Below are 57,671 nucleotides of genomic sequence, written 5' to 3' on the forward strand. Positions count from 1 at the left end.
GATATATGTATTATCACCTTTATTTACCACCTTAAAATCACGCATAAAGTTAATCAAGTCATAAGAGTTTATTTTTTTCTTGAAACACCTGATTTCTAATACTCTATATGAAAATCAATGAACAAAGACAGTATAACAATCATATCTCTGTAGTAGATAAAATCCTCTATTTAGGATAGTTCAGTATAGTATCATTCAACTTGAAATTTTCAGTTTCTAGTTATCAAAAAAAGTATCGAAAAGCTATTACGTCAAAGTATGGTTTTTAGTACATCTTCTTTTCCAAAAATTGGTACATTTGCAATCTTTTTTAAAATTTGCAATCAGTACAGAAATGAATGATATAAAAAAATACAAATTGTGCCACAAACAATAGATATATGATATAATGGTATAACTTGACTGTAGTGAAATTTGAATTCAATAACGACACTACAACAACGAAGCTTGAGGAATAGAGTGAAAGATACAGATAGAACTTGATGGAATCAGAACCGGCAAACAGTTGTGGTACCAGCAGTAACGGGAAGTTTGGAGTGAATAGAGCGCTATGAAATTATACAGTGACAGAATCGTACTCAAAGACAACGTCGTCGAAGGATATTTAGAGATAAACGAAGGCATCATACAATCCATTCATATAGGACAAAAACCGGAAACAGACTATATCGATTGTACCGGTAAAATCGTTATGCCCGGATTGATCAATATCCAAAATGATGATTTTATTCAAGAGGAATATAGTCCCTACTTCAGTCCGTTTCCGAAACAAAAAGCATTCAGCCAAATTGAACGGCTTAATGTATTTTCAGGTGTAACCACGATATATCACTGTATCAGTATGAACCGATTTTTAGAAGAACATAGCGAACAGGATGCACTGGAAGAACTTCAATTTTTGAAGGATGATGAACGGAAGAATCATCTTATCGACCATTGTGTCCATCTGAAATTTCAACTTGGCAGTATCCAACATATCGACTTTATATGGGAATTGCTCAACAAAAAGTTGGTTGATATGATTACCTATGTTTCAAACAACGAAGAAGATCGATATCGTCATGAATACTGTTTCCAATATATTAAAGACAAATTTCAATTTAGCGACTCATTCACGTGGAAAATCTTAAATCGTATCGAAAAACAGCGTGAACAGATTAAATTGGAAGAGTTAAGCCTTAGACTCAAGTACGTGTATGGCGCCAAAGTACCTGTAGCGACAACAGATTATCGAATTTCAAGAGATCTTCAAACAAATTATCAGATGAACATACCGATTATATTAGACTCTTTTGAGAAAGAAGCATTAGATTATATTCAACAAAACGAAAAACACGCTACAATCGATATTAACAACTTGTGGGATTTGGAACAGATGACCGATTATTCTGCCGGTATTACAAGAGGAAGTTACAGTGTCGTGACAGCAAACAAGAAAGTAGAAAACCTGCTGGAATCCATCTTCATTATGGCAGAAGAAATCGGATTGGCTGAGGCAGTTCGAATGGGTACGTTCAATCCTTCGCAAGCTCTGAATCTATACAATAAAGGAGAAATTGCAGAAGGAAAGCTGGCAGATATTATTGTTGTAGAAGAACAGGACCATGTTCCGGTCAATGTTATGACAATCAGCAATGGTCAAATAATTTTAAATATGCACTTGAAAAAATAATAGAAAAGGTGTATGATGTAAAGCACAAAAAATTCCACAATGTGAAATTATTGCAGAAAAATCATGTTGATGAAGAACACAGAGGCTTTAATGTACTGTTAACCGGTCTTTCAGAATCCAATAAACAGAGATAGAACTCGAATAGAATTAGCAGAAGTTTCAGAAAAAAAAGACAAAAGCCGTTTGTGTCCTGAAATAACACTTGTTTTTTTATCGAAAGTAGGATACTATGAAGGAGGAATTTTGAATCACAGAAAACAGATAGCTGAGAATAAATAAGGACAACCTCCCTCTACTGACAATCCAAGTGAACAAAATTGACTTACATGATTTTAAATGTTGCAATCAAGCACATAAGAGAGAAAAGGGGACAAGAATATGGTAGGAGAAGGCTTAAGTCATGTATATTATCGATTTAAATTGAATTTCTATCGAAAAGTATTTTATTCATTGCAAAAAAAAGAGGACACTCTAACTACAATAGAAACATTCTTTGTAGAGTTGATCTATGCATTAGATCGCCCTACGGTAAACGAAGTATCCCGTTTTACGGGAGTATCTCAACCGAATGTTGCCTATAAAGTAGGAAACCTTGTCAAAAAAGGATTTGTAAAAAAAATACCGTCAGAATTGGACAAGAGAAAAATTCATTTGGAAGTAACAGATAAGTTCAGACAATACTATGGGGTGAACTACGAATATTTGGAAGTAGTTTCTGACAGAATTGCAAAACGCTTTCCAAAAGAAGATGTTGAAAAATTAGAAGAAATGTTAAACACGATTTCCACCGAATTGATGGATGAGGTAAATGAACAATTGGTAAGAAAACCTCGTGTAGAACCATATCGTTAATAGAAAAAACAAAAACACTTTGAACAAACCGGTAACAGTTGTGAAATTCTTAACTTTACAACAGTATCCGGTCTGTTTGAAGTGTTTATTTTTTTGTAAAACAGCTCATTGTCTCCATCAAATGAACGAAAACAGTTCCTTTTGATAAGAAGATAACCTTATAGAATATATTTTTTTCCAAAATCTACACGGAAAGAAAAAAAGTAATCCCTTCTCCGGGCAAGAATGAGTTTGTATCTGTAACAACACAATATTTTTGATAGGAAGAAACCGAAGATAAGAAGTTATGTCTATTGACGACATAAAATGAGAGAGTGACAATTGAAACAGAATGATAGAAACATCATCTGACTGTTGCCGAAACAGACTAAAATCATAAATCAAACCGATGATAACAGAAAAATAAGATAAAAAAGTAGAGAGCTCGTCTGAATCAACCAAAGCAATCTCTCTACCATCTCATCAAGTATCTATTTATGTTTTGTTATACATATCAAAATTTAAAATTCTTTCAAATGGGTCCATGATATAGGAACCATATCAAAAGATAACATCATCCAAGTACTGAGGTATTCATTTAAACGGTGAAAATAGTATCTCCCAGTACGAAGAAATCTCTTGCAATAGAGATGATTTCATTTTTATTTGTAATGTCTACCAATTTGATATATTCTTGCAAAGGATGAATCTTTGATTGACATTGAATCATCAAAATTTCATTTGCCAACTCTACAAATTCTTCCGAATCATACAAGCCGGGATGTTTTTGGTAGTGAACAATCGTCTTGTGGCGAATCAATGAGACAATCTCAATACAATCTTCTTTTTGTATCACCTGAAACAAGCCATGATCATTGACAACAAGCCTGTTTGGGTATCGCTCCTTTGCTACCACACGCGTATTCAATGAGTTCTTGTTCAACTCCACAATCACCTCATGCCCCATCATCATTCTGGACATAAAATCATTCTTACTTTTCAGCACAAAATCATAGACTCTCTGTCTATAATAAAAAGATTTTTGGTTTTCGCCAATCAGACGGATGGAACCATCCATAAAAATACTGTCCAATGTTTGATAGGAGAGAGATTCCTTTCCTGACTTCACTTCATTCAAAAACAAATCGAAATCTATGAGAAGAATCGAATTTTGATGAACAAAATCCTCCGTCATTCCATTTGGAATATCAATGGCAAGTTCCAAATCATGAGATGTCAATAAATCAAACTGTTCTTCTTCGGAAAGATAGCATTCCTCTATCAGTAAAAAACGTCCCTTCTTACTTTCAAACACCGATTTTTCTCCAAACGTCATACAAAGAATAGAATCTTTCACCAAATAGTACGATTGCTCAGACACATCTACCAAATAGACTGATTCTGCTCCTCCACTTTGTGGTGAAGTATCAGATAGACGGAAAAGAAAAAATCCTTCAGAAAGCAATTCCATTCCAAGATAGTCAAATTCAGAAACACCATAGGAAAACGAAAGCACCAACAGTTGTTTGCGAGTATCCAAATCAATCTCATAGAACGACAAAATAATTTCATCATTCATTTGACTCACCAAAGAATAGTAGATTCGATTATGTTTCGACATCTTTTCAATATCCGACAAAGTAAACGGAATTTCCATATCAAACAGAAAAGGATCTTTCACTTGTGGGCCTACATCAATACGAACCATCTCATTTGACTCAAGAGAAAATTCAAAAATTCCCTCTGTCCACTCCTGTTCCAAAGAAGAGGCAACCTTCTCCAAATAAATAAAATCCCGATAAGTTTTGAACGGGCGATATGTAATTTTAGGAATTTCCTGTTGTTGGTTCAACTGGTTTAAATTCACAATTTTCATTTCGCTACTCCCATATCTGTCATACAAACTCTTTTATATCATATTCCATCCAAAAAGTGATGGAAAGGTTCTTCTTTCCAATGAATTTTTCAGAGATAATATAAGTGAAAGAAATCCAATCTATTGTAGAATGTAATTACAAGTAAATATACTTCAAATATAAATACCTTACTTGGAAAAACGATTTATCGTCTTCTAACAAATAAACTCCATTGTACCATCATCTATGTTTCATTTCATCCTAACTTCTTTCCTGAATGTTGAAATCTACAGTTCATAAAAAAGTGTCATTCTGAATAGAAATCTTCCTAAATAGAAGCCGTTATATATAGAGTAAATTTATTTCCAATAAATTCTTAAAAACGCTGTATATGTTTTGTATGTCCCCCACTCTATTGATTTTTCTATCGTTTGTGGAACGAAATAAGACGTGATATCAAATCTGTTCGTAAAAGGTTTGTACCGGGAATGGTACTGACATCTGTCTTCCTAAGAGGATGAATCCTTCACAATAAAAAGAAAAAATGAAAATTCATTAAGGATTTTATTATACCACACAAAATTTAAAATATCATTGAAACCGTCAAAACTTCTAAAGAACAAGGATTCTTGTCCGTTAACACAGAATAAAACTTGGGATAAATCGTCTGTTGAAAGTGTTAATCCATCAAAAAAAAGAAAATAATGGTGGAGAAAGTAAGATAGATGGAAAGTATGTTGAACGCAAGATAGGAAGTACGTCATAAAAAGTAAAACAAAGTAATATAAGCAATCATCAAAAATTAGATTTCCTAAATGTAATTCCTTATAAATAAGGAAAATTAAAAAAAACAAAAAACAATCTAAAACCGAATCTAATACTAACATATTCTAAAACAGGTTCTAAATATTGTACTAAAAATCATTCTATGAAATGTCGGAAATGAAGAGATAGTGCATACTTCCCTATCTTAGACCAAGAAACAAAACATCCATAACACATCATAATTGTAAAAAAAGTGTGGGAACAGAAAGAATCAGCACATAAAAAATAGAGTTTGAATCTTTTTTATCCTTTGCAAAAACGGGCTTTACCAAGATAACGACATTGCAGAGGAAATACTATGACCGAATAATATCATAACACAAACAAGATGAAAATAAATGAAAAGAAATGCCAAAACGTTTGTAAAATGCATATTTTATCAGAAAAAAACCTTGTTATATGCATCGTTAAATATCCTATATCCATGGTAAAAATCTAAAAAGCAGAGAGAAGTAGGATTAACTTATGTTCTTCAAAGGAATTCTTTTTTATCGGTGTAACAGAGGAAAAATAAAATTGAAATGATTTTGTAATAGACAATTCGAAAAAAATAGTGTAACATATAGCTATAAATTTCATAGGAGATAGATTATTGTCAGATATAATCAATATGATTGTCATTGTGCAAATGCCATCAAAATCATATATGATTATAAGATATATGATTCGTGCGAGGACACATCATATAAAAGATTCTATTTCACAATACTACTTTCAATGAAATTTAGCTTTTCACTTCTGTAAAAAGCAATGCTACAGACATAAGGACAAGATACTGTATTCTCCATCAAATACGGCAATCGAATCCCTAGTTGTTAGTAGCAGAGTTTCTACAGAGCGTTGATGGCAGATGGAGTGCATTACAGCTATATTACATTTTGGCTCAAGCTATTCCACTTTTTGATAAGAGATGGTATGATGTTCACAAGAAAAGAGTTCGGTGCATCGCATACAATTCATTCTTGTAACAATAATATCAAGTTCAGTATCAGAGATACGGATAGGATGAGAGTCAAGATGAATTCAGCATAGTGTACCAAAGGTCGGAGGGACCGATTCCCTTCAAATTTTATATTATATTTAGGAGGAACATACTATGAAGAAAAAACTTTCTTTAGCAGTAGCTGGGTTAATGGTATTAACATTGGCTCCAGTAAACACATTTGCATTAAAGACTGAATACAGCTCTATTGCAAATGTAGAAGAAAATGACGGAAAAGCGACATTCTCAGGAGAATTTGAATTCCAAGCTGTAGACGTAGCTGCATTAAGACCAGGTACAGTAACAGTTCAATTATTGGGAGAAGACGTAGAATACGACAAAAACGGTGGAGCAGTAGTTGATCCTGCAAGCTTTGTTGCAACAATCGGATCTACAAGTTACTCAGTTGCAGCTGGAAACCTTAACATCGACGGTTCTTATGCTACTCTTAACGTAACTACAGTACCGGCAGCTGGAGACAAACTTACCGTTACAGGAAAAGTAAAATTCGACGGAGCAAAAGACGGAGAATATGAAGTAGCTTATGACTTAAGCGGAATCGGTCTTAGCAAATACGTTAGAAAATATGCTAAATTAGTTACAACTGAAGGAACTTTCGTAAAAGCTACAGAAACTAAAAAAGCAGTTGGAAGAGGCCTTTACACAGGTGCTAGATTTGAAGTTATAAACAGCAAAGCTGCTCCACAACCTGTAGTTTTGACATTACCTTCTGACTTTGTATGGAATACAACTGATACAAAAGTATTCCCAACAGCAGCAGTTGCTTATGTAACAGATGCTTCTGGAAACAACGTTGAAAACAAAGTTAAATTTACAATTCCTGCAAACGGAAGAGTATTTGTAACACCTTCATTCGTAGTTCCAAAAGGAACATCAGTTGGTGACGTTGAAGTAGACGTTAAAAAAGGTGAAGACTATGAATCTGTAGTAGTTGCTGAATATGTAGACTACGCAGTAAAAATGGAATTGAAAAAAGCTCTTCAAGAAGTATTAGCTAATGGAGATTCTTACAAAGTTGAATTAGTTGTTAAAACATCTGACAAAGCTGACCTTCCAAAATATGTTGACTTTGAATTAGAAGGTGGAAAAGCTGTTGTTACTGGTGGAGTTACTGCAGGAACACCTGCTAAACCAGTTGATGAATTTACAGCTGTAAACGCTGGAAAAGAATTGAAATTAAAATTAGAACTTACTCCTGATTGGGATAAAGACGGAGAAGTAGTATTAAAAGCAAAAGGTAGAGGAATGGATGATCTTTCTCTAGTAGTATTAAAAGTACAACCGGTTGCTAAAATGTCAGTAGCACAAAAAGAAGTTCTTGGTGGAGACGCTAGAGTTCTTGTTAACGATATCGTAATCAAAGAAACTAAAGCTACTGCATTAAAACCAGGACAAAGATATGCTGTAACATTGACAGGATTAAAATTTGCTGATGACGTTAAATTTGACGCAAAAGGTAAACTTGAAGCTGAAGGAATCAAAGTAAAAGACTTAACAGTAGACAAAAAATACTCTACTCTATACTTCACAGTAGATACAAGATCTAAAAAAGACGCTCCTGCAACAATCACATTGAAAGATGTTGAAATAGTATCTAATCGTTCTTTACCATTCGGAAATCACCAATTAACATTCGCTAAAGTTGCTGATAACGCTTACACAGGTAACGAACGTGGAAAAGCTCTTTTAGTAGAAAAAAGAGATGTATATGAATTATTGACAATTAACAAAGCTGACTTCATCAAAGTAGTTGACAAAGTAAGCAAAGTTAAGAAAACAACTGTATTCACATTAGGATCTGCTGACTACACTGTAGAAGGCGTTGCTATGAAATTAGATACACCAGTATTCACACAAGATAACTACACAATGTTACCAGTTAGAGCAATCGCTGAAGCATTGGGAGTAGACGTAGTATGGAACCAAGATAACTTGACAGCTACATTTATCGATGGAGACATCGTAGTATCTGTTACTCAAAATGCAAAAGTTCTTTACAAAAACGGAAACCAATATCCAATGACAACAAAAGCTACAGTTAAAGCTGACAGAATGTTCATTCCAGTTTCTTCTGTAGGAGATGCATTTGGATTAACAAGAGATTATGACTACACATACAGTGCAGCTACAAGACAAGTAACAATCTATCCTAAAAAAGAAGCTGTTAAACCAGCTGAAGAAGTTAAACCAGAAGTAAAACCTGAAGTTAAACCACAAGCTTAATTTAAGTAATACTTTCAAATTGACTTTGAAATAAGGATAAACAAGAAGAGAGAAGAGCAATCTTCTCTCTTTTTACATACAAAAAATAAAAAGAACATTGTTGAACAGACCAAATGATATATACTATTGTTAGTAAGTACAATATCAAACTAATATAAGATAACTAACATAGAGAAAACAAACAAGATAACTAACACAAGGAAACTACACAAGATAACTAACATAGGAAAACAAACACAAGGAAACTGCACGAGATAACTAATGTAGGGAAACAAACACAAGGAAACTTCATGAGATAACTAACATAGGAAAACAAACACAAGGAAACTTCATGAGATAACTAACATAGGAAAATAAACACGAAATAACTAATATAGAGAAAACAAAATAAGATAACTAACGTAGAGAAACAAATACAAGATAACTAACGTAGGGAAACAAACACAAGATAACTAACGTAGGGAAACAAACACAAGGAAACTAACACAAAGAAACTACACAAGATAACTAACATAGTGAAATAAACACGAAATAACTAATATGAGGTTGCAAGCTAATAGATTCCTAACAAAGAAAGGCAAGGAGGCGGTAGATTGATTGATATAGAAATGATATTTCGATATAAAAAGGCGAATTTCGAGAAGTTGGTATCAAATGGTTTTATCTATACGAAAGGTGCGTATAGACGCTCTTTTTTGATACTAAAAGACCAATTTCGCTTAGAGCTTGAAATTGACAAGGACAGTCATATCGTCTATCAATTATTTGAAGTAGATACAAATGAAGAATATATGTTGATAAAGGTAAAAACTGCAACTGGAACGTTCTTAGCTGAGGTAACGATAGCTTGTGAAGATGTGTTGTCAAGAGTAGCAAATACTTGTTTTGATACTTCCGTTTTACAAGGAGAACAGACAAATAGGGTGATTTCTTATTTGAAGAAAGAATACCAAATAGAGCCTGAATTCCTGTGGAAGAACAGTCTAAATTGTGCATTTCGTCTGAATAAGACAAAAAAATGGATGGCAGTGATGTTAACTGTTGAACGAAAAAAATTAGGATTAGTCGGAGATGAAATGATAGAGATTATAAATTTGAAGGATACACCGGAGGACATTGAAAAAAGACTTGATAATGATATTTTTTTTGGTGGGTATCACATGAACAAAAAACATTGGTATACAATTTGTCTGAATGATTCGTTAGACGATGAGGTTCTGTTTGATTTAATCGATAAAAGTTATAGTTTAGTACAGAAAAAAATGAGTTAAGACAGTGATAAAGGCAGTGTGTAGAAAGTAATGTAAAAACAGAATACAGATAAAAACTGTACTGAAAGTCAGTATATAGACAAAAAAGTGATAAAGGCAGTGTGTAGACGAAAGTAATGTTAAAAGCATAATACAGATAAAAACTGTGCTGAAAGTCAGTATATGAGTAAAATCAGTTATGATAAAGGTATTATCTAGACGAAAGTAATATAAAAGCAGAATACAAATAAAAACTGTACTGAAAGTCATTATATGGACAAAATTAGTGATAAAGGCAGTATGTAGACGAAAGTAATGTAAAAGCAGAATACAAATAAAAACTGTGCTGAAAGTCATTATATAGACAAAATCAGTGATAAAGGCAGTATGTAGACGAAAGTAATGTACAAACAGAATACAAATAAAAACTGTGCTGAGAGTCATTATATGGACAAAATCAGTGATAAAGGCAGTGTGTAGACAAAAGTAATGTAAAAGCAGAATACAATTAAAAACTGTACTGAAAGTCATTATATGGACAAAATCAGTTATGATAAAGGTATTATCTAGACGAAAGTAATGTAAAAGCAGAATACAAATAAAAACTGTGCTGAAAGTCAGTATATGGACAAAATCAGTTATGATAAAGGTATTATCTAGACGAAAGTAATGCTAAAAGAAGAATACAAATAAAAACTGTACTGAAAGTCATTATATGGACAAAATCAGTGATAAAGGCAGTGTGTAGACAAAAGTAATGTAAAAGCAGAATACAGATAAAAACTGTGCTGAAAGTCATTATATGGACAAAATCAGTGATAAAGGTAGTGTGTAGACAAAAGTAATGTAAAAACAGAATACAGATAAAAACTGTACTGAAAGTCATTATATAGACAAAATCAGTGATAAAGGTAGTGTGTAGACAAAAGTAATGTAAAAGCAGAATACAATTAAAAACTGTGCTGCAACTCAGTATATAGACAAATTCTGTACGAAGAGTACTGTTTTGACAGAGATATTCTTAGGGATACGATTTTTATTTTGAATGGAAAAATATATTTTGTAAGAAAGAATAAGGAGGAGTATTTATGGCAGGATATGAAAATCAATTGGTGAGGGAAACATATGATTTAAAGGTAAGTGATGTGCATACTCTATATGTTGAAGAATGTGGAAAGTCTGATGGAGTGCCGGTTATCTTTTTACATGGTGGTCCCGGTTCATGTATTACAGAGAAGGCAAGAACTTTTTTTGATCCAAACTATTATCGCATTATTTTATTTGATCAAAGAGGTTGTGGAAAAAGTAGACCGTTTGCAGATTTACGAGATAATACTATTTTTCATTTGGTTGAAGATATTGAAAAAATTCGGACTTTTTTGGGGATAGAGTATTGGTTTGTATTTGGAGGAAGTTTCGGTTCAACTTTGGCATTGACTTATGCAATTCATTATCCGAATAGAGTAAAAGCTTTGATTTTAAGAGGAATTTTTTTGGCAAGAAGAGAAGATACAAAATGGTTGTATCAAGAAGGCGCTTCGTATTTATTTCCTGATGTATTTGAAGCGTTCAAAAATCATATTGAAGAAGATAAACGTGATGATTTGATGAGAGCATATTATGAGAAATTGACAAGTGAAGAAGAAGAAGTGCGTAGAGAGGCTGCAAAACATTGGAGTCATTGGGAAAGAAGTGTGATTACACTTCTTCCACCAACGGATTTACCTACAGAGTGTACCGAGGATGATGTTTCGCTTGCACGATTGGAGTGCCATTATTTCGTGAATGAAATGCACTGGGAAGAGGATAACTATATCTTAAACCATATCAATAAAATCAAACAGATACCGACTTATATTGTTCATGGAAGGTATGATGTGGATTGTCGACCAATCGGTGCTTATGAATTGCATCGTGCATTAGAACATTCAAACTTGACTTTTGTTGATGCAGCAGGACATTCTCCATATGAGGAAGGAATGTTTGAAAAGTTGGTTGATATTATGGACGGATTAAAAAAATAGCGTGCATTCGAAAGAAAAAGTGAGATTTTTTTGTAATATACGAGAAAAAACAAGAGTTATCCACTATTTTTGGGGATAACTCTTGTTTTTATGTGTATAACTTTTTATTTTTTGTGAATATTTGTGGTAAAATTTTGGATAAATTGTGGTTTATTTTAACCAAACTATTCTACTGTAACGGATTTTGCAAGGTTTCTAGGTTTATCCACATCGTTTCCTTTTAGGACTGAAGTGTAATATGCAAGTAACTGAGCCGGAATAATGCTTACAACAGGCATCAGTAAATCCGAACATTCCGGAATAGTAACAGTGACATCTGCTTCGTTGCAGATAGTAGTTGCTGATTCTCTTGTGAATGCAATCAGATGCGCTCCTCTTGCTTTCACTTCTTGCATATTGGAGAATGTTTTGTCTAAAAGTGCAGTTTGCGTTGCGATGGTGATAACCGGAGTACCTTCTTCTATCAATGCGATTGTACCGTGTTTTAACTCTCCGGCAGCAAAAGCTTCGGTAAAGATATAAGAGATTTCCTTTAGTTTCAAAGCTCCTTCTAAGGCACTGTTATAGTCCATATTTCTACCTAAGTAGAATACTGCATTTTTTTCTTTGATACTGTCTGCAATCTGTTTGATGTCAGATTCTTTTTTTAACATCAATTCGATTTTATCGGCAAGAGATAGAATTTCTGTAAGAAGCCCATCATATTCTCTTCTTTGTATTTTACCGAGCAATAGTGCCATATTCATTGCAATCAGATAGAAAGCAACCAGCTGAGTGGTATATGCTTTGGTTGACGCAACAGCAATTTCCGGACCTGCCCATGTATAGAATACATCGTCTGATTCTCTTGCGATGGAGGAGCCGATAACATTGGTAATGGAGAAGATACGTGCACCTTTTCGTTTTCCTTCACGAAGTGCTGCTAAGGTATCTGCAGTTTCTCCTGATTGACTGACTAAAATCAACAGAGTGTGTTCATCTACAAATGGATCACGATAACGGAATTCGGAAGCAAGGTCTGTTTCTACCGGTATACCTGTCAATTGTTCTAATGCGACTTTACCTACCCTACCTGCGTTGTATGCGGTACCACAAGCTACGATATAGATTTTGCGGATATCTTGTAACAGTTCTTTTGTCCAAGCTACTTCTCCAAGAGATACAGTTCCGTCTTGTTGCAGTCTATGTTTTACGGTGTCACGAATTGCTTGTGGTTGTTCGTGAATTTCTTTTAACATAAAATGTGGATATCCTGCCTTGGTTGCAGCTGCCATATCCCAGTCGATATGTTTCAGTTCACGTTTTACGGTATTTCTGTTTTCATCTAAGATGGTAACATTGTCTTTGGTTAGGACAACAACTTCACCATTTTCAATAAAGTAAACATCTCTAGTATGTTCTAAGATTGCCGGAATATCGGATGCGATGAAATTTTCTTCTTTTCCGACTCCGATAATCAAAGGACTTTCTTTTCTAACTGCGATAAGGGTATCCGGTTCATGTTTGGATACGATACCCAGTGCATAGGCACCTTGAAGACGTTTTTTGACTTCGTATACGGTGTCTAATAGATTTCCTGTATTATATTCTGCTAAAAGATGTGCAATAACTTCGGTATCGGTATCGGATAGAAATTGATGTCCTTTTTCCTGCAATTCTTTTTTCAACTCCATATAGTTTTCGATGATTCCGTTGTGCACAATGGCAAATTCACTTTTTCCGTCTGTATGAGGATGTGCATTGACATCGGACGGTGCTCCGTGAGTTGCCCAACGGGTATGTCCTAATGCAATATGTCCTTGAAGTGGACGTTGTTCCAATTCGTCACGAAGCACTTGCAAACGACCTTTCATTTTTTTTAAATGGAGTTGGTTATCGGATACGGTTACGATTCCTGAGGAGTCATATCCACGATATTCCAATTTTTCCAATCCGTCTAATACAAATTTCTGTCCGTCGGATTTTCCAATATATCCCACGATTCCACACATAGTAAAACCTCCCTATAGTTTTTTTGTAAAGAAAGTGAAGTAACTTTGACAACAAATAGGATTCTCTTTGTCAGAGAGTGTGTTATAGTTGCTATGACCGATAAAAAGAAGTTTTGTTACCTATGATGTTGGTATCTCATAGGTTGCTTACTTTTTGATCTATCGGTTTTCTTTTGTTACTCTGTTTTTTCTTCTTTACACAATAAATGTGATGATAAAGAAAGTCACGGAACAAGTTTTGTGCAAAAGATTACTCCTGTGTTTTGTCTTGTTTTAAGGCTGTGATACCTATGGAATATCCGCCGAATCTTTCGATGATTCCATACCTCGTCAACCTTTCTTATTGGAAAGGCTCAGGCGCTTTTTTGTTTTTCTTTCTTTATCTCAACAATTATAGCATAAAAGCATCAGAATGACAAACTTGTACGAAGAAAAGGAGAATTAGGAGATGTAGTGATGAATTTGTGGCAGAATGAAAAAAAGAAAAAGAACGATTGGTAAAAAATAAAAATGATTTATGAAATAGGAAATGATTTTTGAAATAGGAAGATAGAAATGGAATTATGATATCAAAATAAGAAAGTGAAAAAAATAAAAATCTGTTTTGATATAAATTGTTAAAATAAGGTGTGATGAAAGATTAATAAAGAGGATATGAGAAAAATAGAAAAAGTTTTTTGTCTGTGTGGTAGGTTTGAGATAGAACTGCTGTATGAAAATAAGAATTTGAGAAAATAAAAATCTTATTTTGATTTCAATTGATAATGAGGAGAAGAAGTGTTGATATTTTGGTGTTTCATGTGTTTTGAAAAGATAATGATTGAAAACAAAATATTTGACAGATAAAAATATTAGTGTTATATTGATAAAAACAAGGGTATTAATGAAAAACAAAGTGTGTTTATGTTCTCAATTGAATTTGTTTTTGTGAGAACAACCAGTTTTGTGTAGGGAAATAACAATCATTTGAAAATGAATGTTTAGAAAAGAAAGGGGTTTGTAAAATGAAAGGATTTTTTGGAAAAGAAAAAATGGCATATTTTGTAGGTGGATTAGTTTTGAGTGCGATTGGAACTGCACTTACAAAAGACGGAAAGGTAAGAAAAATTGCTGTAACAGGATTGTCTAAGGGAATGAAGTTGCAAGATGATGTTGTAAATTGTTATGAGGGTTTGAAAGAGGAAGCTAAGGATTTGTACGCAGAAGCACAAGAAGAGTACAAGAAAGATGCAATGGACAGTTTGTTTGAAGATGAGGATGTTGTTGAATTTTAGGAAAGCAAAAGTGAGGTAATTCTATGAAATATACAGTTGTTCATAGTATTCCCGGTCGAATGAGGATTCATACTGCAAAACGATGTTTCTCAAAGGGAGAGGCATACGGACTGGAGAGGTTGTTAAATCATTTGCCTTATACTTCTTCTGCGAGAGTCAATTATCGAACGGGGGCAATTTTGCTTGAATATGAGGAGAGTTGCAAAGAGGTTTTGCTCCGTGATTTGGCAAATATAAAAAGAGAAGATATTGTAGCACTTCCAAAGGAGGAATTTTCTCCTCAAAGGGAGTTGAAAGAGAAGTTTGAGCATGATGTTTTTGATTTGATTTTTCGCCGTTTGGCAATGAGAATGCTATTTCCGTCGGGAATTAGAAATGTAATGATTATCAAAAAATATTTTCCTTTTTTTAGAAGAGGGCTTCATGGTCTTTGGAATCGAAATGTCAATGTAGAGGTGTTGGACGCTGTTTCGATTGGGGTTTCGCTACTCCAAGGCTCTTATTCGACTGCAAGTTCTGTTATGATGTTGTTGTCTTTGTCTGAAATTATGGAAACTTATACGAAGGATAGAGTTCGTTTGGATTTGAGCGACAGTTTGGCAGTTCATGTCGATAAGGTATGGAGGGTTGACGGAGAGGAACGTTCTCTTGTGCCGATTGGAAGTGTTGAGGTTGGTGACTGTATCGCTGTGCAAACGGGAATGATGATTCCGGTAGACGGTACGGTGGTAGAGGGAATTGCAACGGTAGACGAATCGTCTATGACGGGCGAATCTGTACCTGCTGAAAAGTCTGAGTATGCGTCTGTTTATGCAGGGACGGTTATTTCGGAGGGCAATTTGGTTGTTCGTGTGGAACAACTTACGAAGAATAGTAGAATCAGTAAGATTGTGGATTTGATTGATTCGGGAGAAGAACGAAAAGCGTCGATTCAATCGAAAGCAGAACATACTGCAGATTCTCTTGCACCGTATAGTTTTTTGGGAGCGGGATTGGTGTATCTTTTGACAAGAAATCCAATGAAAGCATTGTCTGTATTAATGGTAGATTATTCTTGTGTTATCAAGCTGTCGACTCCTATTTCGGTTATTACAGCGATTCAACAAGCGTCTAATCACGATATTATGGTAAAGGGTGGAAAGTATCTTGAGATTATGTCGGATTGTGAAGTGGTGGTATTCGATAAAACGGGAACGCTGACTTCTTCTTCTCCAACTGTTACTGATGTGGTGGCGTTTGAGCCGTATACAAGAGATGAGGTGCTTAGAATTTCTGCTTGTATTGAGGAGCATTTTCCTCATAGTGTGGCAAAGGCGATTGTGCAAAAGTCGTTTGATGAGGGGCTAAATCATAAGGAAGAACACGCTGAGGTGGAGTATGTGGTGGCACATGGAATCACGACTACTTTGCATGGTAAGAAGACGATTATCGGCTCGCAACATTTTGTGTTTGAAGATGAGAATACTTTGATAACGGAAGAACAAAAAGAAGTTTTGGTACGCTATCAAGACCGTTCTTCTCTGATTTATCTTGGAATAGACGGAAATTTGGCAGGTTTTATCTGTATTGATGATCCTCCTAGACCGGAAGCGAAAAAGGTAATTGAAACGTTGAAGTCTGAGGGTGTAAGTAAGGTATGGATGATTACCGGAGACGGCAAAAATGCAGCGACTTATGTTGCAAATGAGCTTGGAATAGATGATTTTCGATATCAAGTGTTGCCGGAACACAAGGTGAATTTGATTGAGGAAATTCGCAAAGAAATGACACCTGTTGCAATGGTTGGAGATGGAATCAACGATTCTCCTGCATTGTCTATGGCAGATGTGTCGATTGCGATGAAAGATGCGTCAGATATTGCAAGAGAGGTGTCTGATGTTGTTATTATGTCGAATGATTTGGGCGATATTGTTTATGTAAAACGATTGGGCAATCAAATGCTTCGTCGTATTCACAATAATTTTAGAACGATTGTTGCAAGTAATACGATGTTCTTGTTGCTTGGGTTATTTGGAATGGTAACGCCAAGAACGACAGCATTGCTCCATAATACAAGTACGATGTTGATAGCACTTCATTCTATGAGAAAATATGAAGAAACACAAGAATAGAGGTAAATAGATTGTTTTGTATGCTTGAAGTGAAAAACTTGTATGGGATTGTTTCGCTCTTTGTCTTATCTATCACAAAATAGAATTAAGAATCGGAACAATAGAATAGAAAAAGAAAGACAAACTAGAAATAAAAAAGAAAGCAAAAGAAACGTCAAGGAAACGATTGGGGGATAAAACTCCGGTCGTTTTTTTGTATCATGGATAAGAAAATATTACATAGTATAAAAGAGTAAGTAAGTTAGGATAGTAAGTTGGGATAGTAAGTTAGGATAGTAAGTTAGGATAGTAAGTTAGGATAGTAAGTTAGGATAATAAGTTAGGATAATAAGTTAGGATAGTAAGTTAGGATAGTAAGTTAGGATAGTATAAAATATAAGTATGGAATAGACAAGATAGGAAATAGAAGAAAAATTTGACATAAAAAAGTGGAGTGATTGCTTCACTCCACTTGGTGTAGTTGTATCTGATTATACTAATGTAACAGATGTGTTTGGTTCAAATGCAGCATGGTGTAATTCTTCTACTGTTTTTGGTACATCTACAGTATGAATATTGTTTTTTAAGAATGCGTACATATTGATTTTTTTCACGGTTGTAGGAATTTTTACTTCTGTTAATGCATTTTTGTAGAAAGAAGAAGTGTCAATTACTTCTAATCCTTCCGGCAAATCAATTGTTTCTAATTCATTCAAAGCAAAAGCACTTGGTCCAATTGTTTTTAAGTTTTTGCTTAATTTTACTTTTTTCAATTTATTGCGGTAGAATGCAAATCCGTCAATTGTATGAACTGCATCAGGAATTTCTACTTCTGTTAGACTACATACTCCGAAAGCATCGTAACCTATGTATTCAACTGTAGCAGGAATTACAACTGAGGTTAATTTACGTCTATAGAATGCATTTTCTCCGATACTTTTTACAGGCAATCCGTCAGGAGTTAATTCAGGAATTACCATGTCTGTAAGACCGTCTATCTTTACTTTGTCTTTCCCTTGTTTTGTCATTCCTTTTAATTCGTCACCCTTAAAAATAAAATCATCATATTCCCATACGTTACTCATTTTTTATCAACCTCCAATTTATTGAAATATTTCACACTGTTATCAGTATACCATATTTCTATAGAAATGAAAACACATAAACTGTTTCTATTTCGTTTCTTCCAATTCTAGAAAAAAGATGGGCATGGATTGCTATTTCGATGTTATCTAACGTATCCAAGTTGATGAGATAGACTTTTGGCAGCATCCAATACCATAACTTTCATTTGTTCGCTCACTGATTTCTCCATCTTGGAAGAAGGTGCAATAATTCCAATGGATGCAATTACTTGTCCTTTGGAATCAAAGATAGGTGCACCGACACCGAATCCATTTGCGATATAAGTTCCGGTTGAGGCGGCATATCCGTCTTTTTGTATTTGTTGAAGTTCTTTGTAAAGTGTATTTTTATCGAATTGTTGTGATGAGGAAGGATTGAGTCCATGTTCGATATATTCTTGGATAAATTCTTCTGATTGATATGCCAGAAGAACTTTACGCAATGCTCCCAAATGTAGCGCTACTTCAGAACCGAAGCGCTCCACTACTTTCAGATTGTGTGGTCCTTCGACTTTATCGTAGACTACTCCTTTGTACCCTACACGAATAATTAAAAAGGCATCTTCTTGTGTTTGTTCTGATAAGTTTTTCAAAATCGGTTTTGCAGCGTCAGTCATACGAATATTTTGGGTTGCAGCTTTGCCGAGCAGGATTAGTGCAGGTCCCAGCTTGTAAAGATGTGCAACATTATCTTTTGTGACATACTGCATTGCACAAAAAGTTTTTAGAATTCGATGAATTGTGCTGGGAGGCAGATTAAGTCGTTCAGAAAGCTCTGAAACGGAAAAACTTTTATCAGGGACTGCCATTGTTTCCAACAGTTCCATTGATCGTTGTAAGCTTTGAATCATCATTCATCCTCTTTTCTTATGTAGTATCCATTATAGATTATAACATTGAATGATACAATATACAATTGAATCAGAATATATGAAATGTATCATCAATATCCTTTGTGTCATTGATTACAAATATGGGTATGGTTTGAGATTGTTTTGGGTTGATTTATGTTGGTCATCGTATCATTGGAACAATGTTAGCAATATTGTTATGAAATGATGACATACAGTGATTCATGAAATCGTGATTTAAAATAATCAGGATACGATAAGTGACTAAATAAAATAAAATAAGGAATTTAATAATATATGGGTTCAATAAAAAACTTCTTCCTTTTGTCGTAGAAAGAAGTTTTTTTATTGAACTAAATTTGTTACCGTCTATAGATGAAGAGCAATTTTTAGGATAAATAAAAATGCAAGGATGTATAGAACAGGAGACGCTTCTTTATAACGACCTGTCAACAGTTTCAACAATGCGTATGAAACGATTCCAAATACGATTCCTTGAGCAATGGAATAAGCAAGTGGCATCATTAAGATTGTTAAAAATGCAGGTACTGCCTCTGTAAAGTCGTCTAAGTCAATTTCTTTGATTGGACTCATCATGAATAGTCCTACTGTGATAAGTGCCGGTGCTGTTGCAGCGGAAGGAATCATTAAGAAAATTGGAGATAGCAACAATGCAACTAGGAACAGAACGCCTGTTGTCAATGCAGTAAGTCCTGTTCTTCCACCTTCTGCAACTCCTGATGCACTTTCAACATAAGTCGTTACAGTAGAGGTTCCAAGTAAAGCACCGAAAGCAGTACCTACTGCATCTGCAAACAACGCTTTTTTAACATGTGGAAGATTTCCATTTTCGTCAACCAATCCGGCTTTTGTAGATACACCAACTAATGTTCCGATTGTGTCGAACATATCTACAAATAGGAAAGTAATCATAATGATTATCATATCGGCAGATAGAATGTGATTCCATTCTAATTTCATAAATACAGGCTTGATAGAAGGTGGTGCTGAAATCAAGTGACCTGACGGTAATTGAGTTACTCCTAAGAAGATACCTACGATTGTACTGATAAGGATTCCAAGTAAGATAGCACCACGAACTTGTTTCACAAGCAATACAACAGTAATGGTAAGACCTATGAAACAAACAATAGCTTCAGGAGAAGTGATATCTCCCAAGTCAAGAGGAATTCCTTCTCCGGGAACAACGATATTAGCACCTCTTAAGCCGATGAAAGCAATAAACAGACCGATTCCTACAGAGATGGCTTGTTTTACACTTTTTGGAATTCCGTTTACAATTGCTTCACGAACATTGGTGAATGTTAATAAGATGAAAATAAGACCTTCGATAAATACTGCTGTTAAAGCAAATTGCCAACTATGTCCTTTTCCTAAAACTACAGAATAGGCAAAGAATGCGTTTAGTCCCATTCCGGGTGCAAGTGCAAAAGGATAGTTTGCGTAAAAAGCCATGATTGCCGTTGCAACAAAAGAAGCAATTGCAGTTGCAGTAAACACTGCACCGGCATCCATTCCGGCTTGAGATAAAATGCTTGGGTTAATCGCCAAAATATATGCCATTGTCATAAAGGTAGTAAAGCCGGCAACTAACTCTGTTTTTGTGTTGGTATTATGTTCCTTTAAATGAAAGGATTTTTCAAAAAAGTTTTCCATAAACTCCTCCTATAAAAATATTGTAAAAATACTGTAAAAATAAAAACGTATTTATATGATACTCAATTTTTTTGATTATGTATAGAGGAAAAAGAAAAAAATTTGCATTTCTGAGTACTATTTCAACTCAAAATAAGATATATTACGAATAATAGGACATAATATTTTTATCATCATTCTAAAATGATGATAAAAATATTAAAAAAAGTATTAAATTTGTAGTGAAACGATTGATACAAGCTATTTTAGGGTACAGATAAACACAAGGAGTAAAATAGTTAATAAACGTTATGAAACTTGATGTCTTTTAATAGTGTGTAGTAGTAAAAGTTAAGGAAGGAACTATGATGTCAATTTATGATTTTAAGGTAAAGGATTCGAATGGTGGTATTTTTGATATGGATAGATGCAAAGGAAAGGTCATTTTGATTGTCAATACAGCCAGTAAATGTGGATTTACTCCGCAGTTCGGAGCATTGGAAGAAATGTATCGCCAATATCACATGAAAGGATTGGAGATTATCGGATTTCCTTGCAATCAATTTGCGTCACAAGATCCCGGAACGAATGATGAAATTACAAGTTTTTGTCAGTTGAATTATGGTGTGACATTTCCGATGATGTCAAAAATAGAAGTGAACGGAGCAAATGAAGAACCTCTATATACTTTTTTAAAGAATGAAAAAGGTGGTTTGCTAGGCAAATCCATCAAGTGGAATTTTACGAAATTTTTGATTGATAGAGAAGGTAATGTAGTGAAAAGATTTGCACCAAGTGTAGAGCCTAAGGACATCAAAAAAGTTATCGAAATGATGATTTAATAAAAGTACATTATTTTCAGACAATTTATGTAATAAAGTTGGAAATATTTTCAGAAAGTTTAAAAAATATGTTTACAAAGTAATAAACTATGGTATAATGAGAGTAAGATAAATCATTAAAGATTATCTTACTCTTTTCTACTTTCCTAGGAATTGAGATAGAAGATGGTAACAGAAAGTTGTTTTTGTATCAAGCAAGGAGATGAAAGAGATGATTCCACCAAAAAGGTAAGTATTTTTAATCAACTTATTAAAAACTCTACTGTTATAAGAAAAAGTTTTTTCTTTGATGGTTTTAGTATAGAGGATGGAATTATTTTGAAGTTGAAATGCAATTTGAAGGAGATGTTTCCACCTGAAGCATAATTGTATGATTTAAGACAACTGAATATGAGATTGTTGATATGGAAGAACCGCTTGATATTGAAATCCTGTATATGATTTAAGATTTGTTGAGATTTCACTTGTTAATAGTGGTTTCGGTATCACCGGAAAAATACTGATGGAGCAGATTTTATCATGGTATGACAATCAAAAACTCCAAGAAATATGAATTTTGACTTTATGTCAAATATAGATGAAAGAGTCTAAAATATGGAAAAAGAACAAATCAATTAGAAGGCTATCGGTTGTAAAGAATCGATAGCCTTTTTGTTTTCTAAAAGAGTTGATGAACTTCAATTCGAAAGACGAAGAAAAGGCAATAAGTATTTATTTTTTTGAGAGGATGGTATTTTTATATGTATTAAATTTATAGGATAAAAAGTGATCATAAAAAGCTCTGTATTCTAAAACAATGTGTAGAGATAAAATGTCAAGGAACGAAGAGGGAAGATGGAGAGTAAGTGATGATAAAAAAGCTGTGTATTGAAAAATGTGTAACAAAAAACCATCTGTTTCGAGATGGTTTGAATGTTTTATGATTGTTGTTTGCTTTTTAACAGTATCATACGTTTGAATCGTATCTGTGATTTTTTCATCATAAGGCACAAATTGATACTTTGATTTCCGTTATCCACAGTAGTATAACAGACCTTTTTTGTTTGCATTCTTTGGGTGTTAGATTCACTACTATACACGCAATAAGCGGTTGGTAACGTCTTTGATTTTATGTTTTTCTTTTTCCCGATCCATCAATACGAAGGTAAATAAAATTTCGTTGTTTACTTCATCATAACCGTATGCAAATGTCATAAAAGCATAGCAATTAAAGAATATTTTTTTCATTTCACTATGACTGAATTCGTCCAATTCCTCCATGGCAAGGTTTATTTGTTCTTCATCCGGAGCGGACTGTTGCTCAAAGGTCGGAATATCGGTTACTTTGCAGGAAAGACGAAGTCCGATAGCATCTTCTCTACCTGTTGCTTTGGTAAGGTCGGTTTTGAGATGAAATGGTGTGTTGCCTACTATTTTTTGTGCAACTTCTTCAGAGCTTATAATTTCTTCCCCAATCGTTTGGTACATAACATTCTCTCCTTTTTGGATTGATTATCAAAAATTGAAAAGATACTTTTTGAATGGATTATTAGTTAGATAGCAAGTTTTGTGGCAAGCGTGTCAATCATCCTGTTTCTATTGTAGAGTGCTCTTTTCCTTGTTGTGGGAAGTTTTGTTTTTCCTAAAAGGTTCTAACTGATAAAAGTACTCTACCATGTATGCTTACAAGAAGTATCTAATGAAACTTGTGTGTTAAAACTGTTTATCTGTAGTATCCATCTGTATCTTTCGGTACTATCAATGCCATAATAATATATGGGAAAAATCCAACTCCGAAACAAAAGACAGAGATGGCCCAAACTAATCGAACGATAGTGCTGTCTATTCCAAGATATTCAGCGAGTCCCCCACATACTCCGGCAATTTTTTTGTCAGTTTGAGATAAATATAATTTCTTTTCCAAGAGAAACGACCTCCTTTTATTGTTCTTGATATGTTTGTTACAACAAAAATCGATTGAGCCATTAAAAAAGGGCTATCCTTGATTCTGTCATATTGGTTGAGTTTATGCAAAAAACAAACCAATCTCTTAGCAGATTGTCTTTGGTTTTTCGTACGATATCTTTATATACTACCTTTTTTTTCCTTATTATGCAATATGTTTGGGTAGATAAGGAAATATTTGTTGACTGTACAAAGTTGATTCAAAAAAGATGTACTGCAAATTAAGCCATACATAAAAAAAGAACTTACCAAAGGTAAGTTCTCTTATCATCTCTAGTCTACTGTATATGGTAGTAAAGCGATGTTTCTAGCACGTTTAATTGCTAATGTCAATTTTCTTTGTGCTTTTGCAGAAGTTCCTGTTACTCTTCTTGGAAGAATTTTTCCTCTTTCAGAGATGTATTTTTTCAAAAGAGCAACGTCTTTGTAATCAATTGTATTGATTTTATCTCCGGCAAATGGATCTGCTTTTTTTCTTTTTCTAACGTTTCCTTTTTGGAATGCCATTATATTTTTCCTCCTTCTTTTAGAATGGTACGTCGTCGTCCTCTAACTCACGATATCCTTCCGCATCAAAACCTTTCGGTTCATAAGAATTTGGAGAGGATTGTGATGTGTCGCCATATCCGGATGGTTCAAATACCGGCACGGCTCCTCCTTGATAGTTTTGGTAATTAGATTGGACACCTGTCGGTCTGCTGTTATTTTGATTGCGTTCTCCCCACTCAAGGAATTGAACATTTTCAGCAATGATTTCTGTTGTATATCGTTTTTCTCCGTTTTGAGTTTCATAGCTTCTGTTTTCAATTGTACCTTTGATTCCTACTAATCTACCTTTAGCAAGATAGTTGGCACAGTTCTCAGCTTGTTTTCCCCAAACAACGATATTAAAGAAATCGGTCATTCTTTCTCCGGATTTTGAAGTATATGGTCGGTCTACGGCGATTGCAAAATTTGCTACAGCTTTTCCTGTAGATGGAATGTATCTAAGTTCCGGATCCCTAGTAAGTCTTCCTATCAGTACTGCAATATTCATATAAAACCTTCCTTTCTGTTTGAATGATTAGTCTTCAATATTTACAATCATGTGACGAATAACAGCATCGCTGATTTTAAGATTTCTGTCGATTTCTTTTGGTACATCAATACCTGCTTTGAAGCTGATCAATACATAGTATCCATCTGTGAAATCTTCAATTTCATAAGCAAGTTTACGGTTTCCCCATACATCGATTTTTTCGATTTCAGCTTTACCTTCTTCAACGATAGCTTTTACTTTTGCTAATACAGTTTCTTTTACGTCTTCTTCTAAATTTGGTTTCAAAATATAAATTAATTCGTAATTTCTCACTTTCAGTCACCTCCCTTTGGACTTTAACGGCTCTTGCGAGCAGAAAGATGCAACAATTTTGGTAGAGTTGTATCTTTTATGAGATACAAAAAATTGTAAGCTAAAGTATTGTATCACAAAATACTATTGTTCACAAGTAAAGTCTTGATAAATTTTAAAAAGATACATACTTGTCCGTATTACTTGTACTTGAATATTCGCTTGCAACTTAATGTTAAGGAACATCGACAGGAAAGACTTTTAACACCTTATTTCCTTTTATATAGATAGTATAGTAGCCATCAAATCTATTTTCTTGCACACCTTTACGGAATTCGCTCTCATCCACTTTTTTTAGGAAGTCAGACTCATCATAAAGAATATATAGTTTGGTGTCCTTATCAACGGTAAGAGGAATTTGTTCTTCTTTCTCATTATAGACATAGTATCCGTTTTCGAAGTTCATATCATTCACTCCGAGGGCTTGGAGTTCAGTGATTCTTTGTTCATCAGACTCATTTACCCATTCGGCTTCATCGTAATAATAGTTTCCGTCATGGTAGCTGAGAATCACAAATTTTTCTTCTAATTGAGGAGGTTGTATCTCACGATATTCTAACGGAATCCAAACACCGCCCTTATCCATATCTTTTGTGATTTTAACCTCATCAATAGAATCATCACGATAATAAACTTTGGCAATTGCGTTGTTTTCGTCAATATCGTCAACCACTATGAACCCGTCTTCTTCTTCCGAATAGTCCCAAAATTTGTCTGTGGTAAAGGCATATAAACTATAGATTGCGGCTTTCTGATCAAATTTACCGAAATCATTAAATTCGACATAGAATTTTAGCGATTCGTCGTCCAAGACGACCGGTTTCCACTCAACTTCCTGTTGAGTTGTAGTATTTGTAGGAGTACATCCTACTATCACGGTTATCAAAAAAATACTGAAGAAACAAATTCTGATGTATTTTTTGAGGTTTGCATACTTTTTCATCATTCATCCTCCTCTCTTTTGGTCATAATATGAATATTATGTTTTCCAACTGTTATAAAATCGCTTATCTATTCTCATTATACTATGAAATGTGTTTAAATTGTATCAAAAAAACAGAATAAATCGAATGATGTGTTAAAAGAGAGGGATTATGATGAGAAAATTCAGATATTATTGAGGAATTTTTATAAAAAATAGATTGCTTACTTCATAGAATATTGTTATACTTAGAACAGGAATTAATATCTTAATAAGCCATCGGCATTTTAGTCGGATAAGATTAAAATGTCAGGGGATATTCTTTATTACAAAGAATATCTCTATTTCTTACATACTGTGGGAAAATGGTCGCTTCTATTTTTGGTATTGAACTTATAAACATTAGGAGGGCATTATGGATTTTATTATTAAAACAATGATGGCATTTGCCGGATGGTTTTGGGGACCGCCAATTCTAATTTTAATCGGTGGTGGTGGTATTTGGTGTACATTGCAATTGAAAGCATTACAAATTACAAAATTCCCTTATGTTTGTTCTCAAACATTCGGTAAAATGTTTTCAAAACCGGATTCTAGCGATCCGAACGCTGTATCACCATTCTCAGCTGCAGTTGCAGCTCTTGCATCAAGTATCGGTGCATCTAACATTGTAGGAGTACCGGTTGCGATTGCATTCGGTGGACCTGGAGCTATCTTCTGGATGTGGATTCTTGCAATCTTAGGTTGTGCAACAAAATTCGTGGAAATTGTTTTAGGGGTTCATTATCGTGTAACAAACGACAAAGGAGAACACTCCGGAGGACCTTTCTATTACTGCTCTAAAGGGCTTGCAGAATTGGGCTTTGGAGGAATTGGTAAATTCTTCGGATATTGGTTCGCATTCATTCTTATGTTAGAATTGATTCCATCTATTGCAACACAAGGTGCATCCGTTGTTCAAAATGTGGTAACTCTTTTACCTCAAGCAGTACAAGAAAATGCAGATCAATTACAATATTTCAGATATGCAATTATTGGAATCGTAACTGTATTGGTTCTACTTGTAATTGCAGGTGGATTCAAACGTATTGCAAGCGTTACAGATAAAATGGTACCTTTCATGGCAGGTATCTATATCATTGCTGCATTTGGAATTTTGATTATCAATGCAGGACATATTCCTGGCGTTTTAAAAAGTATCTTTGTAGGAGCATTCAGCGGACATGCAGCAACAGGAGCTTTCGCAGGTGCTACTGTTAAATTAGCTCTTCGTTGGGGAGCTGCTCGTGGGGTATATTCTAATGAAGCAGGTATGGGTACTGCGCCTATCGCTCACTCTACTGCAACAGTAGATCACCCTGTAAGACAAGGTCTATGGGCTATCTTTGAAGTAGTTGTAGATACATTGATCGTATGTTCTGTAACAGCATTGACTGTATTGGTATCCGGAACTTGGAAGTATGTTGATTCCAGCAACGCTGCAGGATTGCCATCTATGGCGTTTAGAGCAGTGTACGGTCCTGCCGGAGACGTACTTGTAACAGTATGTGTTACTTTATTCGTATTATCAACTATCATCGTAATTGCATTCTATGGAGAAAAACAAGCAGAATTCTTATTCGGCTCTAAATTCTCTAGATACTGGAAATATATCTATGTAGTAGCAATCTTGGGTGGACTTTATCCACACTTGGGAGTATTGTTCGATATCACTGACGTATTCTTGGCTTTGATTATCATCCCTAACATGATTGCAGTAATTGCATTGGCACCAAAAGTAAGAAGACTTACAAAAGAATACTTCAACACACCTGGTAAATATTATTTAGCAGATGTTGCAGCAAAAAAACAAAAATAACAAAAATTAACCAAATAAAATAGAAGCGAGAAAAGTGGAAAGAATATCTTTCCACTTTTTCTTTTTACATCTTTTATGAAAACCAAGACATGGATGGAGTACAGATGGATAATGGAAAAAATCAACGATGGTATTGAGAGAAAAAATAGAATAAGTTAGTTGGAGGCACAGTACATAGGATGATAAGATATGACAACAGAAGTGTTGTGTAGACAGTGGATGAGTGATGATAGACGTGTTCTCTGATTCAGTCATATCAGCAATCTTTTCTCTTTATTGAGAAGCGTTTGGAAATGAGGATAATAGGATATATGGCAGAACAAAGATTGATACGAAGGAAAATGGTTGTTGAAAGTATCGTTGCTGAAGTTGATTTGTATGACAGTTGGCAGGACGGATTTTTGACAATATTGTACAAAACAAGAAGTCTGTTCTATTATAATGTAAAGCTACATCAGCTCCCTATTTTGAATCAGATAGAGAGAGTGAACTTCTTGTCATATTTTTGCATACAAGTAGAGTTTTAAGACAGAAATGATTGATTTTTCATTGATACGAAGGAAAATGGTTGTTGAAAGTATCGTTGCTGAAGTTGATTTGTATGACAGTTGGCAGGACGGATTTTTGACAATATTGTACAAAACAAGAAGTCTGTTCTATTATAATGTAAAGCTACATCAGCTCCCTATTTTGAATCAGATAGAGAGAGTGAACTTCTTGTCATATTTTTGCATACAAGTAGAGTTTTAAGACAGAAATGATTGATTTTTCATTGATACGAAGGAAAATGGTTGTTGAAAGTATCGTTGCTGAAGTTGATTTGTATGACAGTTGGCAGGACGGATTTTTGACAATATTGTACAAAACAAGAAGTCTGTTCTATTATAATGTAAAGCTACATCAGCTCCCTATTTTGAATCAGATAGAGAGAGTGAACTTCTTGTCATATTTTTGCATACAAGTAGAGTTTTAAGACAGAAATGATTGATTTTTCAATGTGACGAGCGTATAATACTTTTCGGTAATAAAAAACTGAATAGTCCGGTATCTTGATAAAGAACTGGAACGAAAGGAGAAAAGAAAATGCAAGAAGTATCAAAAAAAGGAATGTCCACTCGCCAACTGACGGTAGTCGGAATGCTTGGGGCAATTTCTGCAGTGTTGGGCTTTACGCCATTGGGTTTTATTACGATAGGTGCTATTTCGGTTACGACAATGCATATTCCTGTTATTGTCGGAGCGATTTTGGAAGGGCCTATGATTGGTATGATGGTAGGATTGTTATTCGGAATCGTATCTATGGTAAGAGCGTTTCTGATTCCGTTACCTACATCTTTTATTTTTTGGAATCCGTTGATTTCGATTTTGCCAAGAATCTTAATTGGTTTTGTTACCTACTTTGTATACCATACCATTTCAATTCGTATGAAAAATGATTCTGTTGCAATGTCTGTTGCAGCATTTGTCGGAACATTGACAAATACAGTCGGTGTATTGGGTTTGGGATATTTGTTGTATAGTGGGAAATTGGCTGAAAAGCTCGATATATCAACATCAGCAGTAGCTACTTTGTTTACCGGAGTTGCAATTCAGAATGGAATCCCTGAGGCGATTCTATCAGTAGTGATTACTGTTGGAATCTGTAAAGCAGTGTTGAAAGCAAAAAGAATTTAGAAAAAGAATATCAAGTAGATAGAAATGAGATTTAGATAACAATAAAATTCGAACAGAGATACAATTTGAATAGATGTAGCGTTTGTTTTGAATAGAGTTTGAATAACAATGACGTTTTATAAAAGCCACTGAAAAAACTAGTGGCTTTCTGTATTCTTCTGTAAAATTTTTGCAAGGTTTGAAAGTTGTATTGAAGTTACGATAGTATTGATTTTTCAATAGTAAAAAGAGGTTTAAAGTTAGAATTATAATTATAATTGTTATCCAATCTTAAAAGAGGTATGAAGATAGAATAGCAATCATGACTCAATATTAAAAGAAAGAGTGTTTGATTTAGTAAGGTGGCAATATATCTAGTAGAATCGGTTTGTGTTTTTCCATCAAAAATCAATTCAGTCTGAACAACGAGGATGATATTTTGTGGTATCTCCTTTGTCAAACAAGACTTTTCTAAAACATTTTTTTATGTTTCTCATTTTATGAAGTGAAATTCCAAAAGTCAAAAAAATAACATTAGGAGAATCCTAATGTTATTTTTCATTTCAATGCAGATACGATTGTATAATGATTAGATTAAGAATGCTGTTCTTCACTTAGGGAAGACAGTTTTTGTTTTCTTAAGATGGATAGAATCAGCAGGATGGATACTATTAGAGTTACCAGTTCTGAGAAGAACGAAGATAACCATAGTAAGGTATCTTTTTGTAAGTATGTCGCTACGGAAAGTGCCATCCAAATAAAGAGGAATCCTCTTGAAATTGCGATGATAAGAGAGTGTTTTGCATACCCGATTGATGCAAAATAACCGGAAATCAATAAATTGAATCCAATCAATAGGAATGACGGTGCGAAGTAGAACAGAGCTTTTTGTGTATAGGCGAACAGTTCTGCATGTTCTGTACGAATGAAGATACCGGTCAGTTGTTGATGGAATAATAGGCTGATGACATAGAAGGTCAGAGACAATCCTAATATTCCTATGAAAGAAAATTTTAGAAATTTATGGTAGGAATCCGGATCTTTTTTTCCATAATAAAAACTTACCAGAGGTTGCATACCTTGCGTCAGACCAATCATGGACATACTGACAAATAGATTGAGATAGGAGAGTACAGTGTAGGAAATCAATCCTGTTTCTCCGATTACTTTTATAATATGGTTGTTGTATAAGAAAATGATGACACCGGTAGAAATTTCGGAGATAAAACTTCCAAATCCGATGAATAGAATTTTGCCGTAAATTTTGAAATTCCATTCAAATTTTTGAAATTTTAACACAGAACGTTTTGATAAAAAGTGTGTCATAAATAATGCAGTTGAGAATACCTGAGCGATACCGGTTGCCCATGCTGCTCCTGAGATACCCCAGTGAAAGACTCCGACAAAAAGATAGTCTAATAGAATGTTGGTAAATGCGCTCAGCAAAACACCGATGGTTGCCAGTGCAGGAAATCCATCCGTTTTAACGAGTACTTCCAAATTGTAAGAAATAATGAAGAAACTGTTGAATAACAGGATGATCTTTAGATAGGTGGTAACATCATCAATAATAGATGGGGTTGCACCTAAAAAATTTGCCAATTGTGTAATATTTAATCGACATAATACATATAAAAAGATAGAGAACAGCAATTCCACTACAGTAGTGAATGTAAAGAGTGTATTTGCTTTTTTATGATTGTTTTCTCCAAGTGAAATTCCAACTAAGGTCGCTGTTCCGGTAGAAAATAAAATTGCAATCGAAAAAATTCCGTTGATGAATGGGAGAACAACATTGATAGCAGAAAGTGTTTGTTCTCCGACAAATTTTGCAACGAAAAAGCCGTCTACTATGGTGTAGATTGAAAAAACCCACATGGATGCAATAGACGGAATGACATATCGTAAAAACAATTTTTTTTGTGCGTTGATAGTAAAACCTCCATTCAAATTGCTTTATGTAAAAATAATCTTGTATGAGAGTATCTGACTCTCTTGAAAAAACGTTTCATAGGATACTCCTACTATATTGTTCATCATAGCACAGAATAAAAAATATAGCAATTTTCCGGCAGCAGTCATCTTTTTGTGTGATTGATACAAGGGATTTGTTAGAGAGAAAAGCAAAACATGGGATAAAAAGAACTGTTAGATGAAAGAATATCGTTTTTATAAAAATAGCAATCCCAATTATTTTAAGTTGAATAACTGAAATTGCTATTTGATTCTATCTATTATCTGTTTGTTCCGTAGAATGCCATACATAAGGCGCCCGGTCCGGTGTGGGATGCAATCACAGGTCCCATTTGAGAGAGCAAGATATTAGGTTGGTGTTGTTTTACCGGTTCTTGTTCTTTCACAAGTTGTTTTAGTTTCAAAGCGTCTTCTTCTGCATTTGCATGGAAGATGATGATTTCGCTATGTTCTTCAGGAAGCCATTTTTTATTGAGGTTATCGATGGCATTTTTATATTTGGCTTTGTTTCCCCTGCATTTTTCTTTCAAGTCCAGTGTACCGTTCTCAGTTATATAGAGAATAGGTTTGACATGCAGAAGATTGCCGACGGAAGCAAGCACAGGATTGATTCGACCTCCTTTTGCCAACTGTGTCAGATTGTCGATACTAACCCAATGGATGAGGTGTTTGGATCCTTTTTCTTCTACCCATCGTTTGGTTTCTTCCAAGGTTGCTCCGTTTTTTCGCATTTGACAGGCAAGATATACAACAAGTCCTTGTCCACAGGATGCGCTTAGAGTATCTACTGTATCCATTGTTACATTCGGAAATTCTGCACGAAGTTGGTTGATAGCAATAATGGATGCGTTGAATGTTCCACTCAATCCACCTGAAAAACCGATATACAAGAAATCTTTCCCCTCTTTTGCAAAAGGAAGGAAATACTCATAGAATTGATGTGGTGTGGTTTGACTGGTGTTTACAGAGCTGTTTTTCTTTAATTTGGCATAGAATTCATCTAGTGACATTTGTCGAAAATCGTAGTAATGCATATACTCGACACCGTCAATATGAAAACTCATCGGAATAACGGATATATTTAGTTCTTCAACTTGATTTGGCATAAGGTCAAAATTAGAATCTGTCAAAATTTCAAATGTTTCTCTCATAGAAAATCTCCTTATATAATATAGTATTTATTTTCCGATACAGAAATTTTTGAAGATAGTATCTAACAAATCTTCCGATACGGTTTCTCCTGTAATTTCTCCAAGATAGGTCCAACAATTTTTGAAGTCTGTTTCCAAAATATCGAGAGGAAGTGCCGATTCTATGGATTCGAGTGCATCTTCGCTGCTTTTAATGGCGTTAATCAATGAGTTTTTATGGCGCACATTGTTTAACATTCCATCGTTTGAAATAATGACCTGTCCTTGAAATACAAGTTCTTTAATCTGTTCTTTTAAGGTTTCGATTCCAATCTTTTGTGACATGGAGGTTTGAATCATCATCTCATTTCGGATAGAATTCTCCTCGTTTGGATTCCAAACAGAAGGCAAATCTGTCTTGTTGAGTAAAATGATTCTTTTTTTACCTTTACTTTGTTCCAAAATGATTGCGTCTTCTTCTGTGAGTGGACGACTTAAATCGAGTAGAACAAGGACTAAATCTGCCTGTTGCATGATTTCTTTGGAACGAGTGACTCCGATTTGCTCTACGATGTCGTCGGTATCTCGAATACCGGCAGTATCGATGATTCGAAGAGGAACCCCATCAATGGTAATCATTTCTTCGATAACATCACGCGTAGTTCCTTCGATATCAGTGACAATGGCACGTTGTTCCTGTAATATTTCATTCAAAAGGGATGATTTGCCGACATTAGGTTTTCCGATAATAGCAGTTTTCAGTCCTTCTTTGAGCAATCGTCCTGTTTCAAATGTTTGAAGTAGTTGTTTCATTTCTGATTGGCAAACAAGCATACTTTCTTTTAATTCTTCGTAGGTGACTTCCGGCGTATCTTCTTCCGGAAAATCGACAGCAACGGTGATTTTTGCAACATCTTCGGTCACTTTGTTTCGAATCGTTTTTATTTTGTTGGAAATGCTGCCCTGTAATTGATTTTGGGCAACAAGAAAACTCTTTGCCGTCTGCGCAGAAATAATGTCTTTGATTGCTTCTGCCTGTGACAAGTCGATTCGACCGTTTAAGAAGGCTCTTTTGGTGAACTCACCGTGTTCTGCCATTCTTGCACCGTTTTCCAATACCCATTCCAATATCATTTTAGTTGCAATCATTCCACCATGGCATTGAATTTCGACAATGTCTTCTTTTGTATAAGTGTGAGGTGCAGGCATATAGACGGTAAGAACCTCATCGACAATGATGTCGTCTTTTACAATATGTCCATAACATAATGTACGTGGATAATCCTCCATCTGTTTTTCTGAGATGGAGCGAAAGACTTTTTTTGCAATTTCCAAGGAGTGTGTACCGCTGATTCGGATAATTCCGATTCCACCTTCACCGGTTGCAGTAGCAATTGCTGCAATTGTATCATCTATAAACATAGTTATTTCCTTCCAAATGTAATAATTGTATTTTTTTATCCAATCCTCCGGCATAGCCTACGAGAGTTCCTTTACTTCCTATCACTCTGTGACACGGAATCAGGATGTTGATGGGATTTTTGTTGTTTGCCATACCAACTGCACGAGATGCCTGTTTGTTTCCGATAGCAACGGCAATCTCTTGGTATGTTTTGGTGCTTCCGTATGGAATCTGACAGAGTTGATTCCATACAGTTTCCTGAAACGGAGTACCTTTTGCACAAAAGGGAACCGTAAAGTTGGTTCTTTCTTTGCTGACATATTGGAGTAGTTGCAAATGCAATTGTTTTAAAAGAGCGGTTTCTCTTTGTTCCGGAATTTCAGAGGAAAAGAAAGATGAGACATCTCTCCATGAAAGATGTGTAATACAGTCTTTTGTTGCAACTGCTGTAACTGTGCCGATAATGTCCAATGTATAAGTCTGATAATAGTTCATAGGTTTTCCTTTTTATCATTTCTAATAATGTATTTCAAAAAAGAGTTAGTTTCATCTTACCATATAATGGTCTTTTTGCAAGATAAGAATGATGATTTGACAGAGAGTTATCTTTTGAAAATGGAGTGTATGGATAAAAAATCTTATAAGATTTTTTATCCATCTGAATTAAAAAAAGGTTATTGCCCTTAGTGACGGACAATAACCTTAGATGTTGTTGTTTTTATTCTTCCGAATCTTCGGCAATTTGTGGAACTCTTTTTTCTTTTTTCAATGCGATAACAACTCTACGATAAGGATCTTTGCCTTCACTGTAAGTTGTTACGTAAGGGTCGTTTTGCAATACAGAATGTGCGATTCTTCTGTCATAAGGATTCATTGGATCCAATTTTACACTTCGTTTATATTTTGCCACTTGTCGAGCCATTTTCTTTACATAGGTTGTAAGAGATTCTTCTCTCTTTTCACGATAACCTTCGACATTTATCATGATTTTTTGGTATTCTTCCAATTGTTTGTTCACTACCAAAGTAGTCAACATTTGTAATGCATCTAAGGTGTCTCCACGACGACCGATGAACAAGGATGCATCTTCTCCTTCTACATCAACACGCAAAATATCTTCTTCGTCTTTTTCACAAGTAAAAGAACAATCGGCATTGGCAACTTCAAACAGTCCGTTCAAAAATTCTGTTGCAAATTCTTGTGCACGAGTATCTTCAAGCTCAGTCACACGAATATGACATTCTTTTTTTCCGATAAATCCTAAAAAACCTTTTGTTGCCTCTTCAATCACTTCAACTTCAAGGCGTTCCATTGGAACATTTAATTCAGCCATTGCTTTTGCAATTGCTTCTTCTTTTGTTTTTGCAAGCACTTCAATTGTTCTCATCCTTATTTTCTCCTTTCGATAGCTTGAGTATCCTTTTCTTTTGACATGGTAATACGCTCTACAACTTTACGTTGTGCGATAGAAAACAGAGTTGATACGGCCCAGTAGATAGAAAGACCTGCAGGGAAAGAACGTCCCCACCAAAAAATCATCAATGGCATCATATACAACATAGTTCTTTGCATACTTTCGCCCGGATTTTCCTGTTGATTTTGTTTTCCGTCTTTTTCTTTTTTCTTGTCATTCTTCAACATAGTCATCTTAGTATCAATGAATGTTGCTGCAGCAGCAACAATAGGAAAGATGAAAGGAACCGCAAAACCACCGATGGTAATAATGTCGGGGCTGCTTAAGTTTTTAAGCCATAAGAAACTGGTGTCGGCAACTTGAAATAGAGCTTCAGAGCCGAATACATATTCTACAGGATTACGCAATGCACGGAATAAAGCAAATAAAATAGGCATTTGCACAAGCAACGGTAAGCAACCCATCATCGGATTGACACCATGTTCTTTGTAAAGTTGGGTTGTTAGTTCTGCCTGTTTTTGTTTATCTTTCGGATATTTCTTCTGAATATCTTGAATCAACGGTTGGATTTTGTTCATTTCCATCATCGATTTATTTTGGGATAGGGTAAGTGGTAACATTGCCAGTTTCACGATAATCGTAAAGAATATAATGGCAAGTCCATAGTTTTGAGTTGCGGTATAAGTCATTTTTAAAAGCATACCGAGTACTTTTGCAATTGGTGTTGTCAACTGATAATCCTCCTAAGATTTCCATTTTTCAGGCACGGGGTCATATCCACCCTCATGAAACGGATGGCATTTCAAAATTCTTCGAACGGAAAGATAAGTGCCCTTTATCACTCCGAATCGTTCAATGGCTTCTATGCTGTATTGAGAACAAGTCGGCGAAAACCGACAAGTAGGTTGTTTTAGAGGTGATAGAGCCAGTTGATAAAAACGAATTAATGTTATTATAATCTTTTTTAGTATTTTTGTCATCAAATCATCTCGGTTTTGTGAAATAAATGAGTTACAGATTTTTCAAGAGTTGCATAGTCCGCCTCTTTTGCACCGGGACGGACAATAAAAATCATATCATATCCTTGTTTCTTACAAGAGGAGGCTCTTAAGATTTCTTTCAATCTGCGACGTGCCTTATTGCGATAGACTGCTTTTCCAAACTTTTTGGAGATAGAAAATCCGATTCTGTTCTCGGATAATTTGTTTGGCATATAGTAGAATACAAGCTGTCTGTTCGCAAAGGATTTTCCTCTGTTGTATATGGTTCGAAAGTCTTCGTTCTTTTTTAAACTCGAAAAAATCATACGCTACCTCGTTTTTAACACTAATAAAAAAAGGCCACATCTCAACACGCGGCCTTTCTATTACGCAGATATTCTTTTTCTGCCTTTTGCTCTTCTTCTTCTTAATACATTTCTACCGGTTGCAGATTGCATTCTTTTTCTAAATCCATGGACTTTCTTTCTTTGTCTTTTTTTAGGTTGATAAGTTCTCTTCATTTTATCCACCACCTTCCTTTATTATGCAGAACATGATAAGTACAGACAATTTCTGCATTTTTACATTATGGTATTATTATACGGATATCCTCAAAAGATGTCAAGAACTTATTGTTTATATTTTAAATTTTTGTCTGATGAATACCGTTATATTCTATACATATTTATTTTTGTAGCATATAATAGTAAAATATTCAATAAGAAATCAGAGAAGTGTTTGGTATAGGAAGAATAATATCAGATTACAAAAGTGATAAGGAGGCGAAATTGTCGGTGGAACAAGTTTACAAAAAATTTACCGTTGATGAGTTAAAAAACATAGAAGATACTTGGGATATGACACAGCCGATGTATTGGACTGTCAATATCTACGGTACTTATGAAGAGTATTTGAAGTCAGCGGAGATTTTCACATTGGAGCAGAGATATCTGTTGGCAACGACATGGTATTTTTTGGAAGTGAACAACGGAGGACATTGGCAGTTTCTTGAAAATTCCACCGGTATCGTATGGGAAGACGCATTGAACGGCTTTCAGTTGTTCGGGATGAATGAACTTGCACAAAATTTACAAAAAGTTGCAGATTGTTTCGGAGGAAGGATTCCTTATGACAGAGATATGCGTTGTGACAGGATGCAAGAATGGATGCAGGATGAAACAATAGAGCAATTATTGGAAGAGGCGGACAACCTTGTTTATGACTATGAGGGAATATATGAGGATGAGTATGTGAGAGCACATCCGGAAAAATTTGTGTTTGAGGGATGCTATGAAATGAGCTGATGAGTATTTTTTGAAATCGAAGAATTACTGTATGAAGGACAAAAGAAAGATATTTTTGAAAGGGAGATTCCTTTCATTAGATGATAGAGAAAGAGGGGGTATAGTATGACATTATTGGAACAATGCCAAAAATGGTTTAAGGAAGGGGAAGTTGACAAGATTGAGGAAGCGGTGATGAGCCTTTCAAAAGAAGAGAGAACACCTGAGCTTCTAAGTGAGTTGGGAAGAGTTTGGATCTATCGTTCTGCAGATAGCATGATTGAAGGTGAGTGTTGCAGTAGAGCAATTGAAATACTGAAACCGTTGGAACAGGATTTGTCAGACAATCATAGTTATCAGTACAGAATGGGAATGGCGTACGAAGGTCTTCAGCAATATCAACCTGCAAAAAAGCATTTTGAAAAGGCTTTGGAGCTTTTGCCGGAGGATGAAGATACGATAGCGATGATTCAACTTTGTGACAGAATGATGGGCGGTATCTCTTTGGAACCATGGGAAAGATTTTCGATTATGAGAGGTGTTTATCCAAAAGGGAAAGAAGATTTTTCTAAAGAGAACTTAAGAGAGAGATTGGATTCCTTGGAGGATGTCAAGTGCGTTGCATTTGAGTATTCAGAGGATGAGAACTCGGTTTTTTTCAAAGTTGTTTATCAAGACAATGAGTATGACTTCGATATGTTTATGGACGGATTTGATTCGGATATCATGTTTGAGTTACAAAGAAAATATTTTACAAAAGAGGATGAAAGGGAAATCTCCTCGTCAGATACGGCACTGGTTTTGTATACGGAGGTGCAAAAAAATCCGTTGGAAACCATTCATCTTCAGATAAAATTACTGTATGCTTTGGTTCCGGATATGCTTGCAATCTATGCGGAAAGTCAGGAGTGTATGATTAACAAAAGAGAGATTGCCATGGTTGCACAATCCAAAGCAGGACTTCGTCCGATGGATCTCTATCGTGTACAGGCGGTTAAAGGACCAAACGGAGATGTATGGCTTCATACTCACGGTCTGATGCCTCTTGGGATTACAGAACTTGAAATCTTAGGTGCTGACAAAGACAGTGTTGATTCCATGTTCAGTTTAATCAATTCCGTAGCATCTCAGATGATTGAAGATTGTTATAAGGACGATGGGGAGAAAGCTGTTAGTTTTTTTGTTGGAAATTGCTCAGACGAAGATCCGATTGAAGGTTGTTACAATGAGGATGAGGAGAAACCCGTTATCTTTTTTGTTGGAAATTGCTCGGACGGAGATCCGATTGTAGCAAGAATTGTACCTTGGATGTCAGGTATAAAAGAATATGAAGAAGATGGTGTACAGGGTTTGGAAGAGGATCGCCAAAGTTCTCACAACACCTATACAAGTCTGATTTTTCTATACAGAAATGAAGAAGACTTCCATAACGAAATCTTGACAAAGCCTGCTTCTTTTGCCGAAAAAATCGGAGAAAATCCCCTATTTATGTTTGGAACAAAGACAACGGAGATTATGGCAGCGATGGCAAGGGAGAGAGTATCCTATCCCCAAAGAGCATTACAACTTCAACAAAAATCTCAAGATGAGGACATTCGTGTTATTGCAAAAATTGCAGTTGATGTGATGACTGATGAAGGAGAAGAGGCTGTTGAACATGTATGGTTTACGATTGACAGAATCACAGAGAAAGAAATATCCGGAATCCTGTTGCAAGAACTGTTTGGTAATGGTGGTATTGTTCCGGGCGATAGAGGAACGTATCCTCTGTCTCAGTTGACAGACTGGAGTATCAGTTTCAAAGGGGTTTCTATTGATTCGAGAGTTGCTTACTTGCTTGATATTCTACAGAACGATGAACTGTAGGAGAGAAGGGGAGTACGACGGTAAGTAAAGAAGAAACGGACAGTCTGTTCGATAAGATACAGATAAGGAACTGTTGTTTGATGATGCAACAGTTCCTTTTTTTGTGAAATGTTATGATAGGATAAGAAGTCAGATAGACTCTTATCATCGGTATTGTTTTTCTATTTGAAATGAAATAGAGTGAGAGAACAAAGGTGTGGAATAATGTGTAGATAATATTTGTTGAAAGATGCTGAAGATATATTTTATGACAAGTAGAATGATACGATATTCCGTTATCTAAGAATTCTACTCTTAGAAAGAATATGTTTTTCGGGATTGATATACGAAAGTCGGATATTCCTTACATTTTAAGAGATAACGAATGAACAACAACATATTGTCAAAAAAGAACCTCTGTAATCATTACTGTTACAGAGGTTTTATAAAGCATTTATTGGTGGAGACGATGGGAGTCGAACCCATGTCCGAAACCAATTCAGCCTAAGCTTCTACGAGTGTAGTTATTTGTTTTCAATTTCGTGTCGCAATCGCCCAAATAACAAGCTAAAGTTTCACTACTTCCGAATTGTTCCGTACTGTGTCCGGATATCCACAATACAGTTCCCTGCATAGTTGATGTTCAGCTCTAGTCGGCAGGAGGACATAGAGGGAACATAGCCGCACTTAGGCAGCTAATAAATTATTTTCGTTTGCGTTTATATTTAGTTTCTCATAGATTAACGTGTTCTGAGAATTCGCACGACTCGCTACTCAAACCTTCAAAGCCCCGTCGAAACCATTACGCCCCCAAGGTTATAGTCAAAATATCTTTTTACAACATTCGAAAATAATTCAATCTCTTTTTTAAGGTGCATTGATGATACCATACTTGTATCAGTTTCTCAATAGCAAGGTGCAAAATATCATTGAACTGTAATATAATCTTTGATTCCTTCAAATTTTTTCTCTCCGATACCGGAAACGTTTTTGATAGATTCAATATCGGAAAAAGCACCGTTCTGTTCTCTAAAATCAATGATTCTTTGGGATAACGCATCACCAATTCCATTTAATGACTGCAATTCTTCCTTAGTTGCCGTATTGATATTGACAAGAGAGTTGTTTCTACCTCCGTTTGCAGTTGTTGTGCCTATATTGGATGAAGCTTGAACCGAGGAAGTTTCGCCTATTTTGGTAACGACATAGTGTTGTTCATCTTTGACAAATTCTGCTAAGTTGATACTACCGATATCGGCATCTTCCGTAAATCCTCCCACCAGTTCAATCGCATCTTTTAACCTTTGGTTGGAATTCAGCTCAACCACTCCCGGATTTTTGACTGCGCCTGTTACATAGATGACAACAGGAGTTGGATTGGTGGATGCAAGAGAAGCAGGTGTGTTTGTTTGTTGTTCCCCATCGGTGTCGGAATCCGATATGACAGATGAGTCCTGTTGTTCCATAGGAATCGGATAGGTTTTTGGAAAATAGTGTTGTGTTGTCTGTTGAAACAAGGCATAGATGAGGATGGGAACTGTTATGTACAATAAATATCTTTTATCCTTAGAAAATTTTGAAGTCAAGGGAACTCCTCCTTTTATCGAGAACTTATTTCTTAAATAAATATCGTGCTGAGATGGAGTAATTGCCAAACAGGATGTTGTCAGTATGTAGACGAAGTTATGTTTTGTAAAATGATAACAATCTATGTATTTGCTTGTTGATAAGAAACAACTAATCAACAAATAATATGTATAATTTCATTTTAGTATGTTTTGTTTTGAAATACAAGGAGTTTTTATCTCAAGAAGAAACAATATTTTCGCGATTTGATTTTTGATGAACTTTCAACATAAGTGAGTACGGAAATGCCGTTCATTGTAAGAGAGAGTATCTGTTCAAAATTCAAGTAGATTGTAGAGTTGCTCGGTTTTTATGCTATTCTGTTATGACGAAAGAATCGGTAAGAAAATCGCTTTTTCTTTTGATTCTGAGAAATTTGTGATAGAATAATCACAGTATCAATTTAAAATGTAGGAGGAATAGAAGATGTCTGAAGTATTAGCGAAAGTAAATGGCGTAGATATTACAAGAGAAGAGTTTGAAATTATGAAACGCTCCTTGGGAAAAGAAATCTTAAAGAAATTACAAGGAGATGATGCAGAAGATGCATTGTTGGATGAAATGATTAACCAAAAAATGATTTATTTCGATGCAAAGGACAAAAAACTGGATGAAACGGAAGAGTTCCAAAAACAATTGGAAATCTTGAAAGAAAACTTGTTGATTCAATTCGGTGTCAATAAAATCGTGGAAGTGGAACCGATTACAGACGAAGAAAAAAGAGCATTCTATGAAGAACATAAGGATGTTTTTGTAAGAAGTGGAGAAGTGGAAGCTTCTCACATCCTTGTAGATGATGAGGCGTTGGCAAGAGAAATTTATATCAAGATTGACAAGGGAGTGCCTTTTGAAGAATTGGCAGAGAAACATTCCACCTGTCCGTCAAAAACAAGCGGAGGAAGTTTAGGAAAATTCGGTCGTGGACAAATGGTTCCTGAATTTGAAAGTGTAGCATTTGCATTGGAAGAAAATGAGGTTTCCATACCGGTAAAAACACAGTTCGGATACCATGTCATCAGAGTGGATAAAAAATATCCTCAACAACAGATTGAATTTGACTTGATTGAACCGGAAATTGAAGCAACACTTCTTGAGAAAAAGCAACATGAGCAATATGTGAAAGCAATTGAAGAATTCCATCAAAAATATGAGGTTCAAAAATTAAAATAACACAAATAAAAAAGCGCTGAAGAAGGGTATCTTGTTCAGTGCTTTTTTGTTTCTATCTTATATTAGAAATAAAATATATAAGGCAATGCATAGCAGCAGAGCATATCCTAAGTAGGTAATGAATTTTTTGTTATTTTGATGATTGTATAGAATCCCTAAAATAGATGAGATAATTAAAAATACACTTGCTATTTTAGGCAGAAGTGCACTTTGCTTATAGAGGATGGAACAAACAAAGAGCATTGAACTGATGTTAAACACGCGATTGATAATTTTTTTGTTCAGCATGGTGCATTCTCCTTTCAAAATGAGCATTTGTTTGTTTTATGATTGCAGGATTTGAATCTTTGATAATAAGCTTCTTACTCTATCAGTTTCTTACTTTGAAATTTCCATAAGACAGTCAGTTTCATGTATGAGTTATCATTTTCGTTCTTGTTCCGAACAGTTAAGAACATAACGATACAAAAACGAGATAGAATGATTTTCTTATTTTTTGTCACACAAAGTATGCGATACACTTAAAAAAGTGATGTTAAGACTTTGGGAAAGCGTGACTGATTTATGAAACAGTCAAAAATAGAACTTGTAAAGCTTGGGTTCGTCTAACGTTTCATCCATTTCCGATATGAACTTCTCAACTTATGATAAGACCGAATCAGAGATATGTTTCATGATGGAACGGATGATAATAGGATTCTCTTTTTGTATGATTCTCATTATAGCACAGATAAAAATAGATAAGACAGTATTTTTCATGGAAAGAGAGGTTTGATTGGGATTTGAAAGAGGAAGGTATTGAAAAATATATTCCATGAAAAAAGTATCATAGTATGGTAGAATAAGTGCATATTATAAAAGGTAACGATACACATAGGGTGAGAATAGAATCGATTTTTCAAGAACAGCTGAAAGAATGTGGTAGGAGAAAGGAAGGATTATCGATGGCTAAAAAAGTGCAAAGATTTGCGATTGCAAAGAAAAAACTGTTGATATTAGCAGGAATACTATTTTTGTTGTTATTGATTTCTAATCAATTGATTACTTTTGTAACAGATATTATCTGGTTTCGACAAATAGGATATTTGAACACTTATTTAAGAGGTGTGTTTGCTTCTCTGATGCTTGGAATTCCGATATTTCTTTGTGTGAGCTTGCCGGTATATCTTTTTTTCAATCATTTCTATAAAGATTTTTTGGAACATTTTCATATTTTGGAAGATGAAAGTCGACGCAAGTTTGTGAAACGGGGAATTCTTGTGGTATCTTTGGTGATGTCCTTTATTTTTACCAAATTGATGGTAGCAGAAGGATGGATGGATATGCTCAAGGCAATTTACGGTGTTTCCTTCGGTATCGATGATCCGATTTTTCATAAAGATTTGGGATTTTATGTATTTCAACTTTCTTTCATGAGCAAACTGTTACTTTCCTTGTCAGACCTTGTAATGTTGTTATTTTTGACGAACGTTGTGTTCGGATTTTTATTGATTCTGTACTTATCACCGAGTTTATTGAACAGAGAGGAGGAAATGTCCTCCCTATCGTCAGCTCATCCTAAAAACATGATAAAGAGTCCGATTTGGACATTTTTTGTAAAGCGACTTCGTCTTTTTGGAGTATTGTTCTTTCTGTTGATTGCAGGAAGAAGTTTGATGATGTCTTACTTTTTGTTATATTCCAAACGTGGTGCTGTGTTTGGTGCAGGATACACCGATGTTGTCATCAATCTTTGGGTGTATCGATTCGATGCAGTTTTAGCTTTGGTTGCAGGAGCAATACTTCTTGTACGAAAGAAGTTGACAAAAAAATTAGCGATGTCGTTAATTGCAATCATGTTGTTTGTTAACGTGGGAAGTGCTTTTTTAGAGACAGTTGTTCAAAACTTTGTTGTTGCACCGAATGAGTTGTCAAAAGAAAAACCATATATTGAAAATGCAATCAAGTATACCAAATTGGCATACGGATTAGATAAAATTGAAACGAGAGAGTTCGATTTGAAAAATAATTTGACTGCGGAAGCATTATCTCAAAATCAAGAAACAGTCATGAATATCAGTTTGAATGACTACCGGCCTACTAATGAGGCGTTCAACCAATTACAAGGATTGCGGGGTTATTATCGATTCAGTGATGTGGATATTGACAGATATCTATTGGATGGTAATTTGACACAAGTGTTTTTGTCTGTTCGTGAAATGGATAAATCCAAATTGGAGGATAAGGCACAAAACTGGATCAATACAAAGTTGAAGTATACACATGGATATGGACTTGCCATGGCGCCTGTCAATCAATTGACATCGTCCGGACAACCGGAAATGGTGATGAAAAATGTACCGATTCAAAGCGATTATCCTAATTTGGCATTGGAAAAACCTCAAATTTATTTTGGAGAATTGGCAACGGATTATGTTATTGTCAATACCAAAGAATTGGAGTTTGACTATCCGAAAGGTGAATCCAACGAAATGACACAATATCAAGGTAATGGTGGAATTCCGTTGAATTTTGTGAATCGATTGTTGTTTGCGATACGTCAACATGATTTCAAAATTTTGATTTCTGAAAACATCAATTCAGAAAGCAAAATTCTCATCCATCGTGATGTGCTTGGCAGAGTGAAAAAGATAGCACCTTTTTTAAGTTATGACAGTGATATTTATCCGGTTGCAGTAAACGGAAGGGTAATGTATCTTATTGACGGATATACTGTTTCAGAACATTTCCCATATTCTCAACCGATTGTAGATGAAGAGAGTATGCAAGAGATGAACTATATCCGTAATTCATTCAAGGTAGTGGTAGACAGTTATGATGGGGATGTATCGTTCTATGTTTTGGATGAAACCGATCCGATTGTCAAAACTTATGCAAAAATTTTTCCCGACCTGTTCAAGCCTATCGATGCTATGCCGTCAGGAATCAAAGAACATTTGAGATATCCTCAACAGTTGTTTGATATTCAGTCAGAAATTTATTCGACCTATCATATGAATGATTCTCAGGTGTTTTATAATCGTGAAGATCAATGGAGTATCCCTTCCGAATTTTATGGTGGAGAGGAGAGTAAGATGGAATCTATCTATTCTACCTATCGAATTCCGGGAGAAAAACAGGCAGAGTTTCTATTGAGTATTCCATATACTCCAAAAGCAAAACAAAATTTGACCGGATTGCTGATTGCAAGAAACGACGGAGAAGAATATGGAAAATTGATTCTATATCGTATGCCGAAAGATAAGATTGTAATTGGACCACAACAGATGGAAGGCAAGTTCAGTAACAATGATAAAATATCTAAAGATTTGTCCTTGTGGAACAGTAGAGGTTCTGAAGTGTTGAGAGGTCATATATTGACAATTCCGATAGATGACAGCTTGCTCTATATCGAACCACTTTACATTCGTGCATCGGGAGAAAATGCGATTCCTGAAGTAAAACGAATCATGGTAGGATATAAGGATCAAATTGTAATGGAAGAAAGTCTTTCCAAAGCATTGGAACAAATTTTCACATCAGATGGAAAAGAGATACCTGAATCAAACCATACTGTTTCCAGAATAGGTGAGATTACAACGATGAGTGAGAAAATTCAAGAAGCGGGTATCAAGTATAAAGAGGCACAAGAAGCACTTCGAAACGGATCTCTTTCAGAATATCAACAGAAGGTGGATGAGATGGGTGCTTTGATTGAAGAGTTGGAGAAACAAGAGGAGATTCGTTGAACATCCGTTGATTGAAAAAATGTAAAAAACAGTTATAATAGAAATGATAAAAGATGATAATTTTTTTCATATAGAAAATGAGGATAGAAAGAATAGGTGAAATGATGAACCATCAGGAAATCAGAAAAGTATTAAAAACCGTTTTGAAAGATGATCAAATTTCCGAGAAAGAGAGTATGAAAAAACACACTTCCTTTCGTATCGGAGGAAATGCGGATTTTTTAGTACTTCCAAACAGTATTGCAGAGTTACAACAGTTGATGAGAAGGTTAAATGAAAATAAGATTCCGTTCTTTGTAATGGGAAATGGAACAAATTTATTAGTAAGAGACAAAGGAATTCGTTCCGTTGTGATTAAGTTGGCGAGAAATATCAGTGGTTATGGTATCCGAGGAACGGATATTTTTGCAGAAGCCGGATTATCTCTTTCTGCTTTGTCCAGAGTCATTTTAGAGGAAGAATTAGCAGGATTTGAATTTGCAAGTGGGATTCCGGGTACCATAGGTGGAGCGATTGTGATGAATGCCGGTGCTTACGGTGGAGAAATGAAAGATATTGTAAAATCGGTATTGGTAATGGATGAAAAAGGATTGATTTTTGAAATCAAAGCAGAAGATATGGAGTTTGGATATCGTACCAGTATTGTGTCCAAAAAGAAATTGATTGTGCTTGGAGCAACATTTTCTTTAGAGAAGGGAAATCGACAAGAAATTCAGAAAAAAATGGATGATTTTGCATTCCGTAGAAATACGAAACAACCGATACAGGATGCGTCTGCCGGCTCTACCTTCAAAAGACCGGAAGGATATTTTGCCGGAAAATTGATTGATGATAGCGGTTTGCGTGGAGTATCTCACAGGGGGGCGCAAGTTTCTCAGTTGCATTGCGGTTTTGTTATTAACAAGGGCGATGCAACTTGTGAAGATGTGTTGGAGTTAATCAATATGATTAAAAAAACGGTATATGACAAATTCCAAGTCTCTTTAGAAGAAGAGGTGAGGCTAGTTGGAGAAGAATAGATTTGTGCAGACAGCAGAGTATCATACTCATACATTCTACAGCGATGGGAAAGGTACCATGGAACAAAACGTTCAGATGGCACGAAAGATAGGACTGAAGACAATCGGAATTTCCGATCATGGATATCGCCACATGGGCTTTGGTGTAAAATATAAAGAATATCCAAAAATGAAGGAAGAAATTTTGAGATTGCGTGAAAAATATCCTGATATTGAAATTTTGTTGGGAGTAGAGGCGAATATTTTGGATGATAGTGGAGAAATTGATGTAGACGATTTTATCTTACAGTATGTTGATTATGTGATGGCGGGGTATCATTTCGGTTCTTCCATCACTAAAATAAGAGGTCTTCGCAATCATATCTGTAACTATATCAAACCACTCAAAAATTTGGAGATAGAGTATAATACAAGAGCATTGATCAATGCGATGAAAAGAAACAATCTGTTTATTTTGACACATCCCGGTGATAAAGGAAGAATTGATACTCTAGAGGTTGCAAAGGTTGCCAAAGAAACGAATACCATTTTGGAAATCAATACCCACCACCCTAACTTAAGTGTTGAGCAGTTGAAATTGATTAAGGATATGGATTTGAAATTTTCCGTTGGAGCAGATGCGCATCATCCGACACATATCGGGATATTGGATCGGGCGTATCAGAATATTTTGCAGTCAGGAGTATCCGTTGACAAGATTATCAATTTAGAAGAACGATAGAAACAGAGTAGATTTTGCAGTCGGCAGATAGGAGGATACGATGAAGACAATTATTGTAACGGGATTGTCCGGCTCCGGTAAGAGTGAGGCAATGAATATATTTGAAGACATGGGATATTATTGCATTGACAATATGCCTCCCTCTTTAATTATGAAGTTCAAAGAGTTGGGAAATCAAAACTTGGATCACATAGAAAAAGTTGCTTTTGGAATTGATATACGAGGGTATCGGTTCTTCGAGGATTTTAATGCAATTGAACAATTGTTGGATTCATCTCAACATGATAATATTGAAATTTTATTTTTGGAAGCACAAGATGAAGTTTTGGTAAGACGCTATAAGATGTCACGACGAAGTCACCCTCTTGCAAGAAGTCACAATATTTTGGAGGGAATCCGAGAAGAAAAGAATAAGATGAAGCCTCTTCGTCAAAGAGCAGACCATATAATTGATACAGGAAACATTAGTACAAGACAGTTACGAGAAAAATTGATACAGTTGTATCAAAATACGGAAGAAAAACAAAAAATCAATTTGGTTGTTAATTCATTCGGATTCAAACATGGAATACCGATTGATTCCGATTTGGTATTTGATGTGAGATTTCTACCGAATCCATACTATGTGGAGTCGCTCAAAACAAAGACGGGAAACGAACCGGAAGTACAGGAATATGTGATGAATTCGGAAGAAAGTCATCAATTTATGACTTACTTGAAGCAGATGATTGATTTTCTGATTCCGAACTATATAAAAGAAGGAAAAACACAACTGTTGATTTCCATTGGTTGCACAGGTGGAAAGCATCGTTCCGTTACGGTGGCAAATAAGTTGTATGAGCATTTGGAACAAAAGGGTTATCAAGTATTTCGACATCATAGAGATGCTGATAAACTGTAACCATATCACTTTATGAAGTGAGAGTATCTAAAGGAAGAAACAAGATATCTGAAAAGAAAAGCAGAAAACATAGAATAAATTTGTCTGTTTTGTTATGATGTAACCTAATAAAAAACAAGTGGAAAGTAAACTGTGAGCACAGCAGAGGATGATTCAATATTTGAAGAGTTTGCTTGGTAACAACGATAGAGTCGAAAACGAAACTAATTGGATACACTTGACAAAATAGGTTTATCAACAATTTTAGGTTGTGCAAAGAAAGAGAGCAGAAAGACTAAAATTTTATTTTTAAAAAGAAAACAAACTTTTGCTAAAGGGGATTAGCAGGCATAAGATAGCATAAAATAGAGAGGCTTGAATTCTATGAAAAATATGGGAAAGAAAAAAATTGTAGTTTTGGGTGGGGGAACAGGACAAGGCAATCTTTTGAGAGGCTTAAAACAGGAAGAAGAGTTCGACTTGACCGCGATTGTTGCAGTATCAGACGATGGAGGTGGTTCCGGTACCATTCGTACAGAGATGAAGATGCTGCCACCTGGAGATATTCGAAATTGTTTGATTTCGTTATCCAATATGGATCCAACAATGGAGAAGTTAATGAATCACAGGTTTCGATATGGTAGCTTGAAGAATCAGAACTTCGGAAATTTGTTTTTGCTTGCGTTGAACGAAATTTTTGAAGATTTTCAAATTGCCATCGATCAAGTGTCGGAAATGATATCAGTAAAAGGAAAAGTAGTTCCGGCAACATTGGTGGAGATTCGATTAGTTTCTACTTTAGCAAATGGAAATGTTGTGATTGGAGAGTCTGCCATTGGTCCGACGTGTTTAACGCAACAGTCCAAAATTGAAAAGATGGAAATTATTCCACGAAACCCTGAGGCAAATCCGATTGCAATCAACAAAATTCATGAGGCAGATTTGATTGTTATCGGGCCGGGAAGTTTGTATACCAGTTTGATTCCGAATCTGTTGATTCCGGAAATTCAGCTTGCAATCAAAGAAAGCAAGGTTCCCAAAATATATATCTGTAATTTGATGACAGAAAATGGAGAAACACATCATTTAAATATCTATCAACATGTCCAAGTGTTGCAGGAGATTATGGATTGTCGACTGGACTATGTAGTATTAAATAACCACAGTATCTCTAAGGAAGCAAAGGATAACTATCGCAGAGAAGAGAAACGATTTTTGTACGCACAAATAGAAGATATTGTAAAAATCAATCAACTTGGGATTCAGACCATTCGTGGAGATTTTGTAATAGAAACGGAATATGGTGCAATTATGCATGATAGTGAAAAAGTATCAAAAATAATTTCAAGTATTTTGAAAAAAGGAATATAAAAATTATATTTTTTGAGATATAATAAAAGAATTATATCTGTAAGGAAGGATAGAGGACTTTGTTAAAAGAAGAGATAAGTTCGGGTGGAGTGGTCGTATTTAACAATGCAATTTTACTTCTCAGAAAGTTTAATGGAGACTGGGTTTTGCCGAAAGGAAAAGTGGAACAAGGAGAAACATTGGAACAAGCGGCATTGCGTGAAGTTTCAGAAGAAAGTGGAGTAAAGGGGCAAATCCAAGAATACTTGGGTGAAATCCACTACACCTATAAAGAAAATTGGGATGAAGACAGACTGGTTCATAAAACGGTACACTGGTATTTGATGCATTGCAAGGATATGGATACCTTGCCACAAAAAGAGGAAGGCTTTGTAGAAGCAAAGTTTATCCATTTCAACCAAGTACTACAATTAGCACGTTATGATGATGAAGGTGCAATTATTAAAGTTGCTTTAGAAAAAATAACGGGGAAAAAAATAGGATGTCATTTTCAACAGAGGTAAAAAATAATTTAGCTCGAATTATTCCGAGTACGAAAGCAGAACAAATCAGTGAACTTTCCGGAATGATTCGTGCAGGTGCCACTTTACGTTTTGTCGGAAGAGGATTGTTGTCATTTGTGATTACAATTGAAAATCCGGCGGTCTGTCGCAAGATTGTAAAGATAATCAAACAATGTTTTCAGATTCAAGTAGAAATCAGTGTAAAGAAAAATGAAAATTTGAAAAAGAGATTCTATACGATTTCTATACCTGAGGATGAAAAGGCAAACATGATTCTGGTAGAAACAGGAATTTTAGTCAAAAAGGAAGACTTTTATTCCTTGACCAGTCAGATACCGAGCCATATTTTGAAGGTAGAAGAAAATAGGAATGCCTATATCCGTGGTATTTTTTTAGGTGGAGGCTCCGTTGGAGATCCGGCAAAATCTTATCACATGGAGTTTGTGACAAGTGATGATGAGTTTGCAGAACATTTCAAAAATATGTTGAACGAATATGATTTGCATGCCAATGTGACCAAAAGAAAGACGAATAATGTCGTGTATGTCAAGGACAGTAGCCATATCGCACTGTTGTTGGCTCTGATGGGAGATTATGAAAACACCTGTCACATGGAGAGTATTAAAATAGAAAAACAAGTTAGAAACCGAATCAATCGACTTGTCAATTGTGAAACGGCAAATATCAGTAAGACGGTCAATTCTGCGGGAAAACAGATTGAGGTGATTCGATATATTCAGGATACAGTCGGTTTATCGGAGTTATCAGAAGAGTTGCAACAGATTGCTCTGTTGAGGTTGGAACATCCCTATGCAAGTTTGAGAGAGTTGGGGGAACAGTTGGAGATTCCAATTGGAAGATCTGCAGTAAATCATCGGTTAAAAAAGATACAGCAGTTTGCTGAAAAAATAAAAGAGTTAGAAGAAAAGTAGGGAGTTCTTATGTTGACAAAACGGTTTCAAATAAAACTAGATGTGGGATTACATGCCAGACCGGCAGCAGCGTTTGTGCAATTATGTAATCGTTTTGACTCAGAAATTATTATCAAAAGGGATTATGCAACAGTCAATGCAAAATCAATCATCGGTGTGATGGCATTGGGTGTAGCAGACGGAGATGAGATAGATTTGGTAATTGACGGTTCTGATGAAGTAGATGCTTTGGAAACAATAGCACATTTCTTAGAAGAAAAGATACAATTGATATAGAGGATGTGATGTCACGATGTTGTTAGAACGATTTTTAAGTTATGTAAAAATTGATACACAATCAGACGAAAGTGCAGAAGGAGTACCAAGCACAAAAAAACAATTTGATTTGGCAAAAAAGTTGGAGCAGGAGCTCATAGAAATGGGATTGCAAGATGTGTCATTGGATGAACATTGTTATGTAATGGCAAAGTTGCCATCTAACCAAAAGGAAGAGTCCGTTTCTTTAGGACTGATTGCACACATGGATACCAGTCCGGATATGAGTGGAAAAGATGTCAAGCCGATATTACACGAAAACTATGACGGAGAAGATATCCTATTACCGTCAGGTGTTGTGATTTCTAAGAAAGAAAATCCGTTTTTACAAAATTATATCGGGCAAACTGTTATCACAACAGACGGTACGACATTGCTTGGAGCAGATGATAAAGCCGGTGTCACGATTATTATGGAGGCATTGCACCATTTGGTGACTCATCCTGAGATTCCTCATGGAACAATTTGTGTAGCATTTACACCGGATGAAGAAATTGGACGAGGTGCAGATTTCTTTGATGTTCAAAAATTCGGTGCCGATGTTGCTTATACAGTAGATGGAGGAGAAATCGGAGAGTTGGAATACGAAAGTTTCAATGCTGCATCCGCAAAGATTACCATTCATGGAAAAAATGTGCATCCAGGCACTGCAAAAGACGTGATGGTGAATTCTATTTTGCTTGCAAACGAGTTGGCATTGCGTTTTCCGATTCAAGAAACACCACAACATACAGAAGGATATGAAGGATTTTATCACTTAAATGACATCGAAGGAAGTGTTGAAAACACAACGTTGAGATATATTATTCGTGATTTTGACAGACAGCATTTTGAGGAGAGAAAACAGTTTGTTCAAACAACAGTAGAGAACTTTGCAAAAGAAAAAAATGTAACAATTGATTTGGAACTCAAAGACCAATATTATAACATGGGAGAAATTATCAAAGACCACATGGAATTGATTGAGATTGCACAGAGAGCTTTCTTAAAAAATGAGGTAGAACCTAAAATTCAACCGATACGTGGAGGAACAGACGGTTCCAGACTTTCTTATATGGGACTGCCGACACCGAATATCTTTACCGGAGGCCATAATTATCATGGAAAATTAGAGCTTGTTCCGTTAGAATCCATGGAAAAATGTAAGGGAATTGTACTTTCTATTATTGATGAGTTCAGAGCCATTTCAAAAGTAAAATAAATTGATTTCTTAGAGGAATAACAGTTTGCATCATGAGAGGAAATCACTTGCTTACGGTATTGCTCTAAGAAAGAGACCTTTGTTTAAACAATTCTCGTTTAGATAGAGGTCCTTTTCTGATTTTAAGGGTATATGTGATAAAAAGAATAGAGGAGGAATGATGATGGAAAGAATAAGATGGGACAGGCGTTCCATTCAAGATGTGTTACAAGAGTTTCAAATCAGTACTGATACAGGATTAAACAGCGCTCAGGTCAGTGAAAATGAAAAAAAATACGGCTTGAATCAGTTGAAAGAGACAGGTAAAAAGACATTTCTTTCAAAAGTGCTGGATCAATTCAAAGATTTTTTAATTCTGATATTGCTGGCAGCCAGTGTGGTGTCATTTGTGATAGGCGAAAAAACTGATGCCATGATTATTGTTGCAATTGTTATCATCAATGCGATGTTGGGATTGTATCAAGAAGGTAAAGCGGAAAAAGCGATAGAGGCATTGCAAAAATTAGCAGCACCGAATGCAAATGTCATTCGAAACGGAGCGCCGATTTCTGTTCCTGCAGAACAGTTAGTACCCGGAGATGTGGTTGTTTTGGAGACAGGAGATATTGTTCCGGCAGATTTGAGATTGGTGGAAAGTTATAACCTTCAAATTGAAGAGGCATCTTTGACAGGAGAATCCGTTGCAAGTGAGAAGCGAGCAGAAGATATTTGTGAAGAAGACGTTTCGTTAGCAGATAGAAAGAATATGGCGTATGCCTCCACTATTTTGACCTATGGAAGAGGAAAAGGTGTTGTTGTTTCAACAGGACATGATACAGAGATTGGAAAAATAGCAGAGGTCATTCAAAGCTATGAAGAAGAGTCCACTCCTTTGCAGAAAAAACTTGCACGTTTAGGAAAACAACTTGGAATTATCGTATTGGCAGTCTGCGTTGTTGTATTTGTGATAGGAATCTTGCAAAATCTTCCAATGTTAGATATGTTTATGACATCTGTCAGCTTGGCAGTTGCAGCGATTCCGGAAGGACTTCCTGCTATCGTTACCGTTGTGCTTTCCTTGGGAATGGGTAAGATGGCATCCAAACACGCCATCGTGAAGAAATTACCGGCAGTAGAAACACTTGGAACAACGACAGTCATCTGTTCCGACAAAACCGGAACCTTGACACAAAATGAAATGACAGTAGTCAAAGTGTTTGTAGATGAACATATCCTTGATGTAGAAGGAGAAGGTTACGAGGCGGACGGAAGAATTTGTCATGAAAAAGAAGAGGTTGATGTTGAAACAGTACCGACCTTAGAGAGATTGCTTGAAATAACATTGCTTGCCAATGACGCAAAACTCAAACGATTAGAGAATGGAAAATTAGGAGTAATGGGAGATCCGACAGAAGGAGCACTCATTACCTTGGCAAACAAATGGGATATGCATTCCAAAGACTACGAAGAAGCACATCCACGAAAAAATGAACTTCCGTTTGATTCAGATAGAAAGATGATGACAACATTTCATGAAAATATCGGAAAAAATCCTATTGTTTCCTTTACAAAAGGTGCACCGGATGTGGTGTTATCCCGCTGTTCCTACTGGAAAAAAAATAATGAAATTGTCGAATTGAACGATGAGTTAAGAGAACAGATTTCAGAAGTGAATCATACATTCTCCAGAAATGCGCTTAGAGTTCTTGCATTGGCATATCGTTCATTCGAAAAAATGCCGGAAGAAATTACCGTAGATGCGATTGAAAATAAAATGATTTTTGTCGGATTGGTCGGTATGATTGATCCTGCTCGTGCAGAAGCGAAAGAAGCCATTAAACTTTGTAAACATGCCGGAATTATACCGGTGATGATTACAGGGGACTATAAAGAAACAGCCTTTGCAATAGGACAACAGCTTGGAATGGTAGAGGATATTTCTCAAGCAATGATGGGAACAGAATTGGAGCAGTACAACGCAGAACAGATGAGAGAAATTGTAAAAGACAAACGTGTCTATGCCAGAGTATCTCCTGAGCACAAAGTAAAAATTGTGACTGCATTGAAAGAAAACGGCAACATTGTTGCTATGACCGGAGACGGTGTCAACGATGCACTTGCTATCAAAAAAGCAGATATCGGAATTGCGATGGGAATTACGGGAACAGATGTTGCAAAAAATACTGCAGAAGTGATTTTGACCGATGACAATTTTGCATCGATTGTCGATGCAGTACAAGAAGGAAGAATCATCTATTCCAATATCAAAAAGTTTGTTTCCTTCTTATTATCCTGTAACATTGGAGAAATTTTGATTGTATTGGTAAGCATTTTGATGAAACTTCCTGTTCCGTTGTTACCGATTCAACTATTGTGGCTTAACTTAGTAACAGACAGTTTTCCTGCATTGGCACTTGGAGTTGAAAAAGGAGACGAAGATATTATGAATCAGCCTCCTCGTGATCCACAAGAACCGATTTTGGACAAGAAAACATCCATTCGCATTGCAGTACAAAGTATTGCTATCACGATAGCAACGATAGGAGCATATCAATACGGATTGCGTCACTTTACAGAGCAGACGTTGGAGGGAGCAAGAACCATTGCATTTGTTACCTTAATTTTGGCAGAACTGTTGAGATCATACTCAGCAAGAAGTGAGAGCCATACCGTAATGTCTATCGGAATGTTCTCAAACAGAGCATTGACATTGGGAACAGTATTTTCACTTTTTATGACATTGATAGTAATCTATATTCCATTTATGAGAACCTTGTTCCACACCGTATTCCTTGGAGCAGAGGAATGGAGCAGAATCATACCGTTTGCGTTGATTCCGTTTGTTGTTGGAGAAGCTTATAAGTTTTTCCATAGATCAACAGACCGAACACAGGAATAACAGTTGTTGCAAAGCAACGAAAGGACAGTCTGGAATGAAGAATAGGATATTACTGAAAAATGAAGACGAAACAAAATTATTCGGAGAGAAGATTGGAAGTGCCATCACACAAAAGCTGTTGATTTGTCTGAACGGTGACCTCGGTGCAGGAAAAACCTGCATCACAAAAGGAATCGCCAAAGGTTTGGGCATTATGGATGATATTACCAGTCCGACCTTCATTTTGGTAGAAGAATATGAAGGAAGACTCTCACTCTATCATTTCGATGTCTATCGAATTGATGACACTGAAGAACTGTATTTTATCGGATTTGACGATTACCTTTCCAAAAATGCAGTTGTGATTATCGAATGGTCGGATAAAATCGAATCCATCTTGCCAAAAGAGAGATTAGAGATTAGATTGGATTATACAGAAGACGGAATGAGAGAAATTTGTTTGAATCCGGTTGGAGAAGCTGCACAAACATTGGTAGAAACCATAGCAAAAAACTAAATGAAATTTAGAAATAAAAGGAGTGATTGCTTTGCGAGGAAAAGCACGAAGGGATGATATTCTAAGAAGATTGATAGAAACGGACAAACCGTTGAACGGAACGGAATTGGCAAAGATATTTGAGATTTCCAGACAAGTCATTGTTCAAGATATTGCAATCTTGCGTGCAGAAAATCACCCTATTATTTCAACCAACAGAGGCTATATCATTGGACAACAGGAGAGCAGACCGCATCGTACATTTTGTGTGAAACATACAAGAGAAGAGACGCTTGACGAATTGAATCTGATTGTGGATGAGGGAGGTCATGTACTTAATACAACCGTAGAGCATGATCTTTATGGACAGATTACTGTAGAATTGTTTTTGAAAAATCGTCGAGATGTGAAAGAATTTATGAAACAACTCAATGAAACAAAATCCATTCTACTGACTTCTTTGACCGACGGATTACACTTTCATACCATAACAGCTGAAACGGAAGAAGATTTGGACAGAATAGAAGAAAGTTTGAAAGAACGAGGATTCTATGTTGATTTGATAAAAGAATAATTAGGATACAAAAAAAGTCGGAATATTGTTTCCGACTTTTTTGTATCCAATATTGTCTCTTTCGGTGTACTTTCCTTTTGATACGATATGGAAATTCGCTTGCCTTTTCTTGATACCAAGGATTGATGGAACGATTGAAACAATCCAATCTCTACAAACGATATTCTAATTGTTTCCACCGTTGACTTGCTGACTCACAAGGGTTGGTTCATCGTTATTTTAGGTATCGGAATGATAACAATATTTTGAGGAAATCATGTAATCATAGTATTTCATATTTATAGATTATCCAAAAATGTTTTGTTCTTTTTGATATTTATTCTTTCGATATATTTTTTTGATATGTTTTGTTTCGATACAGTTCATTTTGATTGTCTTATTTCTAACCGGAATTTATTTGGATAGAGTTAAGAGATTTACTCTACAAGGAATCTGCGAAATAAAATAGTCATACTCACTTATATCGTGTGTGACAATGATTACAGTCTTGTCCTCGGTACACTCGATTACAAAGTCCATCACCTGCTTTTTGGTTGCAGAATCCAGTTCCTTGAACGGCTCATCCATAATCAACACATCAAATTCATACAACAAGGCTCTTAGAATAGCAACTCTTCGTTTCATACCTCCACTTAAGGAAGAAACTTTTTTGTCAAGACAATCGTGCAACTGCATTTTAGAAAGAGATTCTTCCATTATTTCAGAGGAAAGATTCGGATTGATTAACAGTAAATTCTGTTTGACATTTATCGATTCGCACAAGAGGTTATCTTGAAATACGGCGCTTATCGTCTTATTGTAAAGTCCGGCGACAGTTCCTGCATCAGAAGATTCCAACTGCATCAGAATACGAATCAATGTTGTTTTTCCGATTCCGGAAGTACCTTGCAAAAAAGTAACTTCTCCTTCTTTGAAACTTAAATTGATATCTTCCAAAACAGTAGAAGTTCCATAAGATTTCGATAAGTTAT

At 35.5% G+C, this 57,671-nt stretch carries 53 protein-coding genes and 1 other RNA gene (2 of these 54 only partly in view); 30 read left to right on the forward strand and 24 right to left on the reverse strand.

The annotated features are described in order from the left end of the window. Nucleotides 1–550 precede the first annotated feature (550 nt). Complete coding sequence (locus ACO5GE_RS00910; protein ID WP_484829042.1) at nt 551–1,672, forward strand: amidohydrolase family protein; 1,122 nt, start codon at nt 551–553, stop codon at nt 1,670–1,672. A 378-nt stretch (nt 1,673–2,050) separates the two neighbouring features. Next, nucleotides 2,051–2,524 carry a MarR family winged helix-turn-helix transcriptional regulator gene (locus ACO5GE_RS00915; RefSeq protein ID WP_484829043.1) on the forward strand — a complete coding sequence of 158 codons (474 nt, stop codon included), beginning with the start codon at nt 2,051–2,053 and terminating at the stop codon, nt 2,522–2,524. 577 nt (nt 2,525–3,101) lie between these two features. Here the strand turns inward: ACO5GE_RS00915 and ACO5GE_RS00920 are convergent. Further along, entirely contained in the window at nt 3,102–4,379 is a 1,278-nt protein-coding gene (locus tag ACO5GE_RS00920; RefSeq protein WP_484829044.1) for a hypothetical protein, read from the reverse strand. Nucleotides 4,380–6,027: 1,648 nt separating this feature from the next. Between ACO5GE_RS00920 and ACO5GE_RS00925 the strand changes: the two genes are divergently transcribed. The 4 genes from ACO5GE_RS00925 (at nt 6,028) to pip (ending at nt 11,684) form a co-directional block, all read left to right on the forward strand. Beyond that, on the forward strand, nt 6,028–6,216 hold the full coding sequence (locus tag ACO5GE_RS00925) for a hypothetical protein (protein WP_484829045.1): 189 nt from the start codon (nt 6,028–6,030) through the stop codon (nt 6,214–6,216). Between the two features lie 64 nt (nt 6,217–6,280). Next, the gene (locus ACO5GE_RS00930) at nt 6,281–8,410 is read left to right on the forward strand and encodes a copper amine oxidase N-terminal domain-containing protein (RefSeq protein WP_484829046.1); all 2,130 of its coding nucleotides are present in this window, start codon (nt 6,281–6,283) and stop codon (nt 8,408–8,410) included. A 593-nt stretch (nt 8,411–9,003) separates the two neighbouring features. Next, nucleotides 9,004–9,681, forward strand: a complete 678-nt coding sequence (locus ACO5GE_RS00935) for an MmcQ/YjbR family DNA-binding protein (protein ID WP_484829047.1) — start codon at nt 9,004–9,006, stop codon at nt 9,679–9,681. Nucleotides 9,682–10,748: 1,067 nt separating this feature from the next. After that, nucleotides 10,749–11,684, forward strand: a complete 936-nt coding sequence (gene pip, locus ACO5GE_RS00940) for a prolyl aminopeptidase (protein ID WP_484829048.1) — start codon at nt 10,749–10,751, stop codon at nt 11,682–11,684. A gap of 164 nt (nt 11,685–11,848) precedes the next feature. On the opposite strand, the gene glmS is transcribed toward pip, so the two are convergent. Next, nucleotides 11,849–13,675, reverse strand: coding sequence for a glutamine--fructose-6-phosphate transaminase (isomerizing) (gene glmS / locus ACO5GE_RS00945; protein ID WP_484829049.1), 1,827 nt, complete (start codon nt 13,673–13,675; stop codon nt 11,849–11,851). A gap of 1,004 nt (nt 13,676–14,679) precedes the next feature. Between glmS and ACO5GE_RS00950 the strand changes: the two genes are divergently transcribed. Both ACO5GE_RS00950 and ACO5GE_RS00955 read left to right on the forward strand, forming a co-directional pair. Next, nucleotides 14,680–14,949, forward strand: coding sequence for a hypothetical protein (locus ACO5GE_RS00950; protein ID WP_484829050.1), 270 nt, complete (start codon nt 14,680–14,682; stop codon nt 14,947–14,949). Nucleotides 14,950–14,972: 23 nt separating this feature from the next. Further along, nucleotides 14,973–17,060 carry a heavy metal translocating P-type ATPase gene (locus ACO5GE_RS00955; RefSeq protein ID WP_484829051.1) on the forward strand — a complete coding sequence of 696 codons (2,088 nt, stop codon included), beginning with the start codon at nt 14,973–14,975 and terminating at the stop codon, nt 17,058–17,060. A 470-nt stretch (nt 17,061–17,530) separates the two neighbouring features. On the opposite strand, the gene ACO5GE_RS00960 is transcribed toward ACO5GE_RS00955, so the two are convergent. From ACO5GE_RS00960 to ACO5GE_RS00970, 3 genes are all read right to left on the reverse strand, one after another. Next, nucleotides 17,531–18,124, reverse strand: coding sequence for a leucine-rich repeat domain-containing protein (locus ACO5GE_RS00960; protein ID WP_484829052.1), 594 nt, complete (start codon nt 18,122–18,124; stop codon nt 17,531–17,533). 143 nt (nt 18,125–18,267) lie between these two features. Continuing rightward, on the reverse strand, nt 18,268–19,014 hold the full coding sequence (locus ACO5GE_RS00965; protein ID WP_484829053.1) for an IclR family transcriptional regulator: 747 nt from the start codon (nt 19,012–19,014) through the stop codon (nt 18,268–18,270). 369 nt (nt 19,015–19,383) lie between these two features. After that, a complete protein-coding gene (locus tag ACO5GE_RS00970) occupies nt 19,384–20,691 on the reverse strand; it encodes an NCS2 family permease (RefSeq protein WP_484829054.1) in 1,308 nt (435 codons plus the stop codon). Nucleotides 20,692–21,038: 347 nt separating this feature from the next. On the opposite strand from ACO5GE_RS00970, the gene ACO5GE_RS00975 reads away from it, so the two are divergent. Further along, nucleotides 21,039–21,512, forward strand: a complete 474-nt coding sequence (locus ACO5GE_RS00975) for a glutathione peroxidase (RefSeq protein WP_484829137.1) — start codon at nt 21,039–21,041, stop codon at nt 21,510–21,512. Between the two features lie 165 nt (nt 21,513–21,677). Then, entirely contained in the window at nt 21,678–21,878 is a 201-nt protein-coding gene (locus tag ACO5GE_RS00980) for a hypothetical protein (protein WP_484829055.1), read from the forward strand. A 705-nt stretch (nt 21,879–22,583) separates the two neighbouring features. Here ACO5GE_RS00980 and ACO5GE_RS00985 read toward each other — a convergent pair. From ACO5GE_RS00985 to ACO5GE_RS01010, 6 genes are all read right to left on the reverse strand, one after another. After that, on the reverse strand, nt 22,584–22,979 hold the full coding sequence (locus ACO5GE_RS00985; RefSeq protein ID WP_484829056.1) for a hypothetical protein: 396 nt from the start codon (nt 22,977–22,979) through the stop codon (nt 22,584–22,586). Nucleotides 22,980–23,214: 235 nt separating this feature from the next. Then, nucleotides 23,215–23,415 carry a PspC domain-containing protein gene (locus ACO5GE_RS00990; protein WP_484829057.1) on the reverse strand — a complete coding sequence of 67 codons (201 nt, stop codon included), beginning with the start codon at nt 23,413–23,415 and terminating at the stop codon, nt 23,215–23,217. Nucleotides 23,416–23,729: 314 nt separating this feature from the next. Next, nucleotides 23,730–23,963, reverse strand: coding sequence for a 30S ribosomal protein S18 (gene rpsR, locus ACO5GE_RS00995; RefSeq protein ID WP_484829058.1), 234 nt, complete (start codon nt 23,961–23,963; stop codon nt 23,730–23,732). A gap of 19 nt (nt 23,964–23,982) precedes the next feature. Next, nucleotides 23,983–24,492 (reverse strand): single-stranded DNA-binding protein, encoded by a 510-nt coding sequence (locus ACO5GE_RS01000; protein WP_484829059.1) that lies wholly within the window; start codon nt 24,490–24,492, stop codon nt 23,983–23,985. Nucleotides 24,493–24,519: 27 nt separating this feature from the next. Then, on the reverse strand, nt 24,520–24,807 hold the full coding sequence (gene rpsF / locus ACO5GE_RS01005; RefSeq protein WP_484829060.1) for a 30S ribosomal protein S6: 288 nt from the start codon (nt 24,805–24,807) through the stop codon (nt 24,520–24,522). A 214-nt stretch (nt 24,808–25,021) separates the two neighbouring features. Further along, on the reverse strand, nt 25,022–25,789 hold the full coding sequence (locus ACO5GE_RS01010; protein WP_484829061.1) for a hypothetical protein: 768 nt from the start codon (nt 25,787–25,789) through the stop codon (nt 25,022–25,024). A 394-nt stretch (nt 25,790–26,183) separates the two neighbouring features. Between ACO5GE_RS01010 and ACO5GE_RS01015 the strand changes: the two genes are divergently transcribed. From ACO5GE_RS01015 to ACO5GE_RS01035, 5 genes are all read left to right on the forward strand, one after another. After that, nucleotides 26,184–27,626 carry an alanine/glycine:cation symporter family protein gene (locus tag ACO5GE_RS01015; RefSeq protein WP_484829062.1) on the forward strand — a complete coding sequence of 481 codons (1,443 nt, stop codon included), beginning with the start codon at nt 26,184–26,186 and terminating at the stop codon, nt 27,624–27,626. A gap of 311 nt (nt 27,627–27,937) precedes the next feature. Then, nucleotides 27,938–28,153: a hypothetical protein gene (locus ACO5GE_RS01020; RefSeq protein ID WP_484829063.1), complete on the forward strand. Its 216-nt coding sequence runs from the start codon at nt 27,938–27,940 to the stop codon at nt 28,151–28,153. Between the two features lie 7 nt (nt 28,154–28,160). Next, a complete protein-coding gene (locus ACO5GE_RS01025; RefSeq protein ID WP_484829064.1) occupies nt 28,161–28,376 on the forward strand; it encodes a hypothetical protein in 216 nt (71 codons plus the stop codon). A gap of 7 nt (nt 28,377–28,383) precedes the next feature. Continuing rightward, entirely contained in the window at nt 28,384–28,599 is a 216-nt protein-coding gene (locus ACO5GE_RS01030) for a hypothetical protein (RefSeq protein WP_484829064.1), read from the forward strand. A gap of 110 nt (nt 28,600–28,709) precedes the next feature. Further along, on the forward strand, nt 28,710–29,300 hold the full coding sequence (locus tag ACO5GE_RS01035) for an ECF transporter S component (protein WP_484829065.1): 591 nt from the start codon (nt 28,710–28,712) through the stop codon (nt 29,298–29,300). Between the two features lie 573 nt (nt 29,301–29,873). Here ACO5GE_RS01035 and ACO5GE_RS01040 read toward each other — a convergent pair. From ACO5GE_RS01040 to rpmH, 9 genes are all read right to left on the reverse strand, one after another. Beyond that, entirely contained in the window at nt 29,874–31,229 is a 1,356-nt protein-coding gene (locus ACO5GE_RS01040) for an MATE family efflux transporter (protein ID WP_484829066.1), read from the reverse strand. 284 nt (nt 31,230–31,513) lie between these two features. Next, entirely contained in the window at nt 31,514–32,404 is an 891-nt protein-coding gene (locus tag ACO5GE_RS01045) for a DegV family protein (protein WP_484829067.1), read from the reverse strand. Between the two features lie 27 nt (nt 32,405–32,431). Continuing rightward, nucleotides 32,432–33,805 (reverse strand): tRNA uridine-5-carboxymethylaminomethyl(34) synthesis GTPase MnmE, encoded by a 1,374-nt coding sequence (gene mnmE, locus ACO5GE_RS01050; RefSeq protein WP_484829068.1) that lies wholly within the window; start codon nt 33,803–33,805, stop codon nt 32,432–32,434. Continuing rightward, a complete protein-coding gene (locus ACO5GE_RS01055) occupies nt 33,792–34,280 on the reverse strand; it encodes a methylated-DNA--[protein]-cysteine S-methyltransferase (RefSeq protein WP_484829069.1) in 489 nt (162 codons plus the stop codon). The genes mnmE and ACO5GE_RS01055 overlap by 14 nt, the downstream gene beginning before the upstream one ends. 223 nt (nt 34,281–34,503) lie before the next feature. Beyond that, on the reverse strand, nt 34,504–35,172 hold the full coding sequence (gene jag / locus ACO5GE_RS01060) for an RNA-binding cell elongation regulator Jag/EloR (protein ID WP_484829070.1): 669 nt from the start codon (nt 35,170–35,172) through the stop codon (nt 34,504–34,506). A 2-nt stretch (nt 35,173–35,174) separates the two neighbouring features. Further along, entirely contained in the window at nt 35,175–35,930 is a 756-nt protein-coding gene (locus tag ACO5GE_RS01065) for a YidC/Oxa1 family membrane protein insertase (protein WP_484829071.1), read from the reverse strand. A gap of 12 nt (nt 35,931–35,942) precedes the next feature. Next, a complete protein-coding gene (gene yidD, locus ACO5GE_RS01070; RefSeq protein WP_484829072.1) occupies nt 35,943–36,179 on the reverse strand; it encodes a membrane protein insertion efficiency factor YidD in 237 nt (78 codons plus the stop codon). Continuing rightward, entirely contained in the window at nt 36,179–36,505 is a 327-nt protein-coding gene (gene rnpA / locus ACO5GE_RS01075; protein WP_484829073.1) for a ribonuclease P protein component, read from the reverse strand. Before rnpA ends, yidD begins: the two co-directional genes overlap by 1 nt. Nucleotides 36,506–36,565: 60 nt before the next feature. Next, on the reverse strand, nt 36,566–36,700 hold the full coding sequence (rpmH, locus tag ACO5GE_RS01080; RefSeq protein ID WP_484829074.1) for a 50S ribosomal protein L34: 135 nt from the start codon (nt 36,698–36,700) through the stop codon (nt 36,566–36,568). A gap of 273 nt (nt 36,701–36,973) precedes the next feature. On the opposite strand from rpmH, the gene ACO5GE_RS01085 reads away from it, so the two are divergent. Together ACO5GE_RS01085 and ACO5GE_RS01090 are read left to right on the forward strand one after the other, a co-directional pair. Continuing rightward, nucleotides 36,974–37,483: a DMP19 family protein gene (locus ACO5GE_RS01085; protein ID WP_484829075.1), complete on the forward strand. Its 510-nt coding sequence runs from the start codon at nt 36,974–36,976 to the stop codon at nt 37,481–37,483. A gap of 105 nt (nt 37,484–37,588) precedes the next feature. Continuing rightward, nucleotides 37,589–39,328 carry a DUF4026 domain-containing protein gene (locus tag ACO5GE_RS01090; RefSeq protein WP_484829076.1) on the forward strand — a complete coding sequence of 580 codons (1,740 nt, stop codon included), beginning with the start codon at nt 37,589–37,591 and terminating at the stop codon, nt 39,326–39,328. A gap of 437 nt (nt 39,329–39,765) precedes the next feature. On the opposite strand, the gene ssrA is transcribed toward ACO5GE_RS01090, so the two are convergent. Both ssrA and ACO5GE_RS01100 read right to left on the reverse strand, forming a co-directional pair. Beyond that, nucleotides 39,766–40,119, reverse strand: a transfer-messenger RNA (tmRNA) gene (gene ssrA, locus ACO5GE_RS01095). A 114-nt stretch (nt 40,120–40,233) separates the two neighbouring features. Then, nucleotides 40,234–40,893: a helix-hairpin-helix domain-containing protein gene (locus ACO5GE_RS01100; protein ID WP_484829077.1), complete on the reverse strand. Its 660-nt coding sequence runs from the start codon at nt 40,891–40,893 to the stop codon at nt 40,234–40,236. Nucleotides 40,894–41,359: 466 nt separating this feature from the next. Between ACO5GE_RS01100 and ACO5GE_RS01105 the strand changes: the two genes are divergently transcribed. The 13 genes from ACO5GE_RS01105 to ACO5GE_RS01165 all read left to right on the forward strand — a co-directional run bounded on the left by ACO5GE_RS01105 (nt 41,360) and on the right by ACO5GE_RS01165 (nt 56,700). Beyond that, nucleotides 41,360–42,103 carry a peptidylprolyl isomerase gene (locus tag ACO5GE_RS01105; RefSeq protein ID WP_484829078.1) on the forward strand — a complete coding sequence of 248 codons (744 nt, stop codon included), beginning with the start codon at nt 41,360–41,362 and terminating at the stop codon, nt 42,101–42,103. 944 nt (nt 42,104–43,047) lie between these two features. Continuing rightward, the gene (locus ACO5GE_RS01110; RefSeq protein ID WP_484829079.1) at nt 43,048–45,831 is read left to right on the forward strand and encodes a UPF0182 family membrane protein; all 2,784 of its coding nucleotides are present in this window, start codon (nt 43,048–43,050) and stop codon (nt 45,829–45,831) included. A gap of 104 nt (nt 45,832–45,935) precedes the next feature. Next, the gene (gene murB, locus ACO5GE_RS01115) at nt 45,936–46,850 is read left to right on the forward strand and encodes a UDP-N-acetylmuramate dehydrogenase (RefSeq protein WP_484829138.1); all 915 of its coding nucleotides are present in this window, start codon (nt 45,936–45,938) and stop codon (nt 46,848–46,850) included. Beyond that, nucleotides 46,837–47,571: a PHP domain-containing protein gene (locus tag ACO5GE_RS01120; RefSeq protein WP_484829080.1), complete on the forward strand. Its 735-nt coding sequence runs from the start codon at nt 46,837–46,839 to the stop codon at nt 47,569–47,571. The genes murB and ACO5GE_RS01120 overlap by 14 nt, the downstream gene beginning before the upstream one ends. Before the next feature lie 40 nt (nt 47,572–47,611). Beyond that, a complete protein-coding gene (gene rapZ / locus ACO5GE_RS01125; protein ID WP_484829081.1) occupies nt 47,612–48,472 on the forward strand; it encodes an RNase adapter RapZ in 861 nt (286 codons plus the stop codon). 363 nt (nt 48,473–48,835) lie between these two features. Beyond that, nucleotides 48,836–49,822 (forward strand): gluconeogenesis factor YvcK family protein, encoded by a 987-nt coding sequence (locus ACO5GE_RS01130; RefSeq protein WP_484829082.1) that lies wholly within the window; start codon nt 48,836–48,838, stop codon nt 49,820–49,822. A gap of 59 nt (nt 49,823–49,881) precedes the next feature. Then, the gene (locus tag ACO5GE_RS01135) at nt 49,882–50,325 is read left to right on the forward strand and encodes an NUDIX hydrolase (protein WP_484829083.1); all 444 of its coding nucleotides are present in this window, start codon (nt 49,882–49,884) and stop codon (nt 50,323–50,325) included. Continuing rightward, nucleotides 50,304–51,257 (forward strand): DNA-binding protein WhiA, encoded by a 954-nt coding sequence (whiA, locus tag ACO5GE_RS01140; protein WP_484829084.1) that lies wholly within the window; start codon nt 50,304–50,306, stop codon nt 51,255–51,257. The genes ACO5GE_RS01135 and whiA overlap by 22 nt, the downstream gene beginning before the upstream one ends. A 9-nt stretch (nt 51,258–51,266) precedes the next feature. After that, nucleotides 51,267–51,533 carry an HPr family phosphocarrier protein gene (locus tag ACO5GE_RS01145; RefSeq protein WP_484829085.1) on the forward strand — a complete coding sequence of 89 codons (267 nt, stop codon included), beginning with the start codon at nt 51,267–51,269 and terminating at the stop codon, nt 51,531–51,533. 16 nt (nt 51,534–51,549) lie between these two features. Continuing rightward, entirely contained in the window at nt 51,550–52,773 is a 1,224-nt protein-coding gene (gene pepT / locus ACO5GE_RS01150) for a peptidase T (RefSeq protein WP_484829086.1), read from the forward strand. Nucleotides 52,774–52,936: 163 nt separating this feature from the next. Beyond that, nucleotides 52,937–55,651 (forward strand): calcium-translocating P-type ATPase, SERCA-type, encoded by a 2,715-nt coding sequence (locus ACO5GE_RS01155; RefSeq protein WP_484829087.1) that lies wholly within the window; start codon nt 52,937–52,939, stop codon nt 55,649–55,651. 34 nt (nt 55,652–55,685) lie between these two features. Beyond that, complete coding sequence (tsaE, locus tag ACO5GE_RS01160) at nt 55,686–56,147, forward strand: tRNA (adenosine(37)-N6)-threonylcarbamoyltransferase complex ATPase subunit type 1 TsaE (protein ID WP_484829088.1); 462 nt, start codon at nt 55,686–55,688, stop codon at nt 56,145–56,147. A gap of 22 nt (nt 56,148–56,169) precedes the next feature. Next, a complete protein-coding gene (locus ACO5GE_RS01165) occupies nt 56,170–56,700 on the forward strand; it encodes a 3H domain-containing protein (RefSeq protein ID WP_484829089.1) in 531 nt (176 codons plus the stop codon). Nucleotides 56,701–57,093: 393 nt separating this feature from the next. Here the strand turns inward: ACO5GE_RS01165 and ACO5GE_RS01170 are convergent, their stop codons facing one another. Beyond that, nucleotides 57,094–57,671: the 3' portion of an ATP-binding cassette domain-containing protein gene (locus ACO5GE_RS01170; RefSeq protein WP_484829090.1), read on the reverse strand. The gene runs 16 nt beyond the window's last position; the window shows 578 of its 594 coding nt (coding positions 17–594); its start codon lies off the right edge, out of view — the gene reads right to left on this strand; it ends in the stop codon at nt 57,094–57,096. Beyond that, a protein-coding gene (locus ACO5GE_RS01175; protein WP_484829091.1) for an ABC transporter permease crosses the window boundary here: on the reverse strand, nt 57,668–57,671 show its final stretch. The gene runs 785 nt beyond the window's last position; only the last 4 of its 789 coding nucleotides appear in the window; its start codon lies beyond the right edge, outside the window — the gene reads right to left on this strand; the stop codon is at nt 57,668–57,670. The genes ACO5GE_RS01170 and ACO5GE_RS01175 overlap by 20 nt, the downstream gene beginning before the upstream one ends.

This window comes from Filifactor sp. (assembly GCF_057248345.1).

Coding starts and splice junctions, on each gene's coding strand:
- ACO5GE_RS00965 (WP_484829053.1), bottom strand. CDS start 19,014: ATGATTCAAAGCTTACAACGATCAATGGAACTGTTGGAAACAATGGCA.
- ACO5GE_RS01105 (WP_484829078.1), top strand. CDS start 41,360: ATGTCTGAAGTATTAGCGAAAGTAAATGGCGTAGATATTACAAGAGAA.
- ACO5GE_RS00970 (WP_484829054.1), bottom strand. CDS start 20,691: ATGGAAAACTTTTTTGAAAAATCCTTTCATTTAAAGGAACATAATACC.
- ACO5GE_RS01145 (WP_484829085.1), top strand. CDS start 51,267: ATGTTGACAAAACGGTTTCAAATAAAACTAGATGTGGGATTACATGCC.
- glmS (WP_484829049.1), bottom strand. CDS start 13,675: ATGTGTGGAATCGTGGGATATATTGGAAAATCCGACGGACAGAAATTT.
- ACO5GE_RS01030 (WP_484829064.1), top strand. CDS start 28,384: ATGATTGATTTTTCATTGATACGAAGGAAAATGGTTGTTGAAAGTATC.
- rapZ (WP_484829081.1), top strand. CDS start 47,612: ATGAAGACAATTATTGTAACGGGATTGTCCGGCTCCGGTAAGAGTGAG.
- ACO5GE_RS01110 (WP_484829079.1), top strand. CDS start 43,048: ATGGCTAAAAAAGTGCAAAGATTTGCGATTGCAAAGAAAAAACTGTTG.
- mnmE (WP_484829068.1), bottom strand. CDS start 33,805: ATGTTTATAGATGATACAATTGCAGCAATTGCTACTGCAACCGGTGAA.
- ACO5GE_RS00985 (WP_484829056.1), bottom strand. CDS start 22,979: ATGTACCAAACGATTGGGGAAGAAATTATAAGCTCTGAAGAAGTTGCA.
- ACO5GE_RS00930 (WP_484829046.1), top strand. CDS start 6,281: ATGAAGAAAAAACTTTCTTTAGCAGTAGCTGGGTTAATGGTATTAACA.
- ACO5GE_RS00950 (WP_484829050.1), top strand. CDS start 14,680: ATGAAAGGATTTTTTGGAAAAGAAAAAATGGCATATTTTGTAGGTGGA.
- pip (WP_484829048.1), top strand. CDS start 10,749: ATGGCAGGATATGAAAATCAATTGGTGAGGGAAACATATGATTTAAAG.
- pepT (WP_484829086.1), top strand. CDS start 51,550: ATGTTGTTAGAACGATTTTTAAGTTATGTAAAAATTGATACACAATCA.
- ACO5GE_RS00955 (WP_484829051.1), top strand. CDS start 14,973: ATGAAATATACAGTTGTTCATAGTATTCCCGGTCGAATGAGGATTCAT.
- whiA (WP_484829084.1), top strand. CDS start 50,304: ATGTCATTTTCAACAGAGGTAAAAAATAATTTAGCTCGAATTATTCCG.
- rnpA (WP_484829073.1), bottom strand. CDS start 36,505: ATGATTTTTTCGAGTTTAAAAAAGAACGAAGACTTTCGAACCATATAC.
- ACO5GE_RS00960 (WP_484829052.1), bottom strand. CDS start 18,124: ATGAGTAACGTATGGGAATATGATGATTTTATTTTTAAGGGTGACGAA.
- ACO5GE_RS00925 (WP_484829045.1), top strand. CDS start 6,028: ATGGCAGATGGAGTGCATTACAGCTATATTACATTTTGGCTCAAGCTA.
- yidD (WP_484829072.1), bottom strand. CDS start 36,179: ATGACAAAAATACTAAAAAAGATTATAATAACATTAATTCGTTTTTAT.
- tsaE (WP_484829088.1), top strand. CDS start 55,686: ATGAAGAATAGGATATTACTGAAAAATGAAGACGAAACAAAATTATTC.
- ACO5GE_RS00920 (WP_484829044.1), bottom strand. CDS start 4,379: ATGAAAATTGTGAATTTAAACCAGTTGAACCAACAACAGGAAATTCCT.
- murB (WP_484829138.1), top strand. CDS start 45,936: ATGAACCATCAGGAAATCAGAAAAGTATTAAAAACCGTTTTGAAAGAT.
- ACO5GE_RS01020 (WP_484829063.1), top strand. CDS start 27,938: ATGGCAGAACAAAGATTGATACGAAGGAAAATGGTTGTTGAAAGTATC.
- ACO5GE_RS01055 (WP_484829069.1), bottom strand. CDS start 34,280: ATGAACTATTATCAGACTTATACATTGGACATTATCGGCACAGTTACA.
- ACO5GE_RS00910 (WP_484829042.1), top strand. CDS start 551: ATGAAATTATACAGTGACAGAATCGTACTCAAAGACAACGTCGTCGAA.
- ACO5GE_RS01155 (WP_484829087.1), top strand. CDS start 52,937: ATGGAAAGAATAAGATGGGACAGGCGTTCCATTCAAGATGTGTTACAA.
- ACO5GE_RS01025 (WP_484829064.1), top strand. CDS start 28,161: ATGATTGATTTTTCATTGATACGAAGGAAAATGGTTGTTGAAAGTATC.
- ACO5GE_RS01015 (WP_484829062.1), top strand. CDS start 26,184: ATGGATTTTATTATTAAAACAATGATGGCATTTGCCGGATGGTTTTGG.
- ACO5GE_RS01010 (WP_484829061.1), bottom strand. CDS start 25,789: ATGAAAAAGTATGCAAACCTCAAAAAATACATCAGAATTTGTTTCTTC.
- rpsR (WP_484829058.1), bottom strand. CDS start 23,963: ATGGCATTCCAAAAAGGAAACGTTAGAAAAAGAAAAAAAGCAGATCCA.
- jag (WP_484829070.1), bottom strand. CDS start 35,172: ATGAGAACAATTGAAGTGCTTGCAAAAACAAAAGAAGAAGCAATTGCA.
- ACO5GE_RS00975 (WP_484829137.1), top strand. CDS start 21,039: ATGTCAATTTATGATTTTAAGGTAAAGGATTCGAATGGTGGTATTTTT.
- ACO5GE_RS01130 (WP_484829082.1), top strand. CDS start 48,836: ATGAAAAATATGGGAAAGAAAAAAATTGTAGTTTTGGGTGGGGGAACA.
- ACO5GE_RS00980 (WP_484829055.1), top strand. CDS start 21,678: ATGGTAACAGAAAGTTGTTTTTGTATCAAGCAAGGAGATGAAAGAGAT.
- ACO5GE_RS01035 (WP_484829065.1), top strand. CDS start 28,710: ATGCAAGAAGTATCAAAAAAAGGAATGTCCACTCGCCAACTGACGGTA.
- ACO5GE_RS00915 (WP_484829043.1), top strand. CDS start 2,051: ATGGTAGGAGAAGGCTTAAGTCATGTATATTATCGATTTAAATTGAAT.
- rpmH (WP_484829074.1), bottom strand. CDS start 36,700: ATGAAGAGAACTTATCAACCTAAAAAAAGACAAAGAAAGAAAGTCCAT.
- ACO5GE_RS01045 (WP_484829067.1), bottom strand. CDS start 32,404: ATGAGAGAAACATTTGAAATTTTGACAGATTCTAATTTTGACCTTATG.
- ACO5GE_RS01090 (WP_484829076.1), top strand. CDS start 37,589: ATGACATTATTGGAACAATGCCAAAAATGGTTTAAGGAAGGGGAAGTT.
- ACO5GE_RS01000 (WP_484829059.1), bottom strand. CDS start 24,492: ATGAATATTGCAGTACTGATAGGAAGACTTACTAGGGATCCGGAACTT.